The organism is uncultured Aquitalea sp., assembly GCF_945957525.1.
GTDB lineage: Bacteria > Pseudomonadota > Gammaproteobacteria > Burkholderiales > Chromobacteriaceae > Aquitalea.
Window position 1 is genome coordinate 222,542 of record NZ_CAMFLA010000001.1, and the last position, 56,453, is coordinate 278,994.

Sequence of the window (56,453 nt, forward strand, 5' to 3'; positions counted from 1 at the left end):
CAACGACGCACGCACTTGGTCACGTTTTGCGCCGCGGATACCGCGCCGCTGACGATGTGCACCTTGGCTTCCAGTCGCACGCCGCTCATGCCCAGCGGTTCCCGCACGCCTTCTTGGCCGTCGATGCTGTATTCCTGGGTCAGGATGTGCAGCACCTGATGATCCGGCGGGATGGACACGGCGCGCGCGGTTTCAATCACGCGGTCGATGTCCATCTGGGTAACTTCGCGATCCTTGATGGCCACCATGCCGTGCGAGTTGATGCTCTTGATATGGCTGCCCGCAATGCCGGCGAACACCTCGTGAATCTTGCAGTCGGCCATCAACTCGGCCTCTTCCAGCGCGCGCTGGATGGCCTGTACCGTTGATTCGATATTCACCACCATGCCGCGCTTCAGACCGCGCGAGGGGGTCTGGCCCATGCCGATGATATTCAGCTGACCGTCGTCCAGAACTTCCGCGACAATCGCCACGATCTTGGACGTGCCGATATCGAGACCGACCAGCATGTTCTTGCTTTCCTTGGGTTTACTCACCTGTCGCTCCAGCTGCGTATCACTTTTTAACCTGCGCCGGCGGAGCCTTGTAATCAGGCATCCGCACGGCAAATCCATTCGGGTAGCGCATGTCCACGTAGTCGATGTGGTACGGCAGCGCTGCCAGTTTGTCCTTCCAGTAGAGGGCGAAACGCCCCACTCTGGCTTCCACGTCACCCCGCCCCAGATCGAGCTTGACGCCGTTGTCCAACCCCACTTGCCATGCCCGCCGCGGCGACAGCCAGATTTCCTGCGGCTTGAGTCCGGTGGCGGCAAGGCCGCTGCCGAGCTTGCCAAGCATCTGAGCCATGTCTTTTTCCGCGCCGGCAGGGCCGTGGAAAATCGGCAGGGCCTGATCGCTGGCGGCGTCGAAACGCTCGCCGAACTTGTCCACCAGACCGTTCTCGCCCCAGCGCGCCAGCGCCACATGCTCCTCGACGCCGATTTCCAGCGCATCCGGCCAGCGGCGGCGTACTTGCGCGTCGCGAACCCACGGCAGTTTGCCGAAGGCGGCGCGGGTCTTGTCGATGTCCAGCGTAAAGAACGTACCGGTCAGTTCGTGTTCGGCAATGAACTTGAGCTGCTCCGGCGTTACCCGCTTCATTTGCCCCTGAATCTGGATCTTCTTCACCGGAAACACCGGCGCGTGGGTGACCCAGAATCCAGCGGCGTACACCAGCATCAACAGCGAGAGGCCCAGCAGAAGATTGGCCAGGCTTCTGAGCAGTTGATGGTTATCCCACATGCACCATATCCAGCACTTTGAGACAGAGGTCTTCGTAGCTCAGGCCGCGCACCCGCGCCGCCATCGGCACCAGGCTGTGGCTAGTCATCCCCGGATTGGTATTCACTTCCAGCAGATAAATGCCGCCTGCCTCGTCCATCAGGAAATCCACCCGGCCCCAACCGTTGCCGCCCACCACGCGGAAGGCGGTCAGCGCCAGGTCGCGCGCGCGTTGCTCCAGCTCTTCACTCAGGCCGGACGGACAACGGTAAACCGTGTCGTCGCGGAAATACTTGGCCTGATAGTCATAAAACTCGGTGGCCGGCTCAATCTTGATGGTCGGATAGGCTTCGTCGCCGATGATCGAACAGGTGTACTCGCCGCCGCCGATGAAACGCTCCGCGATCACCAGCTTGTCGTACTTGCGCGCCTCTTCATAAGCCGCCTTCAAATCACCCGCCGACTTCACCTTGGTGACGCCGATGCTGGAACCTTCGGTAGCCGGTTTCACGAACAGCGGCAGCCCCAAGCGGGCCTCCACGGCAGCGAAATCACTGCTGTCGTCCAGCAGTTCAAACGCCGGAATCGGCAAGCCCGCGCCCTGCCACAGCAGTTTGGTGCGCCACTTATCCATGCAGATGGCCGACGCCATCACACCGCAGCCGGTGTAAGGGATGCCCATGGTTTCCAGTGCGCCCTGCAAGGTGCCGTCCTCGCCGAAGGGGCCGTGCAGGATGATGAATACGCGGTCGAAGCCTTCCTCTTTCAAGGCCGACAACGGCTTTTCCGCCGGGTCGAACTTGTGGGCGTCCACGCCTTTGGACTGCAAGGCGCTCAATACCCCCGCGCCGCTCATCAGCGACACTTCGCGCTCAGCGGAGCCGCCGCCCATCATCACCGCCACTTTGCCGTACTGCTTCATTCACTTTCCTTCCGGAGCCGCCTGCGGCAGCCCCATCCAATAACCTGTTGACTACTTGGCTTGCGCCACCAGCTTGCCCGGTACCGCGCCAATGGAGCCGGCGCCCATGGTGACGACGACGTCGCCGTCGCGCGCCATGTTGAAGATGCTTTCCGGCATGTCGGCAATCTGCTCGACAAACAGCGGCTCCACCTTGCCGGACACGCGAATGGCGCGGGCCAGGGCTCTGCTGTCTGCGGCCACGATGGGGGCTTCGCCTGCGGCGTACACTTCGGACAGCAGCAGTGCGTCAACACCGTTGAGCACCTTGACGAAATCTTCGAACAGGTCGCGCGTGCGGCTATAGCGGTGCGGCTGGAAGGCCAGCACCAGGCGCTTTTCCGGGAACGCGCCGCGCACAGCCGCCAGCGTGGCGGCCATTTCCACCGGGTGGTGGCCGTAATCGTCCACCAGCGTGAAGCTGCCGCCGTCCCGCGCGGCCACTTCGCCGTAACGCTGGAAGCGCCGACCCACACCAGCAAACTCCGCCAGACCCTTCTGAATGGACGCGATATCCGCGCCGCACTCGAAACCGATGGCGATGGCGGCCAAGGCGTTGAGCACGTTGTGGCGGCCCGGCAGATTGAGCACCACCGGGAAGCGCTGCGTGCTGCCGTTGCGGGCTACCACGTCGAAATGCATCTGGCCGCCCACAGCACGCACGTTTTCGGCGTAGATGTCGGCAGAGTCGTCCAGACCGTAAGTCGTCACCGGCTTGGTGATGCGCGGACGGATCTCGCGCACATGCGGGTCGTCCACGCACAACACCGCGCGGCCGTAGAACGGCAAACGGTGCAGGAAGTCCACGAACGCCTGCTTCAGCTTGTCGAAGCTGTGGTCGTAGGTGTCCATGTGATCGGCGTCGATATTGGTGACCACGGCCATGACCGGAGCCAGGTGCAGGAAAGAGGCGTCGGATTCGTCCGCCTCAGCCACTAGGAATTCGCCGGAACCCAGACGGGCGTTGGTGCCGGCGGCAGTCAGCTTGCCGCCGATCACGAAAGTGGGATCCAGCCCGCCAGCCGCCAGCACGGAAGCGGTAAGGCTGGTGGTAGTGGTCTTGCCGTGCGTGCCGGCGATGGCAATACCCTGCTTGAAGCGCATCAGTTCGGCCAACATCATGGCGCGCGGAATCACCGGAATGCGGCGCTCGCGGGCGCGCAGGACTTCCGGGTTGTCCGCCTTCACTGCGGTGGAGGTCACCACCACGTCGGCGCCTTCCATATATGTGGCATCGTGGCCAAAGAATACCTTGGCACCCTGCGCCGCCAGTCGCTGGGTCGCAGCGCCGTCAGCCATGTCTGAGCCGGAAACGCTATAGCCGAGGTTGAGCAGCACCTCGGCGATACCGCACATGCCGACACCGCCGATGCCGACAAAGTGAATGTGTTTGACCCTGTGTTTCATGTTCGTCTCTTGCCTGTCGTGGCGCTTGCGCGCCGCTTACTGTTCTTCCGTGAGCGCCTGGCACAAGTCCGCCACGCGGGCTGCTGCCCCCGGGCGGGCCAGCATCCTGGCGCGTTCAGCCATCGTCAGCAGACGGGTCCGGTCAAGACCGGACAGCTCGTCCGCCAGACGGCGGGCCGACAATTCCTGTTGCGGCAGATGCAGCGCCGCACCTTCTTGCGCCATCCACACCGCGTTGTCGCGCTGGTGCGAGGTGGTGGACACCACCAGCGGCACCAGCATGCTGGCCACGCCCGCCGCGCACAGTTCGCTCACCGTGATGGCGCCCGCGCGGCAGACAATCACATCGCACTGGGCGAGGCAGGCCGGCATGTCATCAATGAATGGCAGCAGCGTGACCGCATCGGCCAGGCCAGCAGCTTCGTAAGCCGCGCGCACTTCTGCCAGATTGGCTTCGCCGGTTTGATGCACCAGCTGCGGCCGGGCTTCCGGCGCCATCAGGGCCAATGCCTGGGGCAGGGTCTGATTCAATACCTGCGCCCCCAGGCTGCCGCCCACCACCAGCACCCGCAGCGCGCCGCTGCGGCCAGAGAAGCGCTCGGCCGGTGCCGGCAGTTGTTCGATCTCGGCGCGTACCGGGTTGCCGGACACCAGCGCCTTGTTGCCCACCGCCTTGGCGGCGCTGCCGTCAAAGCCGCACACCAACTTGCGGGCAAAAGGCAGCAGGGCCTTGTTGCTCAACAGCAGGCTCGCGTCGGCGTTCACCAGCACCAGCGGCTTCCACAGCAGCGCGCTGATCAGGCCGCCCGGCAGGCAGACATAGCCGCCCATGCCCAGCACCACATCCGGTCGGTGCCGCAGCATCAGGCTGAGCGAACGACCAAAGGCGCCCAGCAACTGGAACACGCCCTTGATCGACCCTGCCAGGCCCTTGCCGCGCACCCCGTGAAACGCCAGGCGCTCCAGCGGGAAACCGGACGGCGGCACCAGCTTGTTTTCCATGCCGCGCTCGGTGCCCAGCCACACCACCGTCCAGCCGCGACGCGCCAGTTCTTTGCCCACGGCGAGGCCCGGGACGATGTGCCCGCCGGTGCCTGCTGCCATGATCATCACTGTGCGCTTGCTCATATCCGATTCGTCCTTCTTGCAGCCGGTCGGCCGCTTACACCTTGAAGCCGCGCATGATGCGACGGTTTTCGTAATCCACTCTCAACAGCACGGCCATGGCGACGAGGTTCATCATCATGGCGGAGCCGCCAAAGGACATCAGCGGCAGGGTGAGGCCCTTGGTGGGCAACAGGCCCATGTTCACGCCAATGTTGAAAAACACCTGAATGCCAAGCCAGATACCCAGCCCTTGCGCCACCAGCGCCTGATAGAAGCGCTCCAGCTTCTTGCACTCCACGCCGATGTGGAAAGCGCGACGGACAATCCAGGCATACAGGCCAATGAGGATGCAGATGCCGACAAAACCGAACTCTTCGGCAATCACGGCCATGATGAAGTCGGTATGGGCTTCGGGCAGGTAGAACAGTTTTTCGATGCTGCCGCCCAGTCCCACGCCGAACCACTCGCCGCGACCGATGGCGATCAGCGAATGCGACAGCTGATAACCCTTGCCGTAGGGATCGTCCCAAGGGTCCATGAAACCCAGCACGCGCTTGAGGCGGTACGGCGAAGAGATGATCAGCAACACGATGGCCACCACCGCCATCACGGCCAGGCCGGAGAAAATGCGCATATTGATGCCGCCGAGGAAGAGGATCCCCATGGCAATCGACATCACAACCATCAGCGCGCCGAAGTCCGGTTCGCGCAGCAGCAGGAAGGCCACCACGACCATGGCCATGAACATCGGCGCAAAACCTTCTTTCAGGCTGTGCAGCTTGTGGGTCTTGCGCACCGTGTAATCCGCGGCGTACAGCACCGTGGCGAACTTCATGATTTCCGATGGCTGCAGATTGAGCACAAACAGGGAAATCCAGCGCCGCGAGCCATTCACCACCCGTCCAATGCCGGGAATCAGCACCAGAATCAGCAGCGCGATGCCAATCATGAACAACTGGCCGGAATATTTTTGCCAGAATTTGGTGGGCACCTGAAACGCCACATAGGCGGCGGAGAGGCCGATCACCATGAACACGATGTGGCGAAGCAGGTAGAAGTAACGGTTCTGCGTGGCGGCATCCGCCTCGGCATACGCGATGGACGCGGAGTACACCATCACCAGACTGATGGACAGCAGCAGGGCAAGCGCCCAGGCCAGCGCCTCGTCCAGGGGTTTGATGGCCGCGTAGCGGCTGCCGCCGTGAACCATCATGACCGACCCGCCCCGGCCTGCTCGGCCTTGATCTGACGCGCGGTGTCGATGAACACCTGCGCGCGGTGGGCGTAATTGCGGAACATGTCCAAGCTGGCGCACGCCGGCGACAGCAACACCACGTCGCCCGCTTGCGCCAGACGAGCGGCTTCACGGGTGGCTTCTTCCAGCGTGGCGCAGTCGATCAGCGGCAGGTTGGCCGAAGACAGCGCGGCGCGGATGCGCGGCGCATCGCGGCCAATCAGCAACACGGCGCGTGCGATGCGGCGGCAGGCAGGCAGCAGCGGGCTGAAGTCCTGGCCCTTGCCGTCACCGCCGGCAATCAGCACCACCGGGCGGGTCATGCCGTTGAGGGCGGCCTCGGTTGCGCCCACATTGGTGCCTTTGGAATCATCAATGAAGCTGACGCCGCCGAACTCTTCCACCAACTCCACCCGGTGGGACAAGCCCTGGAAACTGCGCAAGCCGGCGTACATGGCTGCGCGATCCACGCCGATGCCGTCGCACAAGGCCATGGCGGCCAGCGCATTGGCGGCATTGTGCAGGCCCTGTAATTGCAAATCGGCCAGCGGGAAAACCGGCGCGCCGTCCACAGCCAACTGGAAGCCCGCTTCGGCCGACCCTTGCAAGGCATAATCGGCAGCCTGCTTGAGCGAGAACCACTTCACTGCATGCCCTGGGCGCACCATGGCGTGAGCCAACGCGTCGTCGCGGTTCAGTACCTGCAAACCACGGCCATTGAATACAGCGGTCTTGGCGTGCGCGTAGTCCAGCAGGTCGCTGTAACGGTCAAGATGATCTTCGGAAATATTCAGCACGGTGGCGGCGTCCGCCTCCAGGCTGAAGGTGGTTTCCAGCTGGAAGCTGGACAACTCCAGCACCCACACCTCAGGCAGTTTGCCTTGTTGTTCGCGCTCCAGTAGCGCCTCCAGCACCGCCAGACCGATATTGCCGGCAATGATGGTGTCGAGCCCGGCCGCGAGGCACAGATGCCCCACCAAGCTTGTCACCGTGGTCTTGCCGTTGGAGCCGGTAATGGCGATGACCTTGCCGCCCTTGCCCTTGATGGCGCGGGCCAGGATTTCCACATCGCCCACCACTTCGCCGCCGGCGCGACGGAAAGCCGCCACCGCCGGGTTGGAGAGCGGAACGCCAGGGCTGGTCACCAGCATGTCCACGCCGGCGAAAGTGGCGTCGGCAAATGGACCCACGCGCAATTCGGCGTCCGGCACATGGCGGCGCAGTTCGGCCACCCGCTCCTCGGACGGCTTGCTGTCCGCCACCACCACGCGCGCGCCATGGGCCGCGAGATAGCGCGCGGCGGCAAGCCCCGAGCCTCCCAGACCCACTACGGCGATGCGACGATCAGCGTAAGACATGATTTCCGTTTCCTCAGCGCAGCTTGATGGTGGACAGGCCGGCCAGCACCAGCATCATGGTGATGATCCAGAAACGGACCACCACCTGGGTTTCCTTCCAGCCCTTCAATTCGTAGTGATGGTGCAAGGGCGCCATGCGGAACACCCGTTTGCCGGTAAGCTTGAACGAGCCCACTTGGATCATCACCGACAGAGCCTCCATCACGAACAGGCCGCCCATGATGAACAGCACGATTTCCTGACGCACGATCACGGCCACAGTGCCCAGGGCCGCGCCCAGCGCCAGTGCGCCGACATCGCCCATGAACACTTGCGCCGGATAGGCGTTGAACCAGAGGAAGCCCAAGCAGGCCCCGCATATGGCGGCGCAGAACACCACCACCTCATGCGCGCCGGGAATGAAAGGCAGCCCCAGATATTTGGAGAACACGGCGTGGCCATGCACGTAGGCGAAGATGGACAGGCCGGCGGCCACCAGTACCACCGGCAGGGCGGCAAGGCCGTCCAGACCGTCAGTCAGGTTCACCGCGTTTGAGGTGCCGACAATCACCAGATAGGTCAGTACGCAAAAGCCCACCGCGCCCAGCGGGTAAGCAATGGTCTTGAAGAAGGGCACGATGAATTCGGTGGACGCCGGCAGCTTGGCGGTGGCGATCAGGAACACGCCGGCGGCAATGGCCAGCGTGGATTGCCATACCATCTTGAAGCGGGCGGACACGCCTTTCGGGTCCTTGTACACCACCTTGCGCCAGTCGTCGTAAAAGCCCAGCGCGCCAGTGCCCAGCATCACGGCCAGCAGCAGCCAGACGTATTTGTTGGACAGGTCGGCCCACAGCAGGGTGGTCAGCGTGATGGACAGCAAAATCAGCGAGCCGCCCATGGTGGGCGTGCCGGCTTTCACCAGATGGGTTTGCGGACCGTCGTTGCGCACGGCCTGGCCCACTTTGAGTTCGGTCAGCTTGCGGATGACCCAGGGGCCCATCATCAGCGAGATGGTCAGCGAGGTAAGCGCGGCCATCACGGCGCGCAGCGTCACATAATTGAATACATTGAAGGCCCGAATGTGGGACCCGAGGAGTTCGGCTAGCCAGAGCAGCACGTTACACCTTCTCTTTCTTGTCGGTTGCCATCAGGTGTTCCACCACCCGTTCCATGCGCATGAAGCGCGAGCCCTTGATCAGTACCGAGGCTCCCGACGGCAAACGCCCATCCAGCCAGCCAAGCAATGCTTCACAGGAATCAAAACTTTCCGCGCCGTTGCCGAAAGCCGCCGCGGCGTGCCGCGACATTTCCCCCAGCGTCAGCAAACCTTCGATGCCAAGCGCGCGCGCATGCTCGCCTACTTCGGCATGCATGGCGGCGGCGCCCTCGCCCAGCTCGCCGATATCGCCCATCACGAACACGCGCGGCGCGGGCAGACGCGCCAGCACGTCTAGCCCGGCCTTCATGGAATCCGGGTTAGCGTTGTAGGTGTCATCGATCAGCGTGCCGCCTTGCGGCAGGGCTTTCTTCTGGAGTCGGCCCTTGGCCCCGCCAAAGGCCGCCAGGCCAGCAGCGATATCGGCCAGCGGCAGGTTCAGGGCCAACGCCACGCTGGCTGCGGCCAGCGCGTTGCGCACATTGTGTTCGCCCGGCGCGGACAGCACGACGGCAGTGTCGCCTGCAGGCGCGCGCAGGGTGAAGCGGCTTTCCAGCGGCAACAGTTCCACTGCATCAGCGCGCACGTTGGCCGAAGCGGCCAGGCCGAAACGCAGCTGACGGTGGCCAGCTGCCGCAGCTTCAAACACCGCCAGATTGGCGTCGTCCTGATTGAGGATGGCCACACCATCGGCCAGCAGGCCGGAGAAGATCTCCGCCTTGGCGCGCGCGACATCGGTGGTATCGGCGAAATGGCCCAGATGCGCGCGCATGGCATTGTTCACCAGCGCCACCTGCGGCCGCGCCAGCGCGGTGAGGTAGCTCAGTTCGCCGTGATGGTTCATGCCCATCTCGATAACGGCGTAGCGATGTTCGGCGCGCAGGCCCAGCAAGGTCAGCGGCAGGCCGATATCGTTGTTGAAATTGCCGGCGGTGGCGTGCACGGCATCGTCGCCGGCATGCGCGCGCAGAATGGCGCTGACCATTTCCTTGACAGTGGTCTTGCCGTTGGAGCCGGTAATGCCGATGCGCACCGCGTTCTGACGTGCGGCCCAGCCAGCGGCCAAGCGGCCCAGCGCCAGACGGGTATCGTCCGCCAGCAGCTGATTGCCGACGCCGCATTCACGGCTGACCAGCACCGCAGCGCCGCGCGCCAGCACATCGGGCACAAAATCATGCGCATCGAATCGCTCGCCCTTGAGCGCCACAAACAGGTCGCCGGCTTCGACAGCGCGGCTGTCGGTCACCACGCGGCGCACTAGCGCATCGCCATCGCCAATCAGGCGGGCTTCGGCCAACAGTGCGGCTTCACGCAGCGTCATCATGCCTGCTCTCCCCATGCGCACAGCGCCTCTTCGGCGACGCGGAAGTCGGAGAAGGGGCGTTTGACGCCGCCGATGTCTTGGTACTCTTCGTGTCCCTTGCCGGCAATCAGCACCACATCGCCGGCGCGCGCTTGCGACACGGCCCAGCGGATGGCTGCGGCGCGGTCCAGCTCGACATGACCCGGATGCGTCATGCCGGCCAGCACATGGTTGATGATGGCTTGCGGGTCTTCGGTGCGAGGATTGTCGCTGGTGAGCACGGCCACATCGGCCAGACGCTCGGCAATGCCGCCCATCATCGGGCGCTTGCCCGGATCGCGATCGCCGCCGCAGCCAAACACGCAGAACAACTTGCTGCCTGCGGGGCGAATGTCCGACAGGGTGGCCAGCGCTTTTTCCAGCGCGTCCGGGGTGTGGGCGTAGTCGATCACTACCAGCGGTTCGCGACTGCCGCCGATGCTTTGCATGCGGCCGCGAGCCGGCTGAATGCGCGCCATCACAGCGGCGGCGTCCTCTAGCGGCACGCCGTTGACGCACAAGGTGGCCAGGCAGGCCAGCAGGTTGGCAGCGTTGAAGCGACCCACCAGGCTGGTGCGCACGTCCACTTCGCCCCAGGGCGTGGCGACGCGCAACTGCAGACCGTCCAGATTGGCGCTGAGCGACAGCGGACGCACATCGCCCTGCTCCAGGCCATACGTCACGACGCGGGTCTGCGTACGGTCGATTTCCGATGCCAGACGTTGGCCGAAGGCGTCGTCGGCGTTGATGACCGCGTGCTTGAGGCCTTCCCAGTGGAACAGGCGCGCCTTGGAAGCGCCATAGGCCTCCATGCTGCCGTGGTAGTCCAGATGGTCGCGGGTGAGATTGGTGAACACCGCGGTGGCGAAGCTGACGCCGTTGACGCGGAACTGATCCAGGCCGTGCGAGGACACTTCCATGGTAACCACATGCGCACCCTGACGACGGTATTCAGCCAGCTTTTGCTGCACGGTGACCGGGTCCGGCGTGGTGTGGGTGGTTTCAGTCAACTCGCCATAAAAACCGTTGCCCACAGTACCAATCAGGGCGGCCTTCTGCCCCAGCAGGGAAAAAGCCTGCGCCAGCCAGTGGGAGATGGACGTCTTGCCGTTGGTGCCGGTGATGCCGATCACGGTCATGGCCTGGCTGGGATGGCCATAGACATGGGATGCGACGATGCCGGCGCGTTCGCGCAGGGCGGGCACCGGCAGGTTGGGCACATGCCAGTCGGCACTCCAGGCAAAGCCTTCGGCGGTGTCCCACAACACGGCGGACGCACCGTGCTCCAGCGCGGAGGGGATATAGTCGCGGCCATCGGCAAACTCGCCGCGGCAGGCCAGGAACACGTCGCCGGGCAGCACGCGACGGCTGTCCGCCTCGACCCGTTTCACGGGGAGGCCCAGCTGGTCCAGCGCTGCCGGGTTCCAGTCCGGCAATTGAGTCAGGCGACTTTTCATCTTGCTTGCATCTTTAAAAGTCCGCCGGCACCGGGGTGGTGTCCGGCAGCAGGGTATTGTTGGACGGTTCGTCCGGCTGCACATTGAGCACACGCAGCGCGCCGCCGGCCACCTGAGAGAACACAGGGGCGGAAATCGCGCCGCCGTAGTACTTGCCGGCAGTCGGTTCGTCGATCATCACGGCCACGATCAGGCGTGGCGCTTTGCCCGGCGCAAAACCGATGAACAGGGCGCGGTGCTTGTTGGCCACATAGGTGCGGCCTTCCAGTTTGCGCGCGGTACCGCTCTTGCCGCCGATGCTGTAACCAATGATTCGTCCGCCGACAGCCCCGCCGCCGGGTTCGCTGTTGGCGATCAGCAGGCTGCGCATCTCGCGCGCGGTTTTCTCGCTCAACACGCGTTTGCCGGGCATCGGCGTATTGGTCTTGTACAGCGATACCGGCAACATGACGCCATCGTTGACGAAAATGGTGTAAGCCCGCGCCATCTGGAGCAGGCTTACGGAAACGCCGTAACCGAAGGACATGGTGGCCTGCTCGATGGGCCGCCAGTTTTTCCAGTCGCGCAAGCGGCCGGAAGCCTCGCCGGGGAAGCCGGTATTAGGTGGTTTGCCGAAGCCCAGCGAGTCGTAGTAAGTCCAGAAATCCTGTGGCGAGCTCATCAGCGCCAGCTTGCTGGTACCCACGTTGGACGACTTCTGGATGATGCCGAGAATGCCCAGGCTGGCCTGCGGCGACACATCGCGAATCACAGCCGGGCCGATATTGTAGGTATGCGTGTCCAGCACCGTGTTCAGATTGGCCTTGCCGTGTTCCAGCGCCAGCGAAATAGACAAGGGCTTCATGGTGGAGCCGGGCTCGAACAAGTCGATCACCGCTCGGTTGCGAAGCATTTCCGGCGTGGTGCCCACGCGGTTGTTCGGGTTGAACGAGGGGAAATTGGCCAGCGCCAGCAGCTCGCCGGACTTGGCGTCCAGCACCACCACGCTGCCGGCCTTCGCCTTGTTTTCTTCTACCGCCGCCTTGATTTCGCGATAAGCCAGATACTGGATGCGATGATCCACCGCCAGCGACAGCGTCTGACCGTCTTTGGGCGGCTCAATAGCGGCTACGTCTTCAATGATGTGCCCGCGGCGGTCCTTGATCACCACACGACGGCCATCCTTGCCGGACAACATCTTCTCGCGCGCCAGCTCCACGCCTTCCTGGCCTTTGCCGTCCACGCCGGTGAAGCCGATGATGTGCGAGATGATTTCGCCGGCAGGGTAGAAGCGACGGTATTCCTGCTGCTTGGCAATGCCGGGGATGCCCAGCGCCATGACCTTGTCCGCCACTTCCGGATTGATCTGGCGCTTGATGTAGACGAATTCTTTCTTGCGATCGGACAGCTTGGTGGTGAGCTCTTCCGGCGAGATATCCAGCAAGCGACCCAGCTCGCGCAGCTTGGCCGGCGGCACCGGATCCATGTCGGCCGGGCTCGCCCAGATGGTTTGCACCGGCGAGCTGATGGCCAGCGGTTCACCATTGCGATCGGTAATAACGCCGCGGTTGGCTTCCAGCGTCATGGCGCGACGGAAGCGCGCTTCGCCCTGGCCTTGCAGGAAATCCTGCTGCACCACTTGCAGGTAGATGGCGCGCCCGATCAGCGCCAGAAACAGCAAACCCAGCCCCAGCAGCACCACGCGCACGCGGCCAGCCGTCATCTTCAGCGCCGGACTGGCGTCTGCGAGACGTTCACGCTGGTGGGCCGAGTAGCTGGTGCGCATCAGGCGCCTCCTCGGGAGGTAATCACCTGGATCTGACGCGGATCCGGCGTATGCATGCCCAGACGGCCCGCCGCCTTTTCAATCACGGCGTGCGCCCCCCAGGTGCTTTGTTCCAGCTGCAGCTGGCCGAATTCCACCTCCAGCTGCTGGGCGGATTTCTGTTCTTTCTGCAGATCGCTGTACAGCTTGCGCGATACGTGGGTGGACGTGACCACCGACCAGGAGGACACCACCACGATGAGCAGCAGAATGGCGTTCAGGCGGTTCATGCGTCGCCCTCCCGCCACGGTGCGGCCGTCCGCTCGGCGATGCGCATGATGGCGCTGCGGGAACGGGCGTTTTCACGCACCTCCTCTTCAGAGGCGCGCACCGGTTTGCCGACGATTTTCAGCGGCGGCTCGGCCACATCGCCGGCGCGCACCATCACCCAGGACGGCAGCTTTTCTTCGCTGCTGGCGTCGCGCAGGTAGAGTTTTACGATGCGGTCCTCCAGCGAGTGGAAGCTGATGATGGCCAGCCGGCCGTCTTCAGCCAGGCTGCGCGCCGCCTGCGGCAGCACGGACTTCAGCTCGTCCAGCTCGCGGTTCACATGGATCCGGATCGCCTGGAAGGTACGCGTGGCAGGGTCCTGACCCGGTTCCCGAGTACGGACGTTTTGCCCAACGAGCAAGGCGAGCTCACGCGTGGTCTGGATGGGAGCGACGTCCCGTTGCGCAACAATGGCTGCTGCGATCTTGCGAGCAAACCGCTCTTCACCATAAGTCTTGATGACCTCCATGATTTCGGCTTCGGCCGCAGTGGCCAGCCATTCGGCCGCGGTCATGCCGCGGCTGGTATCCATGCGCATGTCCAGCGGCGCATCGAAACGGAAACTGAATCCGCGACGACCATCGTCGATCTGCGGCGAAGACACGCCCAGATCCATCAGCACGCCGTCCACCTTGTCCACGCCCAGCGCATCCAGTTCACGCCTCAGGCTTTCAAAACCGTTGTGCACGATGGTGAAGCGGCTGTCGGCCGCCGCCAGGCGCTCGGCCTCGGCGATGGCTTCCGGGTCTTTGTCGAAGGCGATGAGGCGGCCATTGGGCCCCAGCGTGGACAGGATCAGGCGACTGTGCCCCCCGCGCCCGAAAGTGCAGTCCACGTACACGCCATCCGGCCGGATGGCGAGTGCGGATACAGCTTCGGCCAGCAGCACCGTACGGTGCACAAAGATATCGGGGGTCACAGCGTAAAATCTCCAAGATGTTGGGCAAGTTCGGTCTGGTCGATAGCCAGTGCTTCATTGGTCTGGCTGTCCCATTCCTCGGCATTCCACAGCTCGAAGCGGTTACCCATCCCCACCAGCGACACGTCTTTTTCAAGACCGACAAGATCGCGCAAGCGAGAGGGCAGCAGGATGCGTCCGGCGCTGTCCATCTCCAGGGTTTCGGCGTGGCCGAGCACCAGACGTTGGTAGCGCTTCAGGGTGGGATTACCGGTGGGAAGTGCGAGCAGACGGGCTTCAACCGGACGCCAGTTGGGTTCTGGATAGATCAGCAGATGGTCGGGGGATTCGAGTGTGACAACCAGCTTGTGACCGAAAGCGGACAGCAGTGTCTCACGGTGTCTGGCCGGAATGGCCAAACGACCCTTGCTATCAAGAGAGACAATGCTTACGCCACCAATCATGCCCGGTATCACCAATTGAAAAAGTTAGGGGCCGTCGCCCCACTTTTACCCACTTCACCCCACTTCCCGCCACTATAAGAAAGAAGTTTCCCACGGTCAACATCGCTCGGCGCTAATTCACCTTTTGCGACAATGACTTAGCGAGCAGGCAAAAACCCTCTTTCCGAGTCAAATCAGTGGGTTAATGAAAGCAGTCAAAGTGAGCTGTTAATTGACGGGGTGCAGGAAGGCAACACTGGCCCATTCATGACAAATGAAAGCGCCGGCAATTGAGGAGAACGGCAGAGGCGGGGCACTGCGACATCCACAAACCACATCCACAAGCAAAAACCGAACGGCACACCCTTGCGGGCATGCCGTCGCAATGAAATCACAGCACTACAAAAACGGCAGAAGCCGGCGCAGTGGACACCACGCCGACCTCTGTCACCGCTGGTTGGCAGTCCGCCCCCTTAGGGCGCGGCTGCCCGGCAGCATCCGTCAGGACAATTTCTGACGCAGGATATCCTGCACCTGGGCCGGATTGGCCTTGCCCTTGGAAGCCTTCATCACCTGCCCGGCCAGCGCGTTCAGCGCCTTTTCCTTGCCGGCGCGGAACTCTTCCACCGCCTTGGGGTTGGCGGCGATGGCTTCTTCCACCATTTTTTCGATGGCGCCGACATCGGATACCTGCTTGAGGCCGTCGCGCTCGATGATGGCGTCGGCGGTGAGATCACTCTCCCACAGCGCATCGAACACCTGCTTGGCCAGCTTGCTGGACAGGGTATTGTCGGCGATACGGACGATGAGGCCAATCAGGCGTTCGGCACTGATCGGGCATGCGCCGATGTCTTTGCCTTCGCGATTGAGGCGCGCGGCGATTTCGCCGTTGATCCAGTTGGCGGCCAGCTTGCCCTGGGCGCTGGCGCTCGCCACGGCTTCGAAGAACTCGGCGGTGGCGCGGCTGGACGTGAGCAGCGCCGCGTCGTAGGCGGACACGCCGAAGGCATCGACAAAGCGCGCCTTCATGGCGCCCGGCAGCTCCGGCATGTCGGCGCGAATGGCTTCAATCTGCGCGCCGCTGATGCGTACCGGCAACAGATCCGGGTCCGGGAAGTAGCGGTAGTCGTGCGCGTCTTCCTTGCTGCGCATCATGCGGGTTTCGCCGCTGTCCGGGTCGAACAGCACGGTGGCCTGTTCAACGCGGCCGCCATCTTCCAGCGTGTCGATCTGCCACTGGATTTCGTACTTGATGGCCTGCTCGAGGAAGCGGAAGGAGTTGAGGTTCTTGATCTCGCGGCGGGTGCCGAACTCTTGTTGGCCGAAGGGGCGCACGGAAACGTTGGCGTCCACGCGAAAACTGCCTTCCTGCATGTTGCCGTCGCAAATGCCCAGCCAGGTGACCAGCGTGTGCAGGGTGCGAGCGTAGGCGACCGCCTCTTCGGCGGAGCGCATGTCCGGCTCGGATACCACTTCCAGCAGCGGGGTGCCGGCGCGGTTGAGGTCGATGCCGGTCATGCCCTGGAAATCTTCGTGCAGCGATTTGCCGGCGTCTTCTTCCATGTGCGCGCGGGTAACGCGCACGGTTTTCTCTTCCTCGCCCACCAGAATGACCAGCTTGCCGCCCTCAACGATGGGCAGTTCCATCTGGCTGATCTGGTAGCCCTTGGGCAGATCGGGATAGAAGTAATTCTTGCGAGCGAAGACGTTTTTCTGGTTTATGCGGGCGTCCAGCGCCAAACCCAGGCGGATGGCCTTGTCCACCACGGCCTTGTTCATCACCGGCAGCACGCCGGGGAACGCCAGCTCCACTGCGGAGGCCTGGGTGTTGGGCTCGGCGCCGAAGGCGGTGCTGGTACCGGAGAAAATCTTGGTCTTGGTGTTGAGCTGCACATGCACCTCAAGACCGATGACGACTTCCCATTTCATGTCAGAGACACCTTAATCAGTGCCGGGACGCGGCGCTTCGGCCAACGTCCCCGGCGAAATTACAGGGCAGGAGCGCGGCTGTGCCAGTCGGTGGCCAGTTGGAACTGGTGAGCCACATTGAGCATGGTCGCTTCGCTGAAGTAGTTGCCGATGATCTGCAGACCCACCGGACGACCGTTGCGGTCGAAGCCGGCCGGCACGCTCATGCCAGGCAAGCCGGCGAGGTTGACCGACAGGGTGTAGATGTCGGACAGGTACATTTGCACCGGATCGGACGACAGCTGGCCCAGATTGAAAGCAGCGGTCGGCGCCACCGGTCCCAGAATGACGTCGCACTGCTCGAAAGCGGCGGTGAAGTCGTTGGCGATCAGGCGGCGGATCTTCTGCGCCTTCAGGTAATAGGCGTCGTAATAGCCGTGCGACAGCACATAGCTGCCCACCAGGATGCGGCGCTTCACCTCGTCGCCAAAGCCCTCGGCGCGGGTCTTCTCATACATGTCCACCAAGTCTTTGTACTCGGCGGCGCGATGTCCGTAGCGCACGCCGTCGTAACGCGACAGGTTGGTAGAGGCCTCGGCCGGCGCGATCACGTAATAGGCCGGAATGGACAGTTCGGTGTTGGGCAGACTGACTTCCACCACCTGCGCGCCCTGCTTTTTCAGCTCGGACACCGCTTCGTCAACAATACGGGCAACGTCGGCATCCAGGCCGGCCGCGAAGTATTCGCGCGGCAAGCCCACGCGGAGGCCGTTCAACGGGCGATCCAGCTGGCGCGTGTAGTCTTCCTTGTCGCGCTCCAGACTGGTGGAGTCGCGCTCGTCGAAGCCAGCCATCACATTCAGCATCAGAGCGCAGTCTTCGGCGGTCTGCGCTATCGGGCCGCCCTGGTCCAGCGAGGACGCAAACGCCACCATGCCGTAGCGGGATACCACGCCGTAAGTGGGCTTGATGCCGGTGACGCCGCAGTGGCTGGCCGGCTGGCGGATGGAACCGCCGGTATCGGTGGCGGTGGCGACCGGAGCCAGACGAGCGGCCACGGCGGCGGCGGAACCGCCCGAACTGCCGCCCGGGATGGCGTTCAGATCCCACGGGTTTTTCACCGGACCGTAGAAGCTGTTTTCATTGGAAGAGCCCATGGCGAACTCGTCCATGTTGGCGCGACCGAGCGTCACCAATCCCGCGGCGCGGCACTGCTCCACCACATGGGCGTCGTAGGGCGAGATGAAGTTGTCCAGCATTCGCGAGCCGCAGCTGGTTTTCCAGCCCTGCTGGCAGAAGATGTCCTTGTGCAGGATGGGCACGCCGGCCAGCGGGCCCGCCGTGCCGGCCGCTCGCGCCGAGTCGGCGGCGGCGGCCTCGGCCAGCGTCTTGGCGCGGTCCACCGTGATGACGGCATTGAGCTGCGGATTAAGCGCTTCGATGCGATCGAGATACTGCGTGGCCAGTTCCACGCCAGACACCGCGCCGGCCGCCAGTTGTTGCGACAGCTGCTTGAGGGTGGCTTTCGTCATTTTGTCTTGATATCCGGTTAAGCTGCTGAAGTCAGTCGAGCAAGGCGAAGATAAGGGCGAGCCGCTGCGATGCAAACAAGGTTGGCCGAAGAGGGAACCTTGCCGACGACTCGCAATCTGAAATTCACTCGATCACCTTGGGAACGAGGAAAAGGCCCTTTTCCACTTGCGGCGCCACGGCCTGGAAGGCCTCGCGCTGGTTGGTCTGGGTCACGACGTCTTCGCGCAGACGCAGGGAAACATCCTGCGGATGGGCCATCGGCTCGATACCGTCGGTGTTCACGGCCTGCATCTTCTCGATCAGGCCGAAAATGTTGTTCAGCTTCTCGCCGACGGCGGCGATTTCCTCGTCGTTCACACTGATGCGGGCCAGCTTGGCAATGCGTGCAACATCCTGATGGGTCAGAGACATGGCGTCCTCGTCAAAACCTTTAATATTTCAAGCTTTATAGGGTATCATAACGGGTTTGATTCTCCCAAGATCGACATCGCGCCAAGCCCCTCGGCCGCGGTCGGAAAATGCCGGTTTTCCCGGCATGTCCTCCCCTGCTTTCATACGGGCCGGCGGGATGCAAGAATAGTGTCCTTCCCGGCGTCACCCGCCTTCCGCTAACGCGGCCCGGCGATGGCGGCGCCGCGACGGAAAATCGCCTTGCTCACTGTAACTGACCACTTACCGGACGCCCTTGCGCCCGACTGACGGAAACTGACCAGGACCGCTCCATGTTTCGTTCGCTGACCGGATACTTCTCCAACGACCTTGCCATCGACCTTGGCACGGCCAACACCCTCATTTACATGCGCGGCAAGGGCATCGTGCTCGACGAGCCTTCCGTTGTGGCCATCCACAGCGATGCCCCGACCAACAAGAAATCCATTCTGGCCGTCGGCCTGGAAGCCAAGAAGATGCTGGGCCGCACCCCCGGCTCCATTCAGGCCATCCGCCCGATGAAGGACGGTGTAATCGCCGACTTTACCGTCACCGAACAAATGCTCAAGCAGTTCATCAAGAAGGTGAACCCCAACCGCTTCTTCGCCGCCAGCCCGCGCATCGTGATTTGCGTGCCCTGCGGTTCCACCCAGGTAGAACGCAAGGCCATCCGCGATTCCGCCCTGGCCGCCGGCGCGCGTCGCGTCGAGCTGATTGAAGAACCGATGGCGGCCGCCATCGGCGCCGGCCTGCCGGTTGAAGAGCCCACCGGTTCCATGGTGGTGGATATCGGCGGCGGCACCACCGAAGTTGGCGTGATCTCGCTGGGCGGCGTGGTGTACTCCAACTCGGTGCGCGTGGGTGGCGACAAGTTTGATGAATCCATCATCAACTACATCCGTCGCAACTACGGCATGCTGATCGGCGAAACCACCGCCGAAGAAATCAAGAAAACCATCGGCTCCGCCTTCCCGGGCGCCGAAGTGCGCGAAATGGAAGTCAAGGGCCGTAATCTGGCCGAGGGCATCCCGCGCTCCTTCACCGTGTCTTCCAACGAAATCCTGGAAGCCCTCACCGAGCCGCTGAACCAGATCGTCTCCGCCGTGAAGATCGCACTGGAACAGACCCCGCCGGAACTGGGCGCGGACATCGCCGAAAAGGGCATGGTGCTCACCGGTGGCGGCGCGCTCTTGAAGGACATCGACCGCCTGTTGGCCGAAGAAACCGGCCTGCCGGTGTTCGTGGCCGAAGAACCGCTGACCTGCGTGGTGCGCGGCTCCGGCAAGGCGCTGGAAAAGATGGACAAGATCGGCACCATCTTCACCAACGTTCCTTGATCCCGCGCTAACCCGACTTGCGGCCGCTCCGACAAGGGGCGGCCGAGTGCCCGATGGATTTCGCCAACACCCCCAGCTTTTTCCGCTCAGGGCTCAAACCCGGCACGCGCCTCGTGCTCTGTGTCGTGGCGTCGGTAGCCCTGCTGATCGGCGACAGCCGCTACAACCTGATGGAGCAGGCCCGCGACGGCATGTCGCTGGTGCTCTACCCCTTGCAGCGCGCAGTCAACATGCCGTTGGGATTGGCCCGCCACGCCAGCGACTACTTTACCGACCAGGCAGAACTGAAAGCCGACAACGCCAGACTGCGCACCCAGCAGCTGGAAATGTCCGCCCGGCTGTCTCGACTGGAATCGCTGGAGCGCGAGCTGACCGAGCTGCGCAACCTCAACGGCATCAAGGCGACTCGCCCCGACGCCGAACAGTTGGCCGAAACCCTCTACACCGGCCGCGATCCGTTTTCCTACAAGATCATCATCGACAAAGGCGCCGACGTCAGCCTCAAACCGGGCCAGCCGGTGGTGGACAGCCGCGGGCTGATGGGGCAGATAACCCGCGTTCAGCCGCTGACGGCGGAAGTGACGCTGATCATCGACAAGAACCAGATGGTGCCGGTGATGATTTCCCGCACCGGCGAGCGCGCCATTCTGTACGGCTACGGCGGCGGCGTTGAAATCCGCTATCTGCCGCAACACGCCGATGTGCGGGAGAACGACATGGTGGTGACTTCCGGCATCGACGGCCTGTTCCCCGAAGGCATTCCGGTGGCGCGCGTCAGCAAAGTGGAGCGCAATGCCGGCGCGGCCTTCAGCCGCATCACCACCGAACCGGTGGCCGGCGTACAGCAAACCCGCTTTGTGCTGGTGCTGCGCGAAAAGGGCCAGACCCCGCCACGCCCGGTAGCGCCTGTCGCACCCGCGAAAAAGACCAAGGGCAAGAAGCCCGCCGATTCGGAGTAAGCATGCCGTTCGACCGCCCCCACGAGTTGCTCAAGCCGGTCAAGCGCCGCTTCATCTTCTTCTCTTTGCTGCTTGCCGTGCTGGTGGAGCTGATTCCGTTACCGCACGGTTCCACCCGCTGGCTGCCGGACTTCATCAGCCTGGTGCTGCTGTACTGGGTTATCAACCAGCCGCGCCGCGTCAGCGTGGGCATCGCCTTCCTGATGGGGCTGGTGGCCGATATCGCCACCGCCGGTCTCTTCGGCCAACATGCGCTGGCCTACAGCGTTACCGCGTTTCTGGCCCTAAGCCGCCAGCGTCAGCTGGTGATGTTCAACCTGGGTCAGCAAGCGCTGAGCGTGCTGGGGCTGATGATGGCCAACCAAGCCATCATGGTGGTGGCCCGCATGCTGACCGGCGCAGCCTTCGTCGGCTGGGCTTATTTCCTGCCGCCGCTGATCGGCGCCTTGCTGTGGCCGCTGCTGACCAAGCTGATGCTGCTGCCGTATCGTCACCATCAGGTATAAGCCGGTGCGTCCTACCCGATTCAAAAATCCCAACGTGGACGAAAGCCAGTTCCAGCTGCGGCTGGTGGTGGCTTACGTCTTCATGCTGCTGATGTTCTGCGTGCTGGTTGGCCGCTTTGTCTGGCTGCAGGTGTACCAGCACGACCGCTTCACCACCATGGCCAACAACAACCGCATCTCGCTGGTGCCCATCCTGCCCAATCGCGGGCTGATCATGGACCGCAACGGGGTGATTCTGGCGCAGAACTACTCCGCCTACACGCTGGAGCTGACGCCCAGCAAGATGCCGGACCTGGACGCCACCGTGGCCGAGCTGTCCAAGCTGGTGGACATCACACCGCGCGATGAAAAACGCTTCAAAAAGCTGCTGGGCGAATCCAGGGATTTCGAATCCGTGCCGCTCAAGGTGAAGCTCAGCGACGAAGAAGCTGCCCGCGTGGCCGCCAACGCTTGGCGTTTTCCCGGCGTGGAAGTGAAAGCGCGCCTGTTCCGCGATTACCCGTACAAGGAACTGACCAGCCATGTGCTGGGCTACATCGGCCGCATCAACCAGAAAGACCAGGACAGACTGGACGAAGAAGACAAGACCACCAATTACAAAGGCACCAACTACATCGGCAAGACCGGTCTGGAAAACGTGTACGAGGATGATCTGCACGGCGAGGTGGGCTTTGAAGAAGTGGAAACCGACTCGGGCGGCCGCGCCATCCGCACCCTGCGCCGTACGCCGCCGGTCAACGGCAACAACTTGAAACTGGCGCTGGACATCCGCTTGCAGGAAGTGGCCGACAAGCTGTTCGGCAATCGCCGCGGCGCGCTGGTGGCCATCGAGCCCTCCACTGGCGGCGTGCTGGCTTTCCTGTCCAAGCCGGGCTTCGATCCCAATCTTTTCATCGATGGCATCGACAGCCAGAGCTGGGCCAGCCTGAACACCGATTGGCAAAAACCGCTGATCAACCGCGCTCTGCGCGGCACCTACCCCCCCGGCTCCACCTTCAAGCCCTTCATGTCGATGGCCGCGCTGGAAACCCACTCCATCGGCATGCACGACATCCGTCCGGCGCCGGCGTTCTTCACCTTGCCCGGCTCCAGCCATCAGTTCCGCGACAGCAACAAGCGCGGTAATGGCTCAGTGAATCTGGCTCGCGCCATCACCGTGTCCAGCGACACCTTCTTCTACAAGCTGGCCTGGGATATGGGCATCGACAAGATTGCGCCCACCGTGGGCCAGTTCGGCCTGGGTCGCCCCACCGGCATCGATCTGGACGGCGAAGCTTCGGGCGTGCTGCCCACCAAGGAATGGAAAGCCAAGCGCTTTGCCCGCTACAAGGAAGAGTTCCGCCGCTGGTACCCAGCCGACGTGGTGAGCATCGGCATCGGCCAGGGTTTCAACGCCTACACCCCGCTGCAAATGGCCAACGCCACCGCCATCCTCGCCAACGACGGCGTGGCCTTCAAGCCGCATCTGGTGCAGCAAGTGGTGGACGCCAAAACCGGCAAGCCGCGCGTGATCGAGCCCAAGCCGGACCGTGTGCTGGCCTTCCGCAAGGAAAACTTCGAATACGTCAAAGGCGGTATGGAAGGCGTGCTCAAGCCCGGCGGCACCGCCTGGCGTCTGGGGGTGGGCCTGACCTACAGCATGGCCGGCAAGACCGGCACCGCGCAGGTGGTGCAGATCAAGCAAGGGGCCAAGTACAATGCCGCCGCGCTGGCCGAGCAGTACCGCGACCACTCCTGGTTCATCGCTTTCGCCCCGGTGGAGCAACCCAGGATCGCCGTTGCGGTGATCGTGGAAAACGCCGGTTTCGGCGCCGCCGCCGCCGCGCCGATCGCGCGCGGTCTGTTTGATTTCTACCTCAAGGGCAAGGTGCCGGACGCAGTGGCGGGCGATCTGAAAACCGTGCCGATGGATACTGCCGATGACTCTGCAGCCACATCTGATTAGGCGGCTGTGGCTGGCCGTGAAGGCCCCGCTGGACGGCCCGCTGATGCTGATTCTGGGACTGATCTTCGCCCTCAGTCTGGTGGTGCTGTATTCGGCCAACAACCAGGGTCTGGACAAGATCGACAACAAGCTGGTCTACACCGCGCTGTCCTTGAGCGTGATGTGGCTGCTAGCGCGCAGCCGGCCGCAAAGCGTGATGAATTTCGCGCCGCCCATTTATATCGTGGGCGTGCTGCTGTTGCTGGCGGTGCACTTCAAGGGTGTGACGGTGAACGGCTCCACCCGCTGGCTGGAACTGGGCATCACCCGCATCCAGCCCTCGGAAATCATGAAGATCGCGCTGCCGATGACGCTAGCCTGGTTCTTCCAGAAATACGAGCTTTCCATGCGCTGGTGGCACTACCTGGTGGCCGCGGTGATGATCGCCATCCCCTGCGCGCTCGTGCTCAAGCAACCTGACCTCGGCACCACCATGCTGATCGCCGCCGCCGGCTTCTTCGTGCTGTTCTTCGTCGGCCTGCCCTGGAAGGTGATTCTGGGCGGCATCGTTGCCGGCGCAGCCAGCCTGCCCATTGTCTGGAACCTACTCCACGATTATCAGCGCCGCCGTGTGATGACCATGATCGACCCGATGGAAGACCCGCTGGGCGCGGGCTACCACATCATCCAGTCCATGATCGCCATCGGCTCCGGCGGCCCTTGGGGCAAGGGCTGGCTCAACGGCACGCAGACTCACCTCGACTACATCCCGGAACGCACCACCGACTTCATCTTTGCCGTTTATTCGGAAGAGTTCGGTCTGGTGGGCAATGTGACCTTGGTCATCCTCTACACCCTGCTGATCAGCCGCGCGATGATGATCACCGCCCGCGCGCAGACACTGTACGGCCGGGTAATGGGCGGCGCCATCACGCTGTCCTTCTTTGTCTATGCATTCGTCAACATGGGTATGGTTGCCGGTATCCTGCCGGTGGTGGGCGTGCCGCTGCCTTTCGTGTCCTACGGCGGTACCGCCACGGTGACGCTGTTCATCGGCATGGGCATGCTGATGGGCATCGGCAACCAGCGCCGCTGACAACCGCCCCGTTACCTAGCACCTCGCTTCCCAGCCGATTCCGCGCATGCCGCGGGATCGGCCCGCAACAACACCAAGCCCCCTCAATGCGCTCTTGTGGCCGTTGCCGCCACACCCCCCCGCCTCGTCGCCCGCCATCTGAACATCGCGCTTGCCATCCGGCCGCTCCACACCGCTAATATAGAGCTACAACTCCAATCGAGCGTTTGCGCCATGACGCAAACCGCCACATCTACGAGGAAGACTACATGCAATTCCAGATTGATCTTTTGTTGCTGGCGCTGGCGCCGGTTTTCCTGCTGTGCATCGCCGCCGAACTGGGCTATTGGCGGCGGCATGGCCGGCCCGAAATCTACGACTGGCGCGACAGCCTGTGCAATGCCGGGCTCGCGCTCTTGCATCAGGGCGCGGACAAGCTGGCCTGGCTTCTGGTGCTGCCGCTTTATGGCTGGATCTGGCGCGAGCACCGTTTGTTTGCATTCTCCGACAGCTGGCTGAGCTTTCTGCTGCTCTTTCTCGGGCAAGATTTCCTCTATTACTGGTTTCACCGCGCCAGCCACCGCGTACGGTGGCTATGGGCGGCGCACAGCGTGCACCACAGCTCCACTCGCATGAATCTCAGTACGGCCTTCCGTCAGAGCCTGATGTATCCGGTGGCGGGCATGTGGGTATTCTGGCTGCCGCTGGCCTGGCTGGGCTTTCCGCCGGAACAAGTGGTTGGCGTGGTGCTGGTCAATCTTGCCTTCCAGTTCTTTGTGCACACCCAGGCCTTTCCCAAGCTGGGCTGGCTGGAATACGTACTCAACACGCCCTCCATCCATCGCAGCCACCATGCGCGCAACCCGCGTTATATCGATCACAATTACGCCGGCGTACTGTGCGTGTGGGATCGTTTGTTCGGCAGCTATGTGGAGGAAATCGACGCAGAGCCATGCGACTACGGCACAGTGAAACCGGTGAACAGTTTCAATCCGCTGTGGGTCAGCGTGGTGGAATGGCGCGACATGTTGGCCGAAGCCTGGCGCGCCGCCAATTGGCGGGACCGCCTGACCTTGTTGTTCGGCCCGCCGGAGGCGGCGGAACAAGTGGCCAGCCGGCTGCCATGAACAAGGCCCGGCATGCGCCGGGCCTTGTTGTGCTCTCGCTTTCCGGACAATAAAGCTCAGCTGCCATGCAACGCGGGGGATGCACAGAAGCGGGAAGGCGGCGGAATTGCCCAGCAAGTCGCAAACCCGGCCTTGCCGCATCCCGCACCCTCTCGCCCGATTGCTTTCTCAGCAAGCACAAAGGCCGCTATCGCGGCCTTTGTTGCTGCTGCACCTTGCCATGAAGGGCGGCATGCCGCCCGTCATCAATTCAGCAACAGCTCGCCATCGCGCGCGGGGATGCGCTTGCCCGGCTTGTGGTCCATGCGCACGCTGCCGGTCTTGCCGTCCAGCGAGTAACGCACCTGATAGCCCACCACTTTTTCACTGCGGGTTTCTTCGTTGTTGCAACGGTTTTCGGTGGCGGTAACCGTATCGTTCTGCTGCATGCGCTGCTGCACCTGATTACCGGCGTATCCGCCAGCCACCGCGCCCACCACTGTGGCGATCTTCTTACCATTGCCGCCGCCCACCTGATTGCCGAGCACGCCGCCCAACACGCTGCCCAGCACGGTGCCGGCTACGCGGTTTTCATCCTGTACCGGCGCTTGACGGGTAACTTGTTCGGGACGGCAGACTTCCTTGCTGCCGGTTACCGGCTCGGTGATGGCCTTGACGCTCAGCACCTTGGCGTAACTGGCATGTTTCGGCGTGGTCGGAGCGGCAGTCTGCGCCCCGGGCGAAGAGGCCGGCAGCGGCGAAGAAGCCGCCGAGCTGAGCGCGGCGGGCGCCGATGCCGCCTGCGCAAGCAGCTGCGCAGCGGGTGCGGAAGCCTGCGCCAGAGGCGCTTCGGCCCCGCGTTTGTTCAATGACTGATAAGCAGCCACGCCCAGCCCGCCGGCGATCACACCACCAGCCAGCACGCTGGCGATCAATACGGATTGTTTCATTGTTGTCTCCCTGTGGCTTGCGCCGTCTTGCAACGCGCATGGAACCACTGAGACACCAGCACCAAAGGCCAGTTGCATGCCTGTGGCATCGACAGGTAAGGCCGCGTGACAGCGTGTAAGCAGATGTATCAGAGCAGCCCACAATACTACCAGCCCCACTCTGGCTGCTGACCGCCGCGCCTTATAGCAACCAGCGCATCGCGCCGTAAACGACAAAGCTCACCACGATGGCCAGCAAGGTCTTGCCAGTTTTGAACGCCACCGCCAGCGACACCAGCGTGCCCACCAGCCAGGGATTGCCCGGGCGGATATCCAGCGTGCCGCCAGGGGCCAAGGCCATCGGCACCACCAGCGCCGACAGCACCGCCGCCGGCACATAGTGCAGTGCGCGATTCAACCAATCGGGAAAAGCCAGACGTTGGCCGAAGACCAGGAAACTGGCGCGAATGGCCACCGTCACCGCCATCATGCCCAGAATTGCCAGCCACTCATGCATGATCGGCCTCCTTGCGGCCAGGGGCGCGCTCCAGCAGCATGCCCGCCGCCACGCCCACTACGGCGGCCAGCATCAGATCCAGCTTGTAGGGCATGCCCCGCGCCAGCAAAGCGGTAAGCCCGGCGGCGCAGGCGGCACCCAGTGCCGGACGTTTTTTCAATTGCGGCGCGACGATGGCGGCAAAAGTGGCCACCATCGCGAAATCCAGCCCGAGATTGGCCAAGCCGGGAATGCTCTTGCCCAGCAGCACGCCCACCAGTGTCCAGAACAACCAGTTGCCGTACATGGCTAGCGAGGACGCCAGCCAGTAACACTCGCCCAGCTCACTGCCGCGTGAGCGGAAACGGTGCTCCACCACGGCAAAGGTTTCATCGGTAAGCCAGAACGCCAGCGGCCAGCGCCAGCGCAACGACCAGTCGCGGGCAAAGGGCAGCAGCGTGGCGCTATAAAGCGCATGGCGCAGATTGACGACGAAGGTGGTAAGCCAGATCACCGGCAGCGCCGCACCGGCCCCGATCAGACTGACAGCGATGAACTGCGACGAACCGGCGAACACCAGCAGCGACATGCCCAGCGTGGCGGCAGAGGACAAGCCCGCGCCCACCGCCAGCGTGCCGAAGATCACGCCAAACGGCGCAGCGCCCACCAGCATGGGAATGGTGTCGCGCATGCCCTCGATGAAAGCGTTGCGTGCTTCGCTCACAAGCTCTCCTCTCTCGGCCCAGGCCAGCAGTCCCGCGCGCCGGCGGCTTTCAGCGTCATGTCCGCACCCGAGGTGGCGCGCACCGGCAATCGGCTGTGGTCGAAATCATCCAGACAGTGAATGTTGACGCCGTAGTGGTCGGGCATGGCCCGCTTGCGGTGGAAAGTATAAACGCCGCAATGGCGGCAGAAGAAATGGCGAGCCGCGCCGGTATTCCAGCGGTACTCGCTCAGCGCCTCCGCGCCGGAGAGCACGCTCAATGCGCTTTCGTGCACGCGCGTCATCAGCGCATTCTTTTTTACGCACAGCGAGCAGTCGCAGGTGGTCAGCTCCAGCGGCTCGGCATCCAGCCGGAAGCGCACCGCGCCGCAGTGACAGGAACCATGATAAGGCAAGGGGACATCCTCGGCAGACAAGCAAAAACCCACAGTAGCACGCGGGCGAACTGTTCAGCTTGAACGATATTGCGCCTTGCTGGCCAGCCCGCGCTGATAGGCCGCCGGCGTCACACCCAGCGAACGGCGGAAAGCACGGGTGAAATGCGCCTGGTCGGCAAAGCCCAGCTCCTGCGCCACCGTGCCGGCCGAGCGCCCCAGTCCCAGCAGCTGACGGCCACGCGCAATGCGCAACTGATTGCGCCAGGCCACCGGCGGCAGGCCGAACTGCCGCGCAAACTGCCGGTTGAACTGCCAAGGCGACAAGCCGGCCTCGGCGGCCAGCGCCTGCAGCGAGAGATTGTCGGCCAGTCGGTCGCTCAGCAGTTGCCGCGCCCGCTCGATCCCCGGCCGCGCCGATGCCGCCTCCCGCTCGCGCACTTGCATGTGTCGCTGCACCACGCTGGCGAACACCGCCTGCAACGCGCTTTCTCGCAGCAAGGCATCCGCGCTGTCGCGCAGCAGGCAATGCAGGCGATCCAGCTCGAGCGCCAGTTGCGGGTCCTGCACCACGGTTTGCCGAAAGAAAGGGATCGCGCCGCGACGGCCGCTGATGTCTTCGGCCAAACCGGTCATCAGCGACGCGGCAGGATAAAAACCGCGATAGGCCCAGCCTTGCTGATGCGCGCACTCCCCCGTGTGCACCTCGCCCGGATTGATCAGCACCAGCGCGCCCACGCCGGCCACATGCTGGCCGCCGCGATGGCGATAGGACTGCGCGCCGGTCGTCAGCGCATTGACGACATACTCTTCGTGAAAATGCGGAGCGAAGGTCTGGCTGTGATAAAAGGCGTCCAGGCACTCCAGCGGAGCGAGATCGTCAGCGCGAAAGAAACGGGCGTATTCACGGGAGGCCATGGCAGAGAAACCGGAAAAGGGCGTTTTCCATTCTGTCACAGCCCGCCGCGGAAAACTTGAACGATCTTGCCGCCTCAGGAGCCGGCCATAAAGGTGCGAATGCCGGAACCCACAAACTGCACGCCAACACAGATCAGCAGGAAACCCATCAGCCGGGTGGCTACTTCCCGACCGCTGCGGCCCAGCCGTTGTGAAATCAGCGCCGAGGAATGCAGCACCAGCCACATGGCAAGGCAAGTACCGGCAATGGCGACGAAGGTCATGCCAAAGGCCATGGTCTTGGCCTGCCAGCCGGACAGCTCGGCGATTTCAGTTGAGATGCCAATCACCACGGCAATGGTGCCCGGCCCGCTGATGCCGGGCATGGCCAGAGGAAAGAACGCATAGTCTTCGCGCCCGGCCGGACGCGGTGCCATACCCGGGTCTTGGGTGAGGAACAACATGCGATAGCCCAGCACCGCCACCACGAAACCGCCGGCAATGCGCAAGGCGCCGTAGGAAATGCCGAAGGCAGCCATGATGAGGTTGCCGGCCAGCAGGCTCACCACCATGATGGCGGCGGCGTATACGCAGGCCCGTCGCGCCTGGTTGGCGCGGCCGCGATCGTTCATCTCCTGAGTCAGCGTGACGAACAGCGGAATCTTGGACAGCGGGTTGGTGATGGTGATCAGACTGAGCAGACCGCCGAACAAAAATTTCAGGGACAGGGTTTCAAGCATGGCATCGCGCCTGACAATGACGGGCAAGCGAGCGATTGTAAGCCGCCCCCACCCCGGCGTCAGCACGCCGCAGCCCCCGCGGGACAAAGCATGTCGCATCGGGAACATCCGCCTGCGGCAAAATGTCGCAGCACTCCCACCCGCCCCTGTGATAGCGTTGGGCCCACCTGTTTTCGGAGAGAATCATCATGCGTTATCTGGCCCTGATCGCCGGTTTGTTGTTGTCCTTCAGCGTTGCCGCGCACAGTTTCAAACTCGGCCCGCTCGAACTGGGCCACCCATGGAGCCGCGCCATGCCTGAAGCCAGCCCCAGCGGCGCGGCCTTCTTCAGCATCCGCAACACCGGCAAGGACGCCGACACCCTGTTGTCCGCCAGCACCCCGCGCGCCGAGAAGGCGGAAATCCACACTCACATCAACGACAACGGCGTGATGCGCATGCGCGAAGTCACCGACGGCGTAGCCGTGGCCCCCGGCACCACCGTCAAATTCGCCCCCGGCGGCTACCACATCATGCTGATGGGCCTGAAACAGCCGCTGAAGGCCGGCGACCGCTTCCCGCTGACACTGAAATTTGCCAAGGCCGGCAGCGTCACGGTGGACGTACAGGTGGAAGACGGCGCGGCCAGCCACTAAACCTGATCACCGTATCGAAAGGCCCGCATAGCGGGCCTTTCTTGCGTCCGCGTTGCGACAATGTGACATCGTGCATTGCAGCATGAGGGCGAGACTAGAGTATTCGCTTTACCAGCGTCATCCGCTTGGGCACACTGCACGACGGGAATGGAGTACTACTCGATCCGCCGGCAACCCTGCCTGAATACGCGCCAAGTCTGCACTAAAAGAGTCAACACGATGGAGGAGCGGGCTTCCTAGCGAAGCCTGTAAAACAAGCACAGCGACATCGGGGCCCGGCGGATTTTTTCCCATTCTGCGTTATCCTTTCAGGTTGTGAAATTCACTGTGCAACCTGCTATGCAAGTCACCACGTTTACCTCTCCTGATTGCCCGCAAGCTGCCCTTGCCATCGAATACTGCACCGGCTGCCGCTGGCTGCTGCGCGCCGCCTGGATGGCGCAGGAACTGCTCACCACCTTTGAAAAAGAGTTGGCCGAAGTGGCGCTGCGCCCCGGCACCGGCGGTGTATTCCGCATTACGCTGAACGGCGACACGCTATGGGACCGCAAGGCCGATGGCGGCTTTCCGGACATCAAGGAGCTGAAGCAGCGAGTGCGCGACCTGGTTGCGCCGGACAAGGCGCTGGGTCACAGCGACCGCCCCGCAGGCTGAACAAGGCCGTGAAGCCGCCTCGCAAGATCATCCATGTCGATTGCGACTGCTTTTACGCCGCCATCGAAATGCGCGACAACCCCGAGCTGCGCGACATTCCGCTGGCCGTGGGCGGGCGGCCGGATTCGCGCGGCGTCATCTCCACCTGCAACTATCTGGCCCGCCGCTACGGCGTGCACAGCGCCATGTCCTCCGCGCGCGCGCTGCGCCTGTGCCCAGCCTTGCGCATTTTGCCGCCGGACATGCGACGCTACCGCGAGGCCAGCCAGGCCATCATGGGTATTTATGAGCGCTACACCGACCTGATTGAACCGCTATCGCTGGATGAGGCTTACCTAGATGTCAGCGGACAACCGCATGAACAGGGCAGCGCCACGCTGATGGCGGAGGCCATACGCCGGCAAATCCGCGAAGAAGTGGGCATCACCGCCTCGGCCGGCATTGCCCCCAACAAGTTTCTGGCCAAAGTGGCCAGCGACTGGAACAAGCCCGATGGCCAGTTCCTCATTCGTCCGCGCGACGTGGACGCCTTTGTCGCCGTGCTGCCGGTGGAAAAAGTGCACGGCGTGGGCCGTGTGACGGCCGCGCATCTGAAAGAGCTGGGCATCCACACCTGTGGCGATTTGCGCGGCTGGGATCGCGCCGACTTGTTGCGCCATTTCGGCCGCTTCGGCGAACGCTTGTACGACCTCGCCCGCGGCGAAGACCACCGCCCAGTGTCAACAGACCGCCAGCGCAAATCTGTCAGTGTGGAAGAAACCTATCCGCAAGACCTGCCCGATCTCGCCGCCTGCATGAACAAGCTGCCGGAACTGGTGCAACGCCTGCAGGCCAGGCTGGAACGCGCCGGCAGCCCGCCCTTTCGCGGCCTGTCGGTCAAATTGAAGTTTGCCGATTTCAGCCAGACCACGGTGGAACAAACCGGCTTGCGCCTGTCCGCCACCGGCTTCGCCGACTTGCTGGGCATTGCCTGGCGGCGCGCCGGCAAACCGGTGCGACTGGTGGGAGTGGGTGTCAGGTTGGCCGAAGACGAGGACGGGCCGACCCAGCTTACGCTGTTCGGCCCGTCGGAAGCGGGCGCGGCCGGCTAAACGCCGGCCGCGGCAAGGGCAATCAGGCTTTTTGCTGGTTGGCGAACCACGCGTCCAACGCCGTCTGCCAGTCGGCCCAGGTCTTGGCCACGCTGGGACGCTGCCCCAATTTCAGCAGATACTCTTCAATACCCGGCAATACCGTGGTGAGGTCTTCATCCAGCACTTCACGCGTGGCGTAGGCCACAATGGGCAGCACGCTGGCGGCTGAAATATCGGCGTAGCTGAAATCCTCGCCAGCCAGCCAGGGGCCGTACTTCACCAGACGAGACAAGGCCAGCAGCACCTTTTCCACTGCGGCGCGAGCCGCTTGCCGGCCCGCGTCGTCCAGCGGTGCGCCGAACACGCGGTGACGGTACAAAGGGCCCGCCGCCGGCATCAGGTACTGGTCGATCATGGTGGACAGCTCGCGGGCATGCGCTCGGCCATTAGGGCTGGGCGGCAACAGGGCGGCGGTGGGATAGGCGTCTTCCAGCCATTCCAGGATAACCGTGGACTCGGTCAGCCAATGACCGTTGATATCGACAAAGGGAATCTTGCCCATCGGGCTCTTTTCCAGCATGGCCGGCTCTTGCGAGGGACGGGTCGGCACTTCCTGAAAGTTCACGCCCTTTTCGATCAGAGCGATCTTCACCTTGTTGCAATAGGCGGAAAACGGAACGCCATACAGCGTGATCATGCGGGCATCTCCTGGCTGACAATATGACGGCCGCGGCTCACGCGGCCCAGGGCGGCGGGCTACTGGCCGCGCCGCCTGCATTATGCACTACTTGGCCGGGTTGTTCATGGCCAGCGCCTTTTGCTGCAGGCGAGCGCGAATCTGCGCCATCATCTGCTGCGTGGCCTTCTCGCCTTCCAGCACCGCCTCGTGGCGAGCCGCGAAATCGGCCGAGCCGATGCTGAGCACCTGTGGGCGGATGACCACATCGGCCTGCTTCAACTCATTGCTCAGCGCCGCGCTGCTCATGATGTTGAGGCTTTGGTCCAGCATGGAAAACAACCCGGTAGCCTTGCCCGGCTTGGGTTTGGCGGAGATATCCACCGCAATGACAAAGTCCGCGCCCATTTCGCGCGCCGCCGATACCGGCACCGGGCTCACCAGCCCGCCGTCCACATAGCGCTTGTTGCCAATCTGCACCGGCAGGAACACATTGGGAATGCTGGCGGAAGCGCGCACCGCCTGGCCGGTATTGCCGACGCGGAACACGATCTTCTGCCCACTATCCAGCTCGGTGGCGACAATACCCAGCTGGCGCGGCAATTTTTCGATGGGGCGGTTGCCCACCTGGTTATTGATATAGGCGGCCAGCTTTTCGCCCTTGAGGAAACCCTTGGTGGACAGGGTCCAGTCAGTCAGCTCGCCCTCATCCAGCTGCATGGCCTTGCTCTGCAATTGCATGCCGTTGAGTCCGGACGCGTACAGGCTGCCCACCACGCTGCCGGCGCTGGTGCCGGTGATGATGTCGGGCACGATGCCGTTGGCTTCCAGCATTTTGATGACGCCGATATGGGCGAAACCCTTGGCCGCGCCGCCGCCCAGCGCCAGCGCAATCTTCGGCTTGGCAAGCGGTTTGGGAGGTTCGACGGGTTTGGGGGGATTGATATTGCAAGCGGCCAGCATCGACAGCAGGGCCACGGGAAGGGCGCGACGCAGCAAGGTAATCATGATAGGCGGAAGGTTCGTGTGAAAACGGAAAAGGAAGCCCATTCGATGGCGCAAGCCGTCATGGGTTCCCCGATGATAGCGCAGGCAGGAACAACAGGCGGTTGGCGTGGCGTTCACCCTCCATCTCGAACCAGGCTTCGCCCCGGTCCTGCAGCCCCATGCTCTGATAAAAAGCCAGGGCAGGCGCATTGCCGGCATACACCGTCAGCCACAATCCGCCCTCGCCATGCTCGCGCGCCGCGGCCAGGGCGGCCTGCAACAGACGTCGGCCGAAACCTTGGCCGGCAAAGCGCGGCATCACGTACAGGGTTTCCAGCTCCGCGCGGGTTTCCGGCACATTGTGCGCGGCAGCCTGCCAGCGCAGCTGGGCGTAAGCCAGCAAGTGGCCGTTGCGCTCCAGTACCCACAGCTGCCGCGAGGGATCGCTCAACACTTGCCGAAATGCTGCGGCGTTGAGCCCGGTCGCCACATAACGGGCCAGTGCAGGGCGCATGCCGTCAAGAGCGTAAGTGTGCAACCACACCAGCGTCGCCAGCGCCGACAAGCTGTCGGCATCGGCCTTGCCGGCCAGTCGCAACCGGGGTTCAGTCATGGCCCGGCTTGCCGCCCGGCCAGCTGCCCGGTTTGTGGAATTCGATCACCTGACGACCATCGGCCAAGGTCTTGCCCTTGCGTTCGTCCTTGCCCTTCCAGGCATGGCCGTATACCACTTCGTAAGTGGCGGGCAGCGCATTGTCGCGGCGGCGCGCTTCGTAAGCCTGCTCCACCTTGCGCCAGGCCTGCTTGCCCATCAGGCCGCGACCGCGCCCGGCAGTGGCGTTGTGCGCGCCAATGGCCTTCAGGTCTTTCATCACTTCGCGCGCGCCTGGATAGGTCATGACGATCTTTTCCATGTCCATCACCGGTTCGGCAAACCCCACCCGCATCAGCGCATCGCCCAGATCGTGCATGTCGATGAACTGATTGACGTGGGTGGCGGCGTCGGCGTGGCTGAAAGCCTCGCGCAGCTCGAACAGGGTATCCGGACCCAAGGTGGAAAACATCAGCATGCCTTCGGGCTTCAGTACGCGGCGGAATTCGGCGAACACGCTGTCCGGAATGTTGACCCACTGGATGGTGAGGTTGGACCAGATCATGTCCACGCTGCTGTCGGCCAAGGGCAGGCGCTCGACATCGGCGCACACTTGCCAGGGTTCGCGGCGGAACAGTTTTTTCAACAGGCCGTCTCCGGCCTGCTGACGTTCGCGCGAAGCTTGCAGCATGGCCTGGGCCAGATCCAGCTCCACCACGCGCGCCTCGGGATAGCGGGCGCGCAACCTGGCCGCGCCGTAGCCGGTGCCGGTACCGGCATCCAGAATCACTTGCGGCTGAAACTTGATGTAATCCAGCCGCTCTTCCATGCGGTCGGATACTTCGCGTTGCAGCACAGCGGCGGCGTCGTAGCTGCGAGCGGCCTTTTCAAAAGAGGCGCGCACGCGCGACTTGTCGGTATAAAACGCTTCGCTCATGCGGAGGCTTCCAGATGCGGGGTCAGCTTGGCGAGAAACTCGTCCTGATGCGACAGGAACGGAGCATGCGAAGCCTGAGGGAATTCATGCAATACGGCGTCCAGCAGGGCTTCGTTCAGCCAGCGGCCGGCGCCGATGGGGGTGATGGCGTCGCGCACGCCGAAAAACAGCGCGACGGGGCAGCTGATGCGGCCGGCCAGTTCACGGGCGTCGGCCTCCAGCAACAGGCCCAGCGCCGGCAGCAAACCTTGCGGACGACCATGGGCAAACAGCTCTTCACGCACGGCTTTCACCGTATCGCGGGCGGCCGGCGCGCCCATCATCTGCAAGGCGAGAAAGCGCTCCAGCGTTTGCTCGAACGCGGTATCGAGGCTGGCGCCCACCGCCTCGATGGCGGCGCGCTGCTGCGCATGCGGCCAGCTGTCGTCGCGCACAAAGCGCGGGCTGGTGGCCACTAGCGACAGGCTGCGCACTTTGTCGGGATGGCGGGCCGCCCAATGCTGGGCGATCAAACCGCCCAGCGACCAGCCCACCACCTGCACCGGCAGAGGAAAATGACTGTCCAAGAGATCGGCCACCGCATCGGCGTCGAAGCGCGTCATGGCGTCGGATGCGCCATGACCGGGCAAATCCACCAGATGCACGCAAAAGCGCTCGGCCAGACGGTCCGCCACGCGGGAAAACACCCCGCCATGCAGGCCCCAGCCATGCAGCATCACCACATCCGGGCCATGGCCTCGGCTTTCGACAAACAGATTCATGGACCGTTAAATGGGGGAGGCAGGCGGCTTTCGCAAGAGCGCGATGCGAAAGAAACCGCCAAAGCCGGCCTCTTCCTCATGATCGCGCAGCAAGGCCGTGGCCGACTGGATATCGCCCAGTCGGCGGTTGATGTCGGTGGCCAGCACGCGGGTCACAAGGTTGGCCGAAGCCCGCAGCAATGAGGCGCGACCGCGATCCGGCAGGAATTTGTCGAACACCACCGCCTTGCCGCCCGGTTTCAGCACCCGCTCCACCTCGCGCAGGCAGGCTACCGGATCGGGGATCACCGCCAGAATCAGATGCAGCACCACTTTGTCCATGCTGTTGTCGGGCAGCTCCAGCCGCTGCGCATCCATCACGCGCGCGTCCACCGGCAAACCCAGCGCATGGGCGCGTTCGGCCAACCTGCGCAACATGCCTTCGGATACATCCACCGCGGTCAGGCGATGGCAGCGCACCAGAAAATCCAGATCCAGCCCGGTACCCGCGCCGACAATCAGCACCTGATCCTCCGGCTGCGGGTTGAGCAGCGCAATGGCGCGCCGGCGACGCGCGGCGAAACCCTGCGCCAGCTTGTCGTATAGCGGCGCGTAGAGGTTGTAGCGCCACCGGTTGAAACGGGTGGCCAGCTCACGCCGCATGGCGGAACTCTTGTACAAAACGGGCCAGGCGCTCCCAGTCGATGGCGGCGGCCGGCGCGGGCGCGGCAAAGTAGAACCCCTGCAGCTTGCCGCAACCCATCTCTTGCAGACGCTGCAGCTGGGAAGCGGTTTCCACCCCTTCCGCCACCACGTCCAGTCCCAGCGCCTGCGCCAGCGCAAGAATGGCGCGCACGATGGCGGCGGACTCTTCCTTGCGGTCCACATCGAACACAAAGGACTGGTCGATCTTCAGCACGTCGAAGCGGTAGCGGTGCAGATAGGACAACGCGGAATAGCCGGTGCCGAAATCGTCCAGCGCCAGCTTCACGCCCAGCTCGTGCAGGGCCTGCATGACGGTGGCGGCGATATCCGGCACATCAATCAGCGCGCTCTCGGTGATTTCCAGATGCAACGTGGACGGCGGCAGCCGGTGCTCGTCGATGACGCCGCTCATCCAGGTCACCAGCTCCGGATCATGAAAGTTGGCCGAAGACAGGTTGATGTGCAGCGTGATATCCGGCCCCACCCTGGCCTCGTCCAGCCAGGCGCGCAGCTGGCGGCACGCCGCCTGGATCATGTAGCGATCCAGCCGGGTAATCAGGCCGCTCTCCTCCGCCATTGGCAGGAACATGGCCGGCGAAATCAGTCCACGCTGCGGGTGACGCCAGCGCACCAGGGTTTCGAAGCCCACCAGATGGCCGTCTCGGGCATCGATGAAAGGCTGGAAGTACGGTAGCAGCTGGTCTTCTTCTTCCAGCGCGCGGCGCAGTTCTGTTTCCAGCGCCAGCTGATCCGCCTGATTGATGCGCAGCTGGTGGTTGAACACGGTATACCCCTGCCGCCCTTGCTGCTTGGTGCAGTACATGGCGTGGTCGGCGTCGCGCAGTAGCTCATCGGCCTTGGCGTAGTGATCCTTGTCAGCCAGCACCACGCCCACGCTGGCGGTGGAAAACACCTCGCGGCCGGCCAGGATCACTGGCCGTTCGAACTCGCTGACGATGCGGCGGGCAATCATTTCGCAGCCTTCCAGCGTATCGGTGCCAAACAGCAACACAGCGAATTCATCGCCGCCCAACCGGGCGAGAAAGTCGTAATGACGCAAGCAGGCGCGGATGCGGGCGCCGGCCTCAAACAAGAGATGGTCGCCGGCCAGATGCCCCAGCGTATCGTTGACCAGCTTGAAGCGGTCCAGGTCGATGAAGATGACGCTGAAACGCGCGCCGCTGCCGTTGAGGTAGCCCTCCCAGGCACGACGCAGGGTCTTGGAAAAATAGGTGCGATTGGGCAGTTTGGTTAGCGGGTCGTGCAAACTGTCGAATTCCAGCTGGGCATTGACCGCATCCAGCTCGCTGGTGCGCTCCCGAACGCGCTCTTCCAGCTCGGCGTAGGCGTCCTGCAACTCCTGCATGGCCCGCACCCGCGCCAGCGCGGTGCCGATGTTGTTGGCGACAAACTCCAGCACTTCCTGGTCGCGGAAGCTGTAGCTGACTTCTTGCTGATAACTTTGTACAGACAGCACGCCCAGCAACTCATGACCGCAGTAAAGCGGCACGCCCAGCCAGCTCTTGGGTTGCGGCAAATAAGCATCTTCCGGCAGGCTCGGGTTCACCGCATAGGTGTCCACCAACATGGGGCGGCCGCTATGCAGCACCTGCTCGACATAGCCCTTGCCGGGCCGGCGCGACTTGGGCGAGCTGACATGCTCGTCCGCACAGTAGGGGAAGCTCAGCAGATCGGTGGTCATGTTGTACAAGGCCACCTGGCAATTGCGCGCCGGTACCATCTCCACCAGCAGGCGGTGCAGGCCGGCAAGAAAGGCTTCCAGCGACAGGCTGGTATTGGAGAGGTCGGCTATGCGGAACAGCACATCCTGGAACCGTTCGGCGCGCTTGCGCTCCGCCATCTCCGAACGCAAACGGGCATTGATGCCCTCCAGCTCGCAAGTGCGCTGCCACACCTGCCTCTCCAGCTGGCTGCGATACAACACCCGGTCGAGCGCATAGCCGACATGGCGGGCGACAAACAGGAACAGCGACTGGTCGGCCGACGTGCAAGGCGCCTGATTGGCGTAGAACTGCAATACCGCCGCGCCGATGATGGCTCCGCTGGCATTTTGCAAAGGCACGCCCATCCAGAGTTCCGGCATCGGCCCCCGCGGGGCCAGGTTTTCCAGCGCCTGCACTTCCTGTAGACGCTCGCGCGTCATGACCAGCGGCTTACCGCCGCGAATCAGCCAGCCCGTCAACGACCGCTGACTGGCCTCGTCATCCATCAAGTCCTCGGGACGCGGCGGCGTCGGGTCGATCTGGTCGGCAAAATAGGGAAAGGTGAGCGAAGTCGTTTGCTCATCGTAGAGGGCGATGTAGAAATTGCTGGCGTCCATCAACCGCATCAGCAACCGGTGCAACTGCGGCAGCAGGCTTTCCATCGAGGTGCATTCCACCGGCAACTGGCTGATTTCCAGCAAGGTGTCGTGAATGACGCGCGACTCGGCCTGCGTGGACAGCAGGCGGGCGCTTTGCAAATGCCCGGCCAGCAGTGCCGCCACGGCGGGAAGATTGTCCGGCCGCCTGCCCCGCCATACCAGCCAGCCGATGACTTCGTCCTGCGCCGTCAAAGGCGTGGCTCCGCCATCAGGCCCTGGCAAGCGCCCAGCCGACAACGCCTCAGCCGTTGTCAGAGTGTCTGCCGCCCCAACGGCGGCCAGCCTTTGCCATACGGAACCCACCAAGCCCCAGACTGCGGCGGCGGCAGGTTCGCCCTGTTGTTGCAACAGGGCCAAGGCAATGCTGGCGGCCTCCTGCTGGGTGGACAGGTAATCAGCCGTACTCTTCATGTCATTATCGTAGTATGAGTTGTCCGGAAAGTCCGGTCATGCCACGAACAGGACACGATTCCCCCGTGAATCGTCATGCCGCCAACACGGCGCTCAGCACTCTCTCCAGCTGTTCTTCACCGTGAGCCGCCGACAAGGCAAGGCGCAGACGGGCCGTCCCCTCCGGCACCGTGGGCGGGCGGATGGCTGGCACCCAGAACCCCTGCTCCTTCAACCTTGCGGCAAGCGACATCGCCTGCTCGTCGCAGCCTATGATAATGGGCTGTATCGGTGTACGGGAAGGGGCTAGCCGGAAACGTCCTTCGGCCAACCCTCGCCTTGCCTGGGCGATGCGATCCGCCAGCGCCTGGCGTCGCCAGGTCTCCTCCCGCATCACTTGCAAACTGGCCAGCACGCCGGCAGCCAGCGCCGGCGGTTGGGCGGTAGTGAAGATATAGCTTCTCGCCACATTCACCAACCACGCCACCAGCGCGGCGCTGCCGGCGACAAAAGCGCCGGCCACGCCCGCAGCCTTGCCCAGCGTGGCCATATAGATCAGCCGTTCGCCATGCAAGCCTTGCTCGGTTGCGGAACCCCGCCCCTCGCCCAATACTCCGAATCCGTGCGCATCATCGATGTAAAGCCACGAATCATATTTATCGGCCAGTTCCTGCAATTTCTTTAATGGCGCTTCATCGCCATCCATGCTGTACACCGCATCCACGGCAATCAGGCGAGTGCGTGCCGGCGTGGTAGCCAGCAAATGTTCAAGCTGTTCGAGGTCATTGTGACGAAACCGGCGAAACTCTGCCCGTGACAGCAAACAGGCGTCGTTGAGCGAGGCGTGGTTGAGACGGTCGGCAAACACGGCATCGCCACGCCCCACCAGACTGGTGATCACCGCCTGATTGGCGGCGTAACCAGAACCGAACATCAGCGCGGCCGGCATGCCGACAAAATCGGCCAACGCCGCCTCGGCTTCCTCGTGCAGGGCAAAGTGCCCGGCCACCAGATGCGAAGCGCCGCCGCCCAGCCCCCATTTTTCCAGCGCGTCCCTCACCGCACCCACCAGCCGAGGATGGTTGGCCAGGCCCAGATAGTCGTTGCTGGCAAAACCGACATAAGGCTTGCCGTCCACCACAATGTCGACCCCTTGCGGAGTCTCCAGCAGATGGCGCTGGCGGTAGCGATGCCGATCACGCAAATCCTGCAGCGCGGCGGCGATGTCCTGATGACGCATTGATTTTTTTCCGGGAAGCGAGGTTGGTCGAAAAGGCGAAAAATCATTCCTTATATATACATTTTTTTGAACCGGCTTCGGCCAACCCGCAAAACAGGGATTTCAGAGCGGCGAGAGGTCCAGTTTTTCCATCAATTGGCGATCGGCGTCCACATCAGGATTACCGGTGGTCAACAGTTTGTCTCCATAGAAAATGGAGTTGGCGCCGGCCAGGAAACACAGCGCCTGCATGGCTTCCGGCATCTCGCGGCGGCCGGCGGAAAGACGGACATAGCTCTTGGGCATGGTGATGCGGGCGACGGCGATGGTGCGGACGAATTCAGTCCAGTCAATCGGCTCGGCGCCTTCCAGCGGCGTACCACCCACCTTCACCAGGTTATTGATCGGCACCGACTCCGGCTGCGGCGCCAGATTGGCCAGCTGCGCAATGAGGCCGGCGCGATCCGTGCGCGTTTCATTCATGCCGACGATGCCGCCGCAACAAACCGACAACCCGGCCTGGCGCACCTTGCCCAGCGTGTCCAGGCGGTCTTCATACTCGCGTGTCTGGATGATGTCGCCATACTTTTCCGGCGCGGTGTCCAAATTGTGATTGTAATAGTCGAGGCCGGCATCCTTGAGTTTTTCCGCCTGCCCGTCCTTCAGCAAACCAAAAGTGGCGCAAGTTTCCAGACCCAATGCCTTCACCTCGCTCACCATGCGCAGCGTCTGTTCCAGATCGGCGTCTTTCGGACCGCGCCAGGCCGCGCCCATGCAAAAGCGGCCGGCCCCGTTTGCCTTGGCGATGCGGGCTGCGCCGATCACCTCGTCCACCGTCATCATCGGCTGGTTCTCCACCGGCGTGTCGTGATGCACCGACTGCGGGCAGTAGCCGCAGTCCTCCGGACAGCCTCCGGTCTTGATGGAGATCAGCGTCGACAGCTGCACCTTGGTCGGATCAAAAAACTGGCGATGGATTTCCGCCGCGCGAAACACCAACTCCATGAACGGCAGTCCCAGCAGGGCCTCAATATCTGCTACGGACCAGTCGGCGGACTCGGGATGGAGGGTGGCGGGGCGGGAAAACTGAATGGTTTGCGTGCTCATGACGTGACCTGGCAGGGAGATTTCCAGCGGCCGATCGGAAACAACGACCGCACAGCGGGATAAAGGACAATTGGCGGCCAAAACAGGCTGCCTGACAGTAGTTGCTCCGCATCTTGCAGGCCCACTCCCATGCTGTCAAATCTCAATATGGCATTAGTTGACAAGTGCTCAATATTTAAACAGAACTGTTTGTTGTGCAAAGCACAAAACTGCTATTTCGGTCTCTGCGATGGCTGCCGCAGAGACCTGCCGCGATTAGTTGGACCCAACTGCCCGATCTGCGCGGAACCAACATCGACAAGGGTAATCTGCGGTCGCTGCCAACATCGGCCACCCGCTTTTGACGCACTACACGTTCCATACCGTTTTGGCTACCCCCTGAGCGAAATAATTTATGGATACAAATACGGAAAACGACTGGAGACAGGGGGAGTCCTTGCCAGACTAATGACTGATTTCTGCCGAGAAACCGGGCTTTACAGCGATATTGTGCTACCTGTTCCCTTGGCAAATGAAAGACTTGCAGAGCGTGGATTCAATCAATCCGACGCACTGGCCCAAGCGATCGCTGATACAATGCAAAGCCGCTTTTCCGCCACACTGTGTTGGCGAAAACGCAACACCCTGCCGCAGGCCTCGCTCAACCGCCGCGAAAGGCTGCGAAACCTGAAGAATGCATTTGGCGTAAAACAACGGATTGACGGGCTTTCCGTCGCCATTGTCGACGACGTCGCCACCAGTGGAGCGACCCTTTCCGCACTGGCCGAAATCCTCAAAAAACAGGGGGCAAAAAGGGTCGATGCGTGGGTGCTCGCAAGAGCATCCTTTTCAAAAACTTGACCAAGATTTTGATTCTTTGGAACAATCCAGCCTGCCAACGATGTTCACTGTTGTTCTTTTTCAGCCGGAAATCCCGCCCAATACGGGCAATGTGATTCGTTTATGTGCCAACACCGGCTGTGAACTGCATCTGGTCAAACCAATGGGTTTTCCCTTGGAAGACGCCAAGTTGCGACGTGCCGGGCTCGACTACCACGAGTACGCCCGAATCGTTGTCCACGAAAACTGGGCCGCCTGCCGGCAGGCCCTGCAAGGACGGCGGATTTTCGCTGCAACCACCAAGGGCGCCACGCGCCACGACCAGATTTCTTTCCAATCCGGGGACGTTTTGCTGTTCGGTCCCGAATCCCGCGGCTTGCCGCCAGAAGTGCTGGAGGATTTTTCCCCATCACAGAGGATTCGTTTGCCCATGCGTCCCGAGTCGCGAAGCATGAACCTCTCCAACGCCGTCGCGGTGATGGTGTTCGAGGCCTGGCGACAGATCGGATTTGAAGGAGGAGGCTGATACGCAGCTCACAAGCCGGCCAACACAACCGGGCATTCGCCGCCGCATGCAGTACTGCGGCAACCGGTCCTGACCCGATTTCTCCGCACAACGCGGAATCAGGGTTCCCCGAAGACGGGCAGGACAGGCAGCAGCGATATGCCCAACAGCATAAGGGAGCTCTATGAAACCAGTACTCCGCTGGCTGTGGCTTGTATTTGTCAGTCTTGTGCTAGTGGCCTGTTCCACCGTGAAGACCGCCAGCGCCAACAGTCAAGCGTCGGCCAAGCCGACGAAGAAACCCACGGTCGCCAGCAGCAACGGCGCCTACTTTCAGAATGACGGCCCGGCCAACCACATCCCGGTCAACCTGAATCTGGTTCCGGACGCCGTACCGCAGGAAGAACCGCTGATCAAGTCGGCCAATCTGCCCTACTCGGCGCTGGGCATGAGTTATCGCCCCGACACCAGCGAGAAGCCTTACAAGGCGGAAGGCAAGGCGTCCTGGTACGGCAAGCAGTTTCATGGTCGCAAGACCACCTCGGGCGAGAAGTACGACATGTTCGCCATGACCGCCGCCCACCCGACGTTGCCGATCCCGAGCTATGCCCGGGTGACCAATTTGTCCAACGGTAAGAGCGTGGTGGTGCGCATCAATGACCGAGGCCCGTTCCACAAGAATCGCAGCATGGACCTGTCCTATGCGGCGGCCTACAAGCTGGGCTTTGTCAAACAGGGCAGCGCCAAGGTCAGCATTGAGCGCGTCTGGCCGATGGCCGGCGGCGAAAACGTCGCCACGGCGCCGATCAACGCCGACATGAAGGCGGAAGACAACCCGAAATACCTGCAACTGGGTTCTTTCAACAAGCTGGCCAACGCCGAGGCCTTGTTGAAGAAGATGCTGGACGACATGGATGATCGTTACGACTCCAAACTTGGCATCATCAACCAGCAAGGCAACTATAAAGTCCGCCTGGGGCCCTTCCCCAGCGACGATGCGGTACGCAAAGCCGCAGAGAGCCTGAAAGTGGAGTACGTGGTGATGAAGAACTGAGCAAAAGCCGGTTCTTTACGAGAAAAGCGAAGGCGATGCCTTCGCTTTTTTTACGTCCTCGATTTTCAACAACATGACACTCAAACGGCGGACGTAAAAAACCCCGGTACAAACGTACCGGGGACAAGGCCTTAATTGTCAGCGTAAGGCTCCCGCTCAGGGAGGCAAGCGGGAGGTGCCGAGGCACCTGAGCGGTTAGTACGCCCCCACTCAACAAAGTTCCATCAATCTTCCGCTTGCTCGGCGGATTCGTCCGCTTCGCCGCTGGCGAACCAGGCTTGAACCACCTCTTCCACTTGCTCTACCCCGGTTTTCTTCAGGCTGGAAAACAGCTGGATGCTGACACCCGGGTAGTCTTTCAGGGCAGCCTTCACCGTGGCCAGGGTCTTGTTTTGCTCCTGGCGCGACAGTTTGTCGGCTTTGGACAACAGTATGTGCACCGGTCGCCGGGTGTCGCGGAAGAAGTTCAGCATCTTCCAGTCCAGCTCTTTGAGCGGGTGACGTGAGTCCATGATCAGGATGAGACCGATCAGACTTTGGCGCGTTTGCAGATAGCGGCCCAGCAGTTCCACCCAATGGGCGCGCACGGCCTCCGGCACCTCCGCATAGCCGTATCCCGGCAAATCCACCATGAAACGCTCGTTGCCGAGGTCAAAAAAGTTGATGTGCTGGGTGCGGCCAGGCGTCTTGGACACGTAAGCCAACCGCGTGCGGTTGGCCAGCGTATTGATGGCGCTGGACTTGCCGGCGTTGGACCGTCCCACAAAGGCCACCTCGGCCCTAGTGGGCGGCAGGTCGCGCAGATGGTTGACGGTGGTATAGAAAGTGGCGTTCTGAAAAATCGACATAGTAGTAAGGTTGAAATCAGTTGGTATAGAATATCAGGTTTGAAATTGCCACTTTTACAGATATTTAAGAAATTCCTCACAAGGAGCGATCATGAAACGGATGATGCTGTTGGCAATGGCTGCGGCGACCCTGGCTGGCAGTGCGATGGCGCAAGACAGCGCACCCAAGGGCGACCCGGTAAAGGGCAAGCAGATCGTGGATACGGTTTGCGCCGCCTGTCACGGTGCTGACGGCAACAGCGTGGCTTCCGCCAACCCGACGCTGGCTGGCCAACACGAGGCGTATATCTACAACCAGCTGCAAGCATTCAAGAAGGGCGATCGCAAGAACCCCATCATGCTGGGCATGGCCTCTTCGCTGTCCGACGCCGACATGCGCAATGTCGCTTCCTACTTCAGCCAGCAAAAGCCGAAGCCGCGCGAAGCCTCCAACAAGGATCTGATCGCTCTGGGCACCAAGATCTATCGCGTCGGCAATCCGACCACCCACGTACCGGCCTGTATGGCTTGCCACGGTCCGGCCGGCAAGGGCATCCCCGACCAGTTCCCGCGTCTGGGCAGCCAGCACGCCGCTTATGTGGCCAAGCAACTGGCTGACTTCAAGGCTGGCGCCGATCGCAAGAACGTCACCATGTCCGATGTTGCCAATCGCATGAGCGACGCCGAAATGAAGGCTGTGGCCGAGTACATCTCCGGTCTGCGTTGATTCGCAACTTTTGCCCATGGTCCTGTTCAAAAGGGAAGCCTTAACAGGCTTCCCTTTTGTGTTCGGCAAACATAATGAAAAACCAATCGCGCCAATCCACGGCATACCGGCTGTATGAGCTGTTCAGTTCGATGCGTTTCGCCATCGGCCTGCTGACCATTCTGGCCATCGCTTCCGTCATCGGGACGGTGCTCAAGCAGAACGAACCCTACCCCAACTACGCCTTCGAATTTGGCCAGTACTGGTTTACCGCTTTTGAAAAGCTGGGCCTGTACGACGTCTACCATTCGGCCTGGTTCCTCACTATCCTCGCTTTTCTGGTGATGTCCACCACCTTGTGCATCATCCGCAACGGCCCGGGCTTCCTCAAGGAAATGAAGTCCTTCCGCGAGAAAGCGTCCGACAACTCGCTGGCGGCCATGAGCCACAGCGAAGCCATCGAGGCAGAACTGGCCGATCCGGCCCCGCTGCGCGACTACTTGCGCCGCAATGGCTGGCGTTGGCGAGAGCATCAACGCGAAGACGGCAGTCTGCTTTTCGCCGCCAAAAAGGGCAGCGCCAACAAGCTTGGCTACTTTTTCGCCCACATTGCGCTGGTGGTGATCTGCATCGGCGGTCTGATGGACGGCAACCTGCCGCTGAAACTGGGCGAACTGGCCGGCAGCGTCGTGCCGGAGACGCGAGATATCCCGCAAAGCCAGATTCCGGCCCACAGCCGCTTGTCCACCAGCAACCTGTCCTTCCGCGGCAATGTCACTATCGCCGAGGGCAAAAGTGCCGACGTCACCTTCCTCAACGCCGGCAACGGTTATCTGGTGCAGGACCTGCCCTTCATCGTATCGCTGAAGAAGTTCTATGTGGACTACTACAGCAACGGCATGCCCAAGCTGTTCGCCAGCGACATCGTCGTCACCGACAAGGCCACCGGCAAAGTGACGGAAGCGCAGGTGAAGGTGAACCACCCGTTGATTGTGGACGGCGTGGCCATTTACCAGGCCAGCTTCGGCGACGGCGGCTCGCCGCTGACGCTCAAGGCTTGGAACCTGGATTCCCCGCAGATGGCGCCGGTGGACATCAAGGGCGTCTCCACCGCCAGCCAGCCCCTAAAAGCCAACGGCAAGGATTACACGCTGGAGTTCGGCGACCTGCGCGTGTTCAACGTGGAAAACATGGGTACCGGGCCGCAAGCCGAGAAAACCCTGCAAGACCGCATGAAGGACGCGCGCGAGGTGAAGCACGAGAAGCAACTGCGCAATCTCGGCCCGTCCATCACCTTCAAGCTGCGCGACCGACAGGGTCAGGCCGTTGAATTCCATCACTACATGGCCCCCATCCAGCAGGACGGCGCCAGTTATCTGGTGGCCGGGGTGCGCAACAAGGTGTCAGATCCCTTCCAGTATCTGCGCATTCCGGTGGACGACGAGTTGTCCATCAACCGTTTCATGCGCCTGCGACAGGCCTTCATGACCCCAGCCTGGTATGACGAGATCGCCCGCCGCACGACGGAAAAAGCCATGAAAGGCTCGGCTATCAGCCCGGCCATGCAGCGGCAGTTCGGCGACAGTGTGAAGTGGATTCTGCAAAGGTTTGCCGAAGGCGGCTTTGTGGCGCTGGAACAATTCCTCGACGATCGCGTGCCGCAGGACAAACGCCAGGCCGTGGCGCAGACCTATGTGAAGATCCTGCAAGGCGCGGTGGTCGACGTCATGGCGGTGGCCGACGAGAAAGCCGGTCTCAAGCCCATGGTGCAGGACGGGCAGCACTATCGCTTCTTGCTGGACAGCCTGGTGGGCATCAGCGCGCTGCACGACTACAAGGCGCCGGTGTTCCTGCAACTGCAGGGTTTCGACCAGGTACAGGCCTCCGGCTTGCAGCTCACCCGCTCCCCGGGCAAGAATCTGGTGTACCTCGGTTCGCTGATGCTGGTTTTCGGCATCATCCTGATGTTCTATGTTCGTGAAGTGCGTCTGTGGATTCGCCTAGGTGCCGGCTCGGTGCGCGTGGCGATGACCTCCAATCGCCACAACCGCGATCTGGACCGCGATTTCCAGCGTCAGACCGACGCAGTCAAACAGTTGGCAAGAGGTGAATGATGGAACTGGCCCAACCCTTGATCGAACAGCCCTTTTACAAGCGCCTGCAACTGGGCGACTGGGCGTACGCCGTGCTGGTGCTGGCGGCGGCGGCATACAGCTGGTCGCTGTACAACCACTACATGGACGGTTACGAACAGGCCATTCTGGCCGGCTCCGCCATTGGCCTGGTGGCGCTGGGCTGGTTCTGGAAATCCTGGCGCTGGTTCTTCCCGCTTGCCGGCGCGGTGGCCCTGTTGGGCATCAACGCCTATCACGGCGAGCTGGCGCGCGGACAAACCGCCTTCTGGCTGAAGTACGCGCTGTCCAGCCAATCCGCCATCATGTGGATGTGCACGCTGTTCTTCCTCGCCACCGGCGTGTACTGGGCCGGACTGATCGCCCGCTCCGGCCTGCTGACCCGCATGGGCAGCGGCCTGACTTGGGCGGCTGCAGTGATGGGGGCGGCCGGCCTGTTCGTGCGCTGGTACGAGAGCTATCTGATTGGCGCCGACATCGGCCATGTACCGGTATCCAACCTGTATGAAGTGTTTGTGCTGTTCACGCTGATCACCGCCTTGATGTATCTCTACTACGAGGCCAAATTCGCCGTGCGACAAGCCGGCGCCTTTGTGCTGCTGGTGATCTCGGCGGCGGTGGGCTTCATCCTGTGGTACTCCTTCGACCGTCAGGCACATGAAATCCAGCCGCTGATCCCTGCCCTGCAGTCCTGGTGGATGAAGATTCACGTTCCGGCCAACTTCATCGGGTACGGCGCTTTCGCCATGTCCGCCATGCTGGGCGTGGCCGAGCTGCTGGTGATCAAGGGCAAGCTGAAAGACCGTCTGCCTGCGGCAGACGTGCTGGACGAGATGATGTACAAGGCGATTGCCGTGGGTTTCCTGTTCTTCACCATCGCCACCATCCTCGGCGCCATGTGGGCGGCCGATGCCTGGGGCGGTTACTGGAGCTGGGACCCGAAAGAAACTTGGGCGCTGATCGTGTGGCTGAATTACGCGGCCTGGCTGCATATCCGCCTGGTGAAGGGCTGGCGCGGCGAGCCGCTGGCCTGGTGGGCGGTGATCGGCCTGCTGGTCACTACTTTCGCCTTCCTTGGCGTCAACATGTTCCTGACCGGCCTGCACTCTTACGGCGGCCTGTAAGCATTGCGCCAAGCCCCAAAGCCCCGGCCCTGCCGGGGCTTCGTTTTTCCCCGGCTGCGGACAAAGCGTCGCCGGCCTGCTATCGTATCGATTCTTTTGTTGCAGAGGACTCTGTTTTTACATCATGGACTTATCCTGGCTGTCTGACCCTTATGCCCTGCTCGGCCTGCTCACGCTTATCGTGCTGGAGGTGGTGCTCGGCGTCGACAACCTGATTTTCGTGGCCATCCTGGCCGAGAAACTCCCCCCGAGCCAACGCGACCGCGCCCGCGTGATCGGTCTGTCGCTGGCGCTGGTGATGCGGCTGTTCATGCTGGCCGGCATCAGCCATCTGGTGAAACTCACCTCCCCCTTGTTTACCGTCTTCGGCCAACCTTTCTCCGGCCGCGACCTCATCATGCTGGGCGGCGGCCTGTTCCTGCTGTTCAAGGCCACCATGGAGCTGCACGAGCGCCTGGAAGGCGTGGAGGACCACGAGAGCGAGGGCCAGAAGGCCTACGCCGGCTTTGCCGCCGTGGTGGTGCAGATTCTGGTGCTGGACGCGGTGTTCTCCATCGACTCCGTCGTTACCGCCATCGGCATGGCCGAACACCTTACCGTGATGATGACCGCCGTAGTCATCGCCATGGTGCTGATGATTCTGGCCAGCAAACCGCTGACCCGCTTCGTCAACGCCCACCCCACTGTGGTGATGTTGTGCCTGGGCTTCCTGCTGATGATCGGCTTTAGCCTGGTGGCCGACGGCTTCGGTTTCCACATCCCCAAGGGCTACCTCTATGCCGCCATCGGCTTCTCGGTGCTGATCGAAGTGTTCAACCAGGTGGCCAACGTCAACCGGCAGCGCTACATCAATAGCCGCAACACCTTCCGCTCGCGCACGGCGGATACCGTGTTGCGCCTGCTGGGCAGCGCCCCGCTGCACGGCGGCACCAGCGGCGAGCCGGAACAGGAACAACGCAAGGACGAGGGCGAGACCGCCTTTGCCCAGAACGAGCGTGCCATGATCCACAGCGTGCTGACGCTGGCCGAACGCCCCATCCGCGTGATCGCCACCCCGCGCTCCGATATCCACCGGCTGGACTTGAGCCAGCCGCGCGACAGCCAGCGCCAGGTACTGCGCGACAGCCCCTACTCCCGCTTGTTGGTGGTGGGGTCTGGCGGCATCGACGAGCCGCTGGGCATTGTGGCGCGCAAGGACCTACTAGCGCAGGTGCTGGACGGGGAGGAGCTGAACGTCACCGCCGCCTTGCGCCAGCCGCTGGTGCTGCCGGAAGGCATGACCGTGCTGAAGGCCATGGAAGCCTTCCGTCAGCAAGCCGCCGACATGGCCTTCGTGGTGAACGAGTTCGGCAGCCTGGAAGGCATTGTCACCCTCAAAGACCTGATGGAAGCCATCGCCGGCGACTTTCCGGAAGAGCATGAACGCAACGAGCAACCCGCCATCGTGCAAAACGAAGACGGCAGCCTCGATCTGGAAGGCAGCCTCGAGCTGGTGACGCTGGAACAGTACATTCATCTGGGCGACTTCGAAGACGAAGACTTCCACACTGTAGCCGGCCTGCTGATGGACCGCCTGGAGCGCATCCCGCGTCTGGACGACAGCATTGTGGTGGGCAACTGGGAAATCCGCGTTACCGAGCAGAAGGGCAATCGCACCGAGCGGGTGTGCATTCGCCCCCTGTCCGACACCGCCGATGAGTGAGGACGCGGCAGGGCCGGCAGCAAGCCGGCCCTGGTTTGTCTACATGCTGAAATGCCGCGACGGCGCGTTCTACACTGGCATTACCACCGATGTGGCGCGCCGTTTTGCCCAGCATCAGGCCGGCAAAGGCGCGCGTTACACCCGCGCCAATCCACCGCTTGCCATCGCGCTGGTGCTGGAATGCGCCGACAAGGGCGCGGCCCTGCGCGCGGAATACGCCATCAAACAACTGGATCGCACAGCCAAACTGGCGCTGATTGCCCGTTGCGAAACGGAAAAGCCACACTGCCCGTCAGACAAGCACTGAGCGGCATCACAAGGCCATTGCATGTAAGCGTCATGTTTCGTGGCTAAAGTCTATAGTAGATAAAGACTTCAGCCACCGACTGCGAACATGCCCTTCACCCAGCGCGCCATTTCCCTGCAACTTCACATCGCTTACCTCTTCATCGGCCTCCTGCTCAGCTTTGCGGTCGTAAGCGGCATATATCACTATCGGGAAGAAACCCGCCTGTTGCTGGATGCCGCCGACAAGGAGATGTCGCTGGTAGGCGATCAGACCGGGTTGCAAATGGAAGGCCTGTATCAGCCGGCCGCCACCTTTGTCGACCTGCTGGCCCAGCAGCGCCTGATGCGCGCCACCACGCTGGACGAACGACTGGACAGCCTGCCCTTTGTACTGGATGGCATGCGCCGGCTACCCGCAGTCACTGCCAGCTACATCGGCTACGACAACGGCGACTTCTTCATGCTGCGCCGCTGGCGCTCCGATCCGGCCTTCGGCAAACTCTTCCACGCACCCGCCGGTACCCGCTGGGTAGTGCAGAGCCTGATCCGCATCGGCACCAGCACACAGGGCGAATTTCTCTATCTGGACGATGACGGCAAGCTGCTGAGCCGCGAATGGCGCGACGACTACCGCTTTGATCCGCGCAGCCGCGGCTGGTATCAGGCCGCCAGAAAGTCGCCGGACCAAGTCACCTCGCCGCCTTACATCTTTTTCACCACCCGCCAAAGCGGCATCACCCTGTCGCGGCGCAGCGGCAATGACATGGCCGTCGCCGGCGCCGACATCCAGCTGGACGATATCGGCCGCATCCTGCAGAAATCCCGGCTTACCCCACACAGCGCGCTGGCGCTGCTGGATGAGCAAGGCGCTGTCCTCAGTTGGGATTTGGGCGTGCCCGAAGCCAAGGTTGGCCCAAACGGCCAATTGCGGCCTCCGGCGCTGAGCGACACCGGTAATGCAGTGCTCATCCGCCTGCAACAACTCAATCCCGAAGACCGGGGCGAAGCCTTCACGGTTAACGGCGAAGACTGGCAAGGCACCATCGAAGCCGTGCCCGTGCCCGGCGGCAAGCCGCTCAAACTGCTGATCGCCGCGCCGCACCGCGAACTGCTGGCTGACGCACTGGCCATCCGCAACCGCATCCTGCTGGTGACCGGCTTGTTGATCGTTATCGGCGTCGCCTTGGCCAGCTGGCTGGCCCGTCTCGCCTCCCGCCCGCTGAGCGACCTGACCCACGAGGCGGAAAAGATTCGCCGTTTCGATTTTGCCGATCCCGTGGGCACCAGCTCCACCATCAAGGAAGTGGTGCAGCTGGCGCAATCGTTCGACAGCATGAAATCCACCATTCGCCAGTTTCTGGACCTCTCCAGCACGCTGGCGTCGGAAACCCACTTCCCCACCCTGCTCAAGCGGGTACTGACCGAGCTGCAGCAAGCCACCGGCGCGGAAGGCGGCCTGCTGCTGCTGATCGATGCCGACAACGGCAAACTCACCAGCGCGGAACGCATCTGGCGGGGACACGCGCCGGCGGAAAGTACGCCGCTGGCCATCAACGCCGACAGCCATCCCGGCCACCCGCTGCTGAGCGCGCTGCAAAATCCCGACCGGCCACTGCCGCTGGACGCCGATACGGCCCGCATGCACTTCGGTACGCTGGGCGACATCGACCGACCACTCACCCTGCTGGCCATGCCCTTGCAGGACCGCAGCGGCCAGTTGCTGGGCGCAGTCGCCCTGTTGGTGGATGAAGTGCGCGCACCGCTGGGTGCGGACCGGCTGGGCTTTGCGCACGCCCTGTCCGGCACCGCCGCCATCGCTCTGCAAACCCAGCAGCTGATCAACGAGCAGAAAATCCTGCTGGAGTCTTTCATCCAGCTGATTGCCGGCGCCATCGACGCCAAGAGCCCCTACACCGGCGGCCACTGCCAGCGAGTGCCCGACCTCACCAAACGGTTGGCCGAAGCCGCCTGCCAGGAAAAACAGGGCGTGTTCGCCGACTTCAAACTCAGTGCGGAAGAGTGGGAAGAGCTGCACATCGCAGCCTGGCTGCACGACTGCGGCAAGGTCACCACGCCGGAATACGTGGTGGACAAGGCCACCAAGCTGGAAACCCTCTACGATCGCATTCACGAAGTGCGCATGCGCTTTGAAGTGCTCAAGCGCGACGCGGAAACCGCCTGCTGGAAGGCGATTGCCGAAGGCGGCGAACGCGAAGCCTTGCTAGAGAATATGGCCGAAGAGCAAAAGCGACTGGATGACGATTTCGCTTTTGTCGCCAGTTGCAACGAGGGTGGGGAATTCATGAGCCCGGACCGGGTGGCGCGGCTGAAAGCACTGGCCGGCAAAACCTGGCTGCGCACCCTGAGCGACCGCCTGGGCGTGAGCTTCGCAGAGAAAAAACGCAAGGACGCGCAGGGCGCCGAAACCCTGCCCGCGCCGGAAGCGCTGCTGGCCGACAAACCCGAGCACATCATCCCGCGCGAAGATCACGACCGCTTGCCAACCGACAGCCGCTGGCAGTTCCGCGTCGACATGCCCGAACATCTTTACAACCGGGGCGAACTGTACAACCTGTCCGTCGGGCGCGGCACGCTGTCCGAGGAGGAGCGCTACAAGATCAACGAGCACATCATCCAGACCATCATCATGCTGGGCAATCTGCCGCTGCCGCGTCATCTGCGCCGCATTCCGGAGATCGCCGGCGGGCATCACGAAAAAATGGACGGCAGCGGCTATCCGCGCCGGCTCAAGCGCGAAGAGATGGGCTGGACGGCGCGTATGATGGCCATTGCAGACATATTTGAAGCCCTCACTGCTGGCGATCGGCCCTACAAACAGGGCAAAACCCTGTCCGAAGCCATCCGCATCATGTCCTTCATGAAGAAAGACCAGCACATCGACCCGGATCTGTTCGACCTCTTCCTGCGCACCGGCATCTACCTGGACTACGCCCGCCAGTACATGGACCCAGCGCAGATAGACGACGTGGACATCCAGCCCTACCTGAGCCCTGTCGGCGTCTAACGCAAAAAGGCGGCGGCGGGGTCTGCCCCGCCGCCGCCTTCGGCCAACCTTGGCGCATGTTGCTTCCCATCGCGCCAGGCCTTCCTTGCCTGATCCACACGCCGGCTATTCGGTATGCGCAGCCTGCTCCATGCGACGATCCGGCACCAGCCAGGCCAACGCCATCAACCAGTACAGCGCCACACCCAGCCAGGGCTGCCAGCAAGACAACAGCACGCCTGTCAGGTAGATCACCGGCGACAGCTTGCCTTTCAAGTCGCCGCCCAGCGCCCGGGACAGCGATTCGCGATTGCCCGGCACGCACAACAGCGCCTGCTGCATCAGCCACCACGCCACCGCGCACATCAATAGCACCGCGCCATATGCTGCCACCGGCACCGCCTCCAGATGGTTCTCGCCCATCCAGCCGGTCACAAAGGGCAGCAGCGACAGCCAGAACAGCAAATGCAGATTGGCCCACAACACCTTGCCGTCCACATGACGCACAGCGTGGTAGAAATGATGATGGTTGTTCCAGTAGATACCCACGTAGATAAAACTCAGCACATAGCTGAGGAATACCGGCAGCAATTCGCCCAAGGCGGCGAGGCTGGTGGCGTGCGGGACTTTCAGCTCCAGCACCATGATGGTGATGATGATGGCGATGACGCCATCGCTGAAGGCTTCCAGTCGGTTCTTGCCCATAAAGGCTCCTAATTCAGTGCTGCGCGGCGGCGGCAGGTTGATACGGCACGGTGATGATGGCGCAATAGCGGTCCGGGGTACTAACCGCCTCCAGCTGGGCTTCCGCGTCGTAAAACAGCGCCAGCCGTTCACGCAGGTTATCCAGCGCCATGCGGTTGCCCTTGTGCGGTTCGGCATTGCCGTCGGACAAGGGGTTGGTAACGGACAACACCAGCTGCTTGCCGGCCAGATGCGCGGCCACATGAATGACCCCGCCCGCCCGCGAACGCTCCACGCCGTGGTGGACCGCGTTTTCCACCAGCGGCTGCAGCAGCAGCGCCGGCAATACGGCATCGGCCGGCGCTTGCACATCCCAGCTCACTTGCAGGCGCTCGCCCACCCGCTCAGCCTCGATGGCCAGATACATGCGTGCCAGCTCCACTTCGCGCGCCAGCGTAGAGGCCTTGCCCGGATCGGCCATCTGGGCGCGAAACAGATCCGCCAGGTTTTCCAGCACCATCTCGGCCTTGTCCGGCTTGCTGCGGATCAGGGCGATGGCGGCATTCAGGCTGTTGAAGAGAAAGTGCGGCCGGATGCGCGCCTGCAGCGCCGCCAGACGTGCTTCGCTCAAGGCGGGCGACAAAGCGCGCTGGCGCAGCCAGAAGTAATGCATCAGCAGCAGTGCCATCAGCATGGCCAATAGCGGACGTTCAAGCGGAAAAGGATCGTGCGGGGTCAGCAGGCGATCCAGCCCGCTGACGCACAGCAGGCATACCAGCACCACCGTGAGATAGGGCTGGCGCTGGCGCATCAGGTGTTCGGACAACAAAGCAAGAATGCCGAGGATGAGCAGCAACGCCGGCTCCACCCAGGCGGTCAGCGTCAGGACGCGCACGAACAGCGGGTCGCTGCCCCGCAGCAGAATGGCCGCCACCAGCAATAGAAGGTTCACCAGCAGCAGGATGCGCAGCATTACGCCCAGATTGCGGAAATCCGGAATAGCGAGATAGCGGCTTTTTTGCAGGATGGCTGACATGACGGCGCTGAGAGAAAGATTGCCTGCATCATAGCAAGCGCCGGCAAGTCGGCGCGAGCCGCGGCGGTTGCTGCCGCCAAAGCCACAAGCGGGAAATCCCCGCTCGCCCGTCAAGGCCGGTTTCCCTATAATCATCCGGGATACCTCAGGTATCGCCCGGATAACGCAACACACCCGCAGGGAAAACATCAAGATGCAAGACAGCCATGCCTGGTCCGGTCGCTTCAGCGAACCGGTTTCCGAACTCGTCAAGAAGTACACCGCCTCGGTCGACTTCGACAAACGTCTGGCCGAATTCGATATCGAGGGCTCTTTGGCCCACGCCGCCATGCTGAACAAGGCCGGCGTTCTTTCCGATGACGATCTGGCGGCCATCCGACGAGGCATGGCGGAAATCATCGACGAGATCCGCGCCGGCGCCTTCGCCTGGAGCGTGGACCTGGAAGACGTGCACATGAACGTGGAACGTCGCCTGACCGACAAGATCGGCGACGCCGGCAAGCGCCTGCACACCGGCCGTTCCCGCAACGACCAGGTGGCCACCGACATCCGCCTGTGGTTGCGCGCGCAGATCGACCTCATCGTCGGCCTGATCGGCGAGCTGCAGCAAAGCCTGCTGGAGCTGGCGGAACAGCACGCCGACACGGTCATGCCGGGCTTCACCCACCTGCAGGTGGCCCAGCCGGTGACCTTTGGCCACCACATGCTGGCCTATGTGGAAATGCTGTCTCGCGACGCCGAGCGCATGAGCGACTGCCGCAAACGCGTCAACCGCCTGCCGCTGGGCGCGGCCGCGCTGGCCGGCACCACCTTCCCCATCAATCGTCACTACACGGCCGAGCTGCTGGGCTTTGACGA

54 protein-coding genes (2 of these 54 running past the window's edge) are annotated in these 56,453 nt (G+C 62.6%); 19 read left to right on the forward strand and 35 right to left on the reverse strand.

All coding sequences use genetic code 11. The features are described from left to right. The 17 genes from ftsA to gatC all read right to left on the reverse strand — a co-directional run. Positions 1–509: the start of a cell division protein FtsA gene (ftsA, locus tag Q0P52_RS01185; protein ID WP_293759917.1), read on the reverse strand. Its footprint begins 703 nt before the window's first position; 509 of the gene's 1,212 nt are visible here — the first part of the coding sequence; its start codon is at positions 507–509; the stop codon falls past the left edge of the window. 46 nt (positions 510–555) lie between these two features. Further along, positions 556–1,281 carry a cell division protein FtsQ/DivIB gene (locus tag Q0P52_RS01190; protein ID WP_293759696.1) on the reverse strand — a complete coding sequence of 242 codons (726 nt, stop codon included), beginning with the start codon at positions 1,279–1,281 and terminating at the stop codon, positions 556–558. Then, positions 1,271–2,182, reverse strand: a complete 912-nt coding sequence (locus tag Q0P52_RS01195; RefSeq protein ID WP_293759694.1) for a D-alanine--D-alanine ligase — start codon at positions 2,180–2,182, stop codon at positions 1,271–1,273. The genes Q0P52_RS01190 and Q0P52_RS01195 overlap by 11 nt, the downstream gene beginning before the upstream one ends. A 51-nt stretch (positions 2,183–2,233) precedes the next feature. Then, positions 2,234–3,628, reverse strand: a complete 1,395-nt coding sequence (gene murC, locus Q0P52_RS01200) for a UDP-N-acetylmuramate--L-alanine ligase (protein ID WP_293759692.1) — start codon at positions 3,626–3,628, stop codon at positions 2,234–2,236. Positions 3,629–3,664: 36 nt separating this feature from the next. Further along, positions 3,665–4,756, reverse strand: coding sequence for an undecaprenyldiphospho-muramoylpentapeptide beta-N-acetylglucosaminyltransferase (gene murG, locus Q0P52_RS01205; protein WP_293759691.1), 1,092 nt, complete (start codon positions 4,754–4,756; stop codon positions 3,665–3,667). 34 nt (positions 4,757–4,790) lie between these two features. Next, the gene (ftsW, locus tag Q0P52_RS01210) at positions 4,791–5,948 is read right to left on the reverse strand and encodes a putative lipid II flippase FtsW (RefSeq protein WP_293759689.1); all 1,158 of its coding nucleotides are present in this window, start codon (positions 5,946–5,948) and stop codon (positions 4,791–4,793) included. Further along, positions 5,945–7,327 carry a UDP-N-acetylmuramoyl-L-alanine--D-glutamate ligase gene (gene murD / locus Q0P52_RS01215; RefSeq protein ID WP_293759687.1) on the reverse strand — a complete coding sequence of 461 codons (1,383 nt, stop codon included), beginning with the start codon at positions 7,325–7,327 and terminating at the stop codon, positions 5,945–5,947. The genes ftsW and murD overlap by 4 nt, the downstream gene beginning before the upstream one ends. A 13-nt stretch (positions 7,328–7,340) precedes the next feature. Next, complete coding sequence (mraY, locus tag Q0P52_RS01220) at positions 7,341–8,426, reverse strand: phospho-N-acetylmuramoyl-pentapeptide-transferase (RefSeq protein ID WP_293759685.1); 1,086 nt, start codon at positions 8,424–8,426, stop codon at positions 7,341–7,343. A 1-nt stretch (position 8,427) separates the two neighbouring features. Beyond that, a complete protein-coding gene (gene murF, locus Q0P52_RS01225; RefSeq protein ID WP_293759683.1) occupies positions 8,428–9,789 on the reverse strand; it encodes a UDP-N-acetylmuramoyl-tripeptide--D-alanyl-D-alanine ligase in 1,362 nt (453 codons plus the stop codon). Further along, positions 9,786–11,264 carry a UDP-N-acetylmuramoyl-L-alanyl-D-glutamate--2,6-diaminopimelate ligase gene (locus tag Q0P52_RS01230; protein WP_293759681.1) on the reverse strand — a complete coding sequence of 493 codons (1,479 nt, stop codon included), beginning with the start codon at positions 11,262–11,264 and terminating at the stop codon, positions 9,786–9,788. The genes murF and Q0P52_RS01230 overlap by 4 nt, the downstream gene beginning before the upstream one ends. A 13-nt stretch (positions 11,265–11,277) precedes the next feature. After that, positions 11,278–13,029 carry a penicillin-binding transpeptidase domain-containing protein gene (locus tag Q0P52_RS01235; protein ID WP_293759679.1) on the reverse strand — a complete coding sequence of 584 codons (1,752 nt, stop codon included), beginning with the start codon at positions 13,027–13,029 and terminating at the stop codon, positions 11,278–11,280. After that, on the reverse strand, positions 13,029–13,298 hold the full coding sequence (gene ftsL / locus Q0P52_RS01240; RefSeq protein ID WP_293759677.1) for a cell division protein FtsL: 270 nt from the start codon (positions 13,296–13,298) through the stop codon (positions 13,029–13,031). The genes Q0P52_RS01235 and ftsL overlap by 1 nt, the downstream gene beginning before the upstream one ends. Continuing rightward, on the reverse strand, positions 13,295–14,257 hold the full coding sequence (gene rsmH / locus Q0P52_RS01245; RefSeq protein ID WP_293759675.1) for a 16S rRNA (cytosine(1402)-N(4))-methyltransferase RsmH: 963 nt from the start codon (positions 14,255–14,257) through the stop codon (positions 13,295–13,297). The genes ftsL and rsmH overlap by 4 nt, the downstream gene beginning before the upstream one ends. Beyond that, on the reverse strand, positions 14,254–14,700 hold the full coding sequence (mraZ, locus tag Q0P52_RS01250) for a division/cell wall cluster transcriptional repressor MraZ (RefSeq protein ID WP_293759673.1): 447 nt from the start codon (positions 14,698–14,700) through the stop codon (positions 14,254–14,256). The genes rsmH and mraZ overlap by 4 nt, the downstream gene beginning before the upstream one ends. Positions 14,701–15,180: 480 nt before the next feature. Next, positions 15,181–16,608: an Asp-tRNA(Asn)/Glu-tRNA(Gln) amidotransferase subunit GatB gene (gene gatB / locus Q0P52_RS01255; protein ID WP_293759671.1), complete on the reverse strand. Its 1,428-nt coding sequence runs from the start codon at positions 16,606–16,608 to the stop codon at positions 15,181–15,183. A 59-nt stretch (positions 16,609–16,667) separates the two neighbouring features. Next, positions 16,668–18,119 (reverse strand): Asp-tRNA(Asn)/Glu-tRNA(Gln) amidotransferase subunit GatA, encoded by a 1,452-nt coding sequence (gene gatA, locus Q0P52_RS01260; protein ID WP_293759669.1) that lies wholly within the window; start codon positions 18,117–18,119, stop codon positions 16,668–16,670. Positions 18,120–18,243: 124 nt separating this feature from the next. Continuing rightward, on the reverse strand, positions 18,244–18,531 hold the full coding sequence (gatC, locus tag Q0P52_RS01265; protein WP_293759667.1) for an Asp-tRNA(Asn)/Glu-tRNA(Gln) amidotransferase subunit GatC: 288 nt from the start codon (positions 18,529–18,531) through the stop codon (positions 18,244–18,246). 311 nt (positions 18,532–18,842) lie between these two features. Here gatC and Q0P52_RS01270 point away from each other — a divergent pair, with 311 nt between their 5' ends. The 6 genes from Q0P52_RS01270 (at position 18,843) to Q0P52_RS01295 (ending at position 25,477) form a co-directional block, all read left to right on the forward strand. Continuing rightward, positions 18,843–19,886, forward strand: coding sequence for a rod shape-determining protein (locus tag Q0P52_RS01270; RefSeq protein WP_293759665.1), 1,044 nt, complete (start codon positions 18,843–18,845; stop codon positions 19,884–19,886). A gap of 53 nt (positions 19,887–19,939) precedes the next feature. Beyond that, complete coding sequence (mreC, locus tag Q0P52_RS01275; protein ID WP_293759663.1) at positions 19,940–20,845, forward strand: rod shape-determining protein MreC; 906 nt, start codon at positions 19,940–19,942, stop codon at positions 20,843–20,845. A 2-nt stretch (positions 20,846–20,847) separates the two neighbouring features. After that, entirely contained in the window at positions 20,848–21,351 is a 504-nt protein-coding gene (gene mreD, locus Q0P52_RS01280) for a rod shape-determining protein MreD (RefSeq protein WP_293759661.1), read from the forward strand. 4 nt (positions 21,352–21,355) lie between these two features. Further along, positions 21,356–23,296 carry a penicillin-binding protein 2 gene (mrdA, locus tag Q0P52_RS01285; protein ID WP_293759659.1) on the forward strand — a complete coding sequence of 647 codons (1,941 nt, stop codon included), beginning with the start codon at positions 21,356–21,358 and terminating at the stop codon, positions 23,294–23,296. Continuing rightward, positions 23,277–24,371 carry a rod shape-determining protein RodA gene (rodA, locus tag Q0P52_RS01290; RefSeq protein ID WP_293759915.1) on the forward strand — a complete coding sequence of 365 codons (1,095 nt, stop codon included), beginning with the start codon at positions 23,277–23,279 and terminating at the stop codon, positions 24,369–24,371. The genes mrdA and rodA overlap by 20 nt, the downstream gene beginning before the upstream one ends. Positions 24,372–24,619: 248 nt before the next feature. Continuing rightward, entirely contained in the window at positions 24,620–25,477 is an 858-nt protein-coding gene (locus Q0P52_RS01295) for a sterol desaturase family protein (RefSeq protein ID WP_293759657.1), read from the forward strand. Between the two features lie 245 nt (positions 25,478–25,722). Here the strand turns inward: Q0P52_RS01295 and Q0P52_RS01300 are convergent, their stop codons facing one another. The 6 genes from Q0P52_RS01300 to Q0P52_RS01325 form a co-directional block, all read right to left on the reverse strand. Further along, entirely contained in the window at positions 25,723–26,406 is a 684-nt protein-coding gene (locus Q0P52_RS01300; RefSeq protein WP_293759655.1) for a glycine zipper 2TM domain-containing protein, read from the reverse strand. Positions 26,407–26,587: 181 nt separating this feature from the next. Further along, positions 26,588–26,902: an AzlD domain-containing protein gene (locus Q0P52_RS01305; protein ID WP_293759653.1), complete on the reverse strand. Its 315-nt coding sequence runs from the start codon at positions 26,900–26,902 to the stop codon at positions 26,588–26,590. After that, positions 26,895–27,605, reverse strand: a complete 711-nt coding sequence (locus Q0P52_RS01310) for an AzlC family ABC transporter permease (protein ID WP_293759651.1) — start codon at positions 27,603–27,605, stop codon at positions 26,895–26,897. The genes Q0P52_RS01305 and Q0P52_RS01310 overlap by 8 nt, the downstream gene beginning before the upstream one ends. Further along, positions 27,602–28,000 carry a GFA family protein gene (locus tag Q0P52_RS01315; RefSeq protein ID WP_293759649.1) on the reverse strand — a complete coding sequence of 133 codons (399 nt, stop codon included), beginning with the start codon at positions 27,998–28,000 and terminating at the stop codon, positions 27,602–27,604. The genes Q0P52_RS01310 and Q0P52_RS01315 overlap by 4 nt, the downstream gene beginning before the upstream one ends. A gap of 54 nt (positions 28,001–28,054) precedes the next feature. Further along, positions 28,055–28,897, reverse strand: coding sequence for an AraC family transcriptional regulator (locus Q0P52_RS01320; protein ID WP_293759647.1), 843 nt, complete (start codon positions 28,895–28,897; stop codon positions 28,055–28,057). 74 nt (positions 28,898–28,971) lie between these two features. Then, on the reverse strand, positions 28,972–29,616 hold the full coding sequence (locus tag Q0P52_RS01325; protein ID WP_293759645.1) for a MarC family NAAT transporter: 645 nt from the start codon (positions 29,614–29,616) through the stop codon (positions 28,972–28,974). A gap of 188 nt (positions 29,617–29,804) precedes the next feature. On the opposite strand from Q0P52_RS01325, the gene Q0P52_RS01330 reads away from it, so the two are divergent. From Q0P52_RS01330 to dinB, 3 genes are all read left to right on the forward strand, one after another. After that, the gene (locus Q0P52_RS01330; protein ID WP_293759643.1) at positions 29,805–30,251 is read left to right on the forward strand and encodes a copper chaperone PCu(A)C; all 447 of its coding nucleotides are present in this window, start codon (positions 29,805–29,807) and stop codon (positions 30,249–30,251) included. Positions 30,252–30,590: 339 nt separating this feature from the next. Further along, a complete protein-coding gene (locus Q0P52_RS01335) occupies positions 30,591–30,905 on the forward strand; it encodes a SelT/SelW/SelH family protein (RefSeq protein ID WP_293759641.1) in 315 nt (104 codons plus the stop codon). An 8-nt stretch (positions 30,906–30,913) separates the two neighbouring features. Beyond that, positions 30,914–31,996: a DNA polymerase IV gene (dinB, locus tag Q0P52_RS01340; protein WP_293759639.1), complete on the forward strand. Its 1,083-nt coding sequence runs from the start codon at positions 30,914–30,916 to the stop codon at positions 31,994–31,996. A gap of 22 nt (positions 31,997–32,018) precedes the next feature. Here dinB and Q0P52_RS01345 read toward each other — a convergent pair whose 3' ends face one another. The 9 genes from Q0P52_RS01345 to bioB form a co-directional block, all read right to left on the reverse strand. Then, positions 32,019–32,675: a glutathione S-transferase family protein gene (locus tag Q0P52_RS01345; RefSeq protein ID WP_293759637.1), complete on the reverse strand. Its 657-nt coding sequence runs from the start codon at positions 32,673–32,675 to the stop codon at positions 32,019–32,021. A gap of 87 nt (positions 32,676–32,762) precedes the next feature. Continuing rightward, positions 32,763–33,662, reverse strand: a complete 900-nt coding sequence (locus Q0P52_RS01350; RefSeq protein ID WP_293759635.1) for a patatin-like phospholipase family protein — start codon at positions 33,660–33,662, stop codon at positions 32,763–32,765. 58 nt (positions 33,663–33,720) lie between these two features. Beyond that, positions 33,721–34,254: a GNAT family N-acetyltransferase gene (locus Q0P52_RS01355; protein ID WP_293759633.1), complete on the reverse strand. Its 534-nt coding sequence runs from the start codon at positions 34,252–34,254 to the stop codon at positions 33,721–33,723. Further along, positions 34,247–35,170 (reverse strand): malonyl-ACP O-methyltransferase BioC, encoded by a 924-nt coding sequence (gene bioC / locus Q0P52_RS01360; protein WP_293759631.1) that lies wholly within the window; start codon positions 35,168–35,170, stop codon positions 34,247–34,249. The genes Q0P52_RS01355 and bioC overlap by 8 nt, the downstream gene beginning before the upstream one ends. Beyond that, entirely contained in the window at positions 35,167–35,931 is a 765-nt protein-coding gene (gene bioH / locus Q0P52_RS01365) for a pimeloyl-ACP methyl ester esterase BioH (protein ID WP_293759629.1), read from the reverse strand. The genes bioC and bioH overlap by 4 nt, the downstream gene beginning before the upstream one ends. Positions 35,932–35,937: 6 nt before the next feature. After that, positions 35,938–36,573: a class I SAM-dependent methyltransferase gene (locus Q0P52_RS01370; protein ID WP_293759627.1), complete on the reverse strand. Its 636-nt coding sequence runs from the start codon at positions 36,571–36,573 to the stop codon at positions 35,938–35,940. Next, positions 36,563–39,409 carry an EAL domain-containing protein gene (locus Q0P52_RS01375; protein ID WP_293759625.1) on the reverse strand — a complete coding sequence of 949 codons (2,847 nt, stop codon included), beginning with the start codon at positions 39,407–39,409 and terminating at the stop codon, positions 36,563–36,565. The genes Q0P52_RS01370 and Q0P52_RS01375 overlap by 11 nt, the downstream gene beginning before the upstream one ends. Positions 39,410–39,482: 73 nt before the next feature. Then, positions 39,483–40,628 carry an 8-amino-7-oxononanoate synthase gene (bioF, locus tag Q0P52_RS01380; protein WP_293759623.1) on the reverse strand — a complete coding sequence of 382 codons (1,146 nt, stop codon included), beginning with the start codon at positions 40,626–40,628 and terminating at the stop codon, positions 39,483–39,485. Positions 40,629–40,730: 102 nt separating this feature from the next. Beyond that, positions 40,731–41,714, reverse strand: coding sequence for a biotin synthase BioB (gene bioB / locus Q0P52_RS01385; protein WP_293759621.1), 984 nt, complete (start codon positions 41,712–41,714; stop codon positions 40,731–40,733). 447 nt (positions 41,715–42,161) lie between these two features. On the opposite strand from bioB, the gene Q0P52_RS01390 reads away from it, so the two are divergent. From Q0P52_RS01390 to Q0P52_RS01400, 3 genes are all read left to right on the forward strand, one after another. Further along, entirely contained in the window at positions 42,162–42,554 is a 393-nt protein-coding gene (locus Q0P52_RS01390) for a phosphoribosyltransferase family protein (RefSeq protein ID WP_293759619.1), read from the forward strand. Positions 42,555–42,594: 40 nt separating this feature from the next. Continuing rightward, positions 42,595–43,059, forward strand: a complete 465-nt coding sequence (locus Q0P52_RS01395) for a tRNA (cytidine(34)-2'-O)-methyltransferase (RefSeq protein WP_293759913.1) — start codon at positions 42,595–42,597, stop codon at positions 43,057–43,059. A 163-nt stretch (positions 43,060–43,222) separates the two neighbouring features. Next, complete coding sequence (locus Q0P52_RS01400; protein ID WP_293759617.1) at positions 43,223–44,092, forward strand: septal ring lytic transglycosylase RlpA family protein; 870 nt, start codon at positions 43,223–43,225, stop codon at positions 44,090–44,092. Between the two features lie 224 nt (positions 44,093–44,316). Here Q0P52_RS01400 and yihA read toward each other — a convergent pair whose 3' ends face one another. Then, positions 44,317–44,940 carry a ribosome biogenesis GTP-binding protein YihA/YsxC gene (yihA, locus tag Q0P52_RS01405; RefSeq protein WP_293759615.1) on the reverse strand — a complete coding sequence of 208 codons (624 nt, stop codon included), beginning with the start codon at positions 44,938–44,940 and terminating at the stop codon, positions 44,317–44,319. Positions 44,941–45,031: 91 nt separating this feature from the next. Between yihA and Q0P52_RS01410 the strand changes: the two genes are divergently transcribed. The 6 genes from Q0P52_RS01410 to Q0P52_RS01435 all read left to right on the forward strand — a co-directional run bounded on the left by Q0P52_RS01410 (position 45,032) and on the right by Q0P52_RS01435 (position 53,896). Beyond that, entirely contained in the window at positions 45,032–45,646 is a 615-nt protein-coding gene (locus Q0P52_RS01410; protein WP_293759613.1) for a c-type cytochrome, read from the forward strand. 74 nt (positions 45,647–45,720) lie between these two features. After that, a complete protein-coding gene (locus tag Q0P52_RS01415) occupies positions 45,721–47,739 on the forward strand; it encodes a cytochrome c biogenesis protein ResB (RefSeq protein ID WP_293759611.1) in 2,019 nt (672 codons plus the stop codon). After that, positions 47,739–48,881, forward strand: a complete 1,143-nt coding sequence (gene ccsB, locus Q0P52_RS01420; RefSeq protein ID WP_293759609.1) for a c-type cytochrome biogenesis protein CcsB — start codon at positions 47,739–47,741, stop codon at positions 48,879–48,881. Before Q0P52_RS01415 ends, ccsB begins: the two co-directional genes overlap by 1 nt. Positions 48,882–49,005: 124 nt before the next feature. After that, positions 49,006–50,583 (forward strand): TerC family protein, encoded by a 1,578-nt coding sequence (locus Q0P52_RS01425; protein WP_293759607.1) that lies wholly within the window; start codon positions 49,006–49,008, stop codon positions 50,581–50,583. 43 nt (positions 50,584–50,626) lie between these two features. Beyond that, complete coding sequence (locus Q0P52_RS01430; RefSeq protein ID WP_293813636.1) at positions 50,627–50,890, forward strand: GIY-YIG nuclease family protein; 264 nt, start codon at positions 50,627–50,629, stop codon at positions 50,888–50,890. Positions 50,891–50,977: 87 nt separating this feature from the next. Next, complete coding sequence (locus Q0P52_RS01435; protein ID WP_293759603.1) at positions 50,978–53,896, forward strand: HD domain-containing phosphohydrolase; 2,919 nt, start codon at positions 50,978–50,980, stop codon at positions 53,894–53,896. 105 nt (positions 53,897–54,001) lie between these two features. Here Q0P52_RS01435 and Q0P52_RS01440 read toward each other — a convergent pair whose 3' ends face one another. Together Q0P52_RS01440 and Q0P52_RS01445 are read right to left on the reverse strand one after the other, a co-directional pair. Further along, on the reverse strand, positions 54,002–54,580 hold the full coding sequence (locus tag Q0P52_RS01440; protein WP_293759601.1) for a TMEM175 family protein: 579 nt from the start codon (positions 54,578–54,580) through the stop codon (positions 54,002–54,004). Positions 54,581–54,593: 13 nt separating this feature from the next. Then, on the reverse strand, positions 54,594–55,595 hold the full coding sequence (locus Q0P52_RS01445; RefSeq protein ID WP_293759599.1) for a histidine kinase: 1,002 nt from the start codon (positions 55,593–55,595) through the stop codon (positions 54,594–54,596). A 193-nt stretch (positions 55,596–55,788) separates the two neighbouring features. On the opposite strand from Q0P52_RS01445, the gene argH reads away from it, so the two are divergent. Beyond that, positions 55,789–56,453, forward strand: partial view of an argininosuccinate lyase gene (gene argH, locus Q0P52_RS01450; RefSeq protein ID WP_293759597.1) — the 5' end (the start) only. The gene runs 715 nt beyond the window's last position; the window shows 665 of its 1,380 coding nt (coding positions 1–665); it begins with the start codon at positions 55,789–55,791; its stop codon lies off the right edge, out of view.

What these genes read in the sequence shown, in the direction of transcription:
- Q0P52_RS01190 (WP_293759696.1), bottom strand. Translation starts at nt 1,281, where the DNA reads ATGTGGGATAACCATCAACTGCTCAGAAGCCTGGCCAATCTTCTGCTG.
- Q0P52_RS01195 (WP_293759694.1), bottom strand. Translation starts at nt 2,182, where the DNA reads ATGAAGCAGTACGGCAAAGTGGCGGTGATGATGGGCGGCGGCTCCGCT.
- murC (WP_293759692.1), bottom strand. Translation starts at nt 3,628, where the DNA reads ATGAAACACAGGGTCAAACACATTCACTTTGTCGGCATCGGCGGTGTC.
- murG (WP_293759691.1), bottom strand. Translation starts at nt 4,756, where the DNA reads ATGAGCAAGCGCACAGTGATGATCATGGCAGCAGGCACCGGCGGGCAC.
- ftsW (WP_293759689.1), bottom strand. Translation starts at nt 5,948, where the DNA reads ATGATGGTTCACGGCGGCAGCCGCTACGCGGCCATCAAACCCCTGGAC.
- murD (WP_293759687.1), bottom strand. Translation starts at nt 7,327, where the DNA reads ATGTCTTACGCTGATCGTCGCATCGCCGTAGTGGGTCTGGGAGGCTCG.
- murF (WP_293759683.1), bottom strand. Translation starts at nt 9,789, where the DNA reads ATGATGACGCTGCGTGAAGCCGCACTGTTGGCCGAAGCCCGCCTGATT.
- Q0P52_RS01230 (WP_293759681.1), bottom strand. Translation starts at nt 11,264, where the DNA reads ATGAAAAGTCGCCTGACTCAATTGCCGGACTGGAACCCGGCAGCGCTG.
- Q0P52_RS01235 (WP_293759679.1), bottom strand. Translation starts at nt 13,029, where the DNA reads ATGCGCACCAGCTACTCGGCCCACCAGCGTGAACGTCTCGCAGACGCC.
- ftsL (WP_293759677.1), bottom strand. Translation starts at nt 13,298, where the DNA reads ATGAACCGCCTGAACGCCATTCTGCTGCTCATCGTGGTGGTGTCCTCC.
- mraZ (WP_293759673.1), bottom strand. Translation starts at nt 14,700, where the DNA reads ATGATTGGTGGCGTAAGCATTGTCTCTCTTGATAGCAAGGGTCGTTTG.
- gatB (WP_293759671.1), bottom strand. Translation starts at nt 16,608, where the DNA reads ATGAAATGGGAAGTCGTCATCGGTCTTGAGGTGCATGTGCAGCTCAAC.
- gatA (WP_293759669.1), bottom strand. Translation starts at nt 18,119, where the DNA reads ATGACGAAAGCCACCCTCAAGCAGCTGTCGCAACAACTGGCGGCCGGC.
- gatC (WP_293759667.1), bottom strand. Translation starts at nt 18,531, where the DNA reads ATGTCTCTGACCCATCAGGATGTTGCACGCATTGCCAAGCTGGCCCGC.
- Q0P52_RS01270 (WP_293759665.1), top strand. Translation starts at nt 18,843, where the DNA reads ATGTTTCGTTCGCTGACCGGATACTTCTCCAACGACCTTGCCATCGAC.
- mreC (WP_293759663.1), top strand. Translation starts at nt 19,940, where the DNA reads ATGGATTTCGCCAACACCCCCAGCTTTTTCCGCTCAGGGCTCAAACCC.
- mreD (WP_293759661.1), top strand. Translation starts at nt 20,848, where the DNA reads ATGCCGTTCGACCGCCCCCACGAGTTGCTCAAGCCGGTCAAGCGCCGC.
- Q0P52_RS01295 (WP_293759657.1), top strand. Translation starts at nt 24,620, where the DNA reads ATGCAATTCCAGATTGATCTTTTGTTGCTGGCGCTGGCGCCGGTTTTC.
- Q0P52_RS01300 (WP_293759655.1), bottom strand. Translation starts at nt 26,406, where the DNA reads ATGAAACAATCCGTATTGATCGCCAGCGTGCTGGCTGGTGGTGTGATC.
- Q0P52_RS01305 (WP_293759653.1), bottom strand. Translation starts at nt 26,902, where the DNA reads ATGCATGAGTGGCTGGCAATTCTGGGCATGATGGCGGTGACGGTGGCC.
- Q0P52_RS01320 (WP_293759647.1), bottom strand. Translation starts at nt 28,897, where the DNA reads ATGGCCTCCCGTGAATACGCCCGTTTCTTTCGCGCTGACGATCTCGCT.
- Q0P52_RS01325 (WP_293759645.1), bottom strand. Translation starts at nt 29,616, where the DNA reads ATGCTTGAAACCCTGTCCCTGAAATTTTTGTTCGGCGGTCTGCTCAGT.
- Q0P52_RS01330 (WP_293759643.1), top strand. Translation starts at nt 29,805, where the DNA reads ATGCGTTATCTGGCCCTGATCGCCGGTTTGTTGTTGTCCTTCAGCGTT.
- Q0P52_RS01335 (WP_293759641.1), top strand. Translation starts at nt 30,591, where the DNA reads ATGCAAGTCACCACGTTTACCTCTCCTGATTGCCCGCAAGCTGCCCTT.
- Q0P52_RS01345 (WP_293759637.1), bottom strand. Translation starts at nt 32,675, where the DNA reads ATGATCACGCTGTATGGCGTTCCGTTTTCCGCCTATTGCAACAAGGTG.
- Q0P52_RS01350 (WP_293759635.1), bottom strand. Translation starts at nt 33,662, where the DNA reads ATGATTACCTTGCTGCGTCGCGCCCTTCCCGTGGCCCTGCTGTCGATG.
- Q0P52_RS01355 (WP_293759633.1), bottom strand. Translation starts at nt 34,254, where the DNA reads ATGACTGAACCCCGGTTGCGACTGGCCGGCAAGGCCGATGCCGACAGC.
- bioC (WP_293759631.1), bottom strand. Translation starts at nt 35,170, where the DNA reads ATGAGCGAAGCGTTTTATACCGACAAGTCGCGCGTGCGCGCCTCTTTT.
- bioH (WP_293759629.1), bottom strand. Translation starts at nt 35,931, where the DNA reads ATGAATCTGTTTGTCGAAAGCCGAGGCCATGGCCCGGATGTGGTGATG.
- Q0P52_RS01370 (WP_293759627.1), bottom strand. Translation starts at nt 36,573, where the DNA reads ATGCGGCGTGAGCTGGCCACCCGTTTCAACCGGTGGCGCTACAACCTC.
- Q0P52_RS01375 (WP_293759625.1), bottom strand. Translation starts at nt 39,409, where the DNA reads ATGAAGAGTACGGCTGATTACCTGTCCACCCAGCAGGAGGCCGCCAGC.
- bioF (WP_293759623.1), bottom strand. Translation starts at nt 40,628, where the DNA reads ATGCGTCATCAGGACATCGCCGCCGCGCTGCAGGATTTGCGTGATCGG.
- bioB (WP_293759621.1), bottom strand. Translation starts at nt 41,714, where the DNA reads ATGAGCACGCAAACCATTCAGTTTTCCCGCCCCGCCACCCTCCATCCC.
- Q0P52_RS01390 (WP_293759619.1), top strand. Translation starts at nt 42,162, where the DNA reads ATGACTGATTTCTGCCGAGAAACCGGGCTTTACAGCGATATTGTGCTA.
- Q0P52_RS01395 (WP_293759913.1), top strand. Translation starts at nt 42,595, where the DNA reads ATGTTCACTGTTGTTCTTTTTCAGCCGGAAATCCCGCCCAATACGGGC.
- Q0P52_RS01400 (WP_293759617.1), top strand. Translation starts at nt 43,223, where the DNA reads ATGAAACCAGTACTCCGCTGGCTGTGGCTTGTATTTGTCAGTCTTGTG.
- yihA (WP_293759615.1), bottom strand. Translation starts at nt 44,940, where the DNA reads ATGTCGATTTTTCAGAACGCCACTTTCTATACCACCGTCAACCATCTG.
- Q0P52_RS01410 (WP_293759613.1), top strand. Translation starts at nt 45,032, where the DNA reads ATGAAACGGATGATGCTGTTGGCAATGGCTGCGGCGACCCTGGCTGGC.
- Q0P52_RS01415 (WP_293759611.1), top strand. Translation starts at nt 45,721, where the DNA reads ATGAAAAACCAATCGCGCCAATCCACGGCATACCGGCTGTATGAGCTG.
- ccsB (WP_293759609.1), top strand. Translation starts at nt 47,739, where the DNA reads ATGGAACTGGCCCAACCCTTGATCGAACAGCCCTTTTACAAGCGCCTG.
- Q0P52_RS01425 (WP_293759607.1), top strand. Translation starts at nt 49,006, where the DNA reads ATGGACTTATCCTGGCTGTCTGACCCTTATGCCCTGCTCGGCCTGCTC.
- Q0P52_RS01430 (WP_293813636.1), top strand. Translation starts at nt 50,627, where the DNA reads ATGCTGAAATGCCGCGACGGCGCGTTCTACACTGGCATTACCACCGAT.
- Q0P52_RS01435 (WP_293759603.1), top strand. Translation starts at nt 50,978, where the DNA reads ATGCCCTTCACCCAGCGCGCCATTTCCCTGCAACTTCACATCGCTTAC.
- Q0P52_RS01440 (WP_293759601.1), bottom strand. Translation starts at nt 54,580, where the DNA reads ATGGGCAAGAACCGACTGGAAGCCTTCAGCGATGGCGTCATCGCCATC.
- Q0P52_RS01445 (WP_293759599.1), bottom strand. Translation starts at nt 55,595, where the DNA reads ATGTCAGCCATCCTGCAAAAAAGCCGCTATCTCGCTATTCCGGATTTC.